The following is a 57,143-nucleotide window of genomic DNA, read 5'->3' as shown; positions in this document are numbered from 1 at the left end:
CGCGACGCCGCCAGTGCTCCCTCGCCTCGCTGACGTCGTTGACCTTCACCGACGACCGGTTCGCCGCCCTGCACTACGCGGAGCCCGCGGCCGACCTGCTCCTCGGCGCCGACCCCACCCCGGGCGCCTGATGCGGCGCCGCCACACGGCGGGCCTCGCGCTCGCCCTCGGTGCCGCCGTCGGCCTGGCCGGCTGCGGTGCCGCCGACTCCGGCGCGGGCGACGTCGTCGGCCAGGGCTTCGTCTCCGGCGACGGCACCGTCCAGCAGTGGGAACCGGACGACCGCACCGACCCGGTGGTCGTCGAGGGCACCAGCTTCGAGGGCGACGAGGTCTCCACCGCTGACTGGCGCGGCGACGTGGTCGTGCTCAACACCTGGTACGCCGGCTGCGCGCCCTGTCGTGCCGAGGCGCCGGCCCTGGTCGAGATCGCCACCGAGCGCGCCGACGAGGGCGTGCACCTGCTGGGGATCAACACCGAGGACGAGGCCGGAGCCGCGCTGGCCTTCCAGCGCACCTTCGAGGTGCCGTACCCGTCCATCGAGGACCGCAGCGGCCAGGTCGTGGCCGGCCTCTCCGGCGTCGTGCCCCTGCAGGCCGTCCCGTCCACGGTGGTGCTCGACGCCGAGGGCCGGGTGGCGGCACGCGTCGTCGGCGAGGTCTCGGGGACGACGCTGAACGGCCTGATCGACGACGCGCTGGCGGACGCCTGACATGGGGGAGATCTTCGCGACGACGGCGATCAGCGGCTCGATGCTGCTCGCCGTCCCGGTCGCGCTGGTCGCGGGGCTGGTCTCCTTCGCCTCGCCCTGCGTGCTGCCGCTGGTTCCCGGCTACGTCGGCTACGTGGGCGGGATGGCCGCGGCGAACGCCGGCCCGGCACCGGCCTCCCGGGGCGGCACGACGACGGCGGCTCCGCCGGCGGCACCGGCCCGCGGACGCGTCGTGGCCGGGGTCGGGCTCTTCGTGCTCGGCTTCACCGCCGTGTTCGTCGCGCTGATGGCCGCCGCGGGCGCCCTGGGGGCGTACCTGGTGCGCTACGAGGACCTCCTGACGCGGGTGCTCGGCGTCGTCGTCATCCTCATGGGGGTGGCGTTCCTCGGCGGGATCCGGTTCCTGCAGCGGGAGCGCCGTCTGCACGTGAGCCCGCGCGCCGGGTTGTGGAGCGCGCCCCTGCTGGGCGTCGTCTTCGGCATCGGCTGGACCCCCTGCATGGGGCCGACGCTGGCCGCCGTGCAGTCCCTCGCGCTCGACGAGGCCTCCGCCACGCGCGGCGTCGTCCTCGGCATCGCGTACTGCGTCGGCCTCGGCGTGCCCTTCCTGCTGGTGGCGCTCGGCCTGCAGTCGTCGCAGCGGATGCTCGGGTTCCTGCGCGACCACCGCCGCACGATCATGCGCGTCGGCGGCGGGCTGCTCATCGTGATCGGCCTGGCGATGGTGACCGGCCTGTGGGGGGCGACCACCAGCCTGCTGCAGAGCTGGATCAGCGGATACACGACGGTGGTGTGATGAGCGAGCGGACCTACCGTCCCGAGGGCATCGCGGACGACTTCACCACCGGCGCGCCGACGTCGACGGCGGACGCGGGGCCGGGAGCGGCCGGGCAGCCGCCGTCGGCCCCCCGGGCCCCCCAGCTCGGCTGGCGCGGGATGCTCCGCTGGACCTGGCGCCAGCTGACCAGCATGCGCGTGGCCCTGATGCTGCTCATGCTGCTGGCCGTCGCGGCCCTGCCCGGGTCGATCCTGCCGCAGCGCGACCAGGACCCCTCCGCCGTGGTGGAGTACCTCGGCGAGCACCCGACGGCGGGGGAGTGGCTGGACCGCTTCGGCTTCTTCGACGTCTACACCTCGGTCTGGTTCTCGGCCATCTACCTGCTGCTGCTCGTCTCCCTGGTGGGCTGCATCGTGCCGCGCACGATCGCGCACGCCCGGGCGCTGCGGGCCCGGCCCCCGCGGACCCCCGTCCGGTTCGAACGGTTCCCGGTCCACGTCACCGGGACGACGGCGGAGAGCCCGGACGAGGTCGCCGAGGCGGCCGCCGCGCACCTGCGTGGCCGGTGGCGCCGGATGCCGGCGTTCCGCGTCGAGGCCGGGGCCGAGGACGCCCGGCCCGCCCGGGGCAAGGTCCCGGCGCGACCGGCCACGCGGACCGTCGCCGCCGAGCGGGGGTACCTGCGCGAGACCGGGAACCTGCTCTTCCATCTGGCGCTGGTGGGCCTCGTGATCTCCGTCGCCGTCGGCCAGCTCCTGCACTACCGCGGCCAGGCGATCATCACCGAGGACCGCGGCTTCGCCAACGCCGTCGTCGACTACGACACGTTCGAGTCCGGCGCGTGGTTCTCCCCGGAGTCCCTCGTGCCGTTCGCGATGACGCTGGACGCCTTCGAGTCCGAGTTCGCCACCGACACCGTGGCGTTCGCCCAGTCGCGCGACTTCACCGCCGAGGTCACCGTGCACGAGCCGGACGGGTCGTCGCGGGCCGAGACCATCAAGGTCAACCACCCGCTCGACGTCGACGGCGCGAAGATCTACCTGCAGGGCAACGGCTACGCCCCGGAGATCAGCGTCACCGACGCCGAGGGCGCCACGGCGTTCGACGGACGCGTGCCCTTCCTGCCCGAGGACCAGGTGTACACCTCGCGCGGCGTGGTCAAGGTCCCGGACGTCTCGCCGGGTCTCGACCAGATCGGGCTCATCGGGTACTTCCTGCCCACGGCGGTGCTCAACGACGACGGGACCGCGGAGTCGGTGTTCCCGCTGCCGGAGGACCCGCTGCTCGTGCTCGAGGTATACCGCGGCGACCTGGGGCTCGACGAGGGCGTCCCGCAGAACGTCTACCGCCTGGACACGGCGAACCTCACCGCCTCGGTGGACGACGACGGTGAACGGGTCACGCTGCTGCTCGAACCCGGCGACACCGTCGAGCTGCCCGACGGGCTGGGCACGGTCACCCTCGGCGAGGACGTGCCCCGGTTCGTCGCGCTGGACCTGCGCCACGACCCGTCGCTGGCCTGGGTGCTCACCTTCGCGCTGCTGGCGCTGGTCGGGCTGACGGGGTCGCTGTTCCTGCCGCGGCGGCGCGTCTGGGTGCGATCATGGACGTCCGACGGCGTCACGCAGGTGGAGGTCGCCGGCCTGGCCCGCGGGGACGACGCCGGGCTGGAGCCCGAGGTCGACCGGCTGCTGACCGCGCTGCCCGGCCTGGAGCGGGCCGAACCGACGAGAACGAGCGAGGAAGACTGACATGGAGATCGGCGACCTGAGCGACCTGCTCGTGTGGGCGGCGGCGACGACCCTCGCTCTCGCGATGATCGCGTTCGCGATCGACCTGGGACGTCGCACCGACGAACGTCTCGAGGCGCGCACCGAGACCCGGGCCGCCGTCGGGGCCGGGGTCGGCGCGCCGGAGGCGGGGTCGGCGTCGGGCAGCGGGCCCGTGCCCGCCGAGGCCTCCGCGCCTCCTCGCCGGGCCGCCGGGATCGGCATGTCGACGTCCTGGCTCGGCACCGTCCTGCTCGGCGTCGCGATCCTGCTCCGCGGCGTCGCGGCCGGGCGGACGCCGTGGGCCAACATGTACGAGTTCACGCTCGTGGGGTCGTTCGTGGCGATGACGGTGTTCCTGGTGTGGAACCTGCGTCGCGACGTGCGGTTCCTCGGTGCGTTCGTCACCGGTCTGGTCACCCTGTTCATCGTCGTGGGGCTGAACTCGTTCCACGTCGCGGCGACCGGTGTGCAGCCTGCGCTGCAGAACTACTGGCTGGTCATCCACGTCGGCGTCGCGATCGCGGCGACCGGGATCTTCACGATCGCCTTCGTGCTCTCCGCCCTGCAGCTGCTGCGGGACGCGCGCGACACCGGGTCGCCGTTCCTGACCCGGCCCGGGTTCCGCTGGCTCGACCGGATGCCGACCCCGACGTCGCTGGAGTCGATGTCGTTCCGGCTCAACGCGGTCGGCTTCGTGATGTGGACCTTCACGATCATCGGCGGCGCGATCTGGGCCGAGGACGCCTGGGGCCGCTACTGGGGCTGGGACCCCAAGGAGGTCTGGAGCTTCATCATCTGGGTCGTGTACGCGGCCTACCTGCACGCGCGCACGACGCGGGGCTGGTCCGGACGACGGGCCGCCTGGTTCGTCGTCGTCGGCTACGCCTGCGTGCTGTTCAACTTCACCGGCGTGAACCTGATCTTCAACGGCAAGCACTCGTACTCGGGCATCAGCTGACCCCCGGGCAGGCACGTCTGTCCTCAGAGAGGCCAGGTCGGGCCGAGGTAGGCAACTTTCCGGCGAGGTAGGCCGAGTTGCGGCGAGGTAGGCAACTTGTGCGCCGGGTAGGCCGGGTTGCGGCGAGGTAGGCAACGACAACCGCCAGGTAGGCCATCTCCGGTGGGGAGTCCCCGGGTCGGGCGGCCCTGCTCTACCTCGCCGGGATCTTGCCTACCTCGGCCGACCGGTTGCCTACCTCGGCGGGATCTTGCCTACCTCGCCGGGGTCCGCCGGGGTCCGCCGGGGTCCGCCGCCGTCAGGCGTCGTCGGCGGGCGGGGAGTCGGGTCCCTCGCCGTCGCTCTTCTTCCTGCGACGTTCCTCACGTCGCTTCTCCTGCTCGATGCGCCACAGGAAGTCCGGGTCGTCGTCCGGCGCGACGGGTCCGGACGGGCGCCGCGGTCCGCGTCCGGGACGGCCGGTGAGGCCGCCGGACCCGCGGCGGCGCGTGCGCTTGGTGACGATCCAGGTGATCGGGCCGAAGACCGGCAGGAACACGATGATGATCAGCCACAGCCAGGTGGGCAGGCCACCCCGGTCCTCCTCCTCCGACCCGGCCAGGTCGGCGAGGCTGTAGACCATCAGGCCGATCACGAGCAGGACCACCACGACGCGGAACATGCCTCCACCCTAGAACGCCCGCGGTGGTGCCCCGAACCGACCGCCCCTGCCGCCGCCGTACCCTGGTGACGTGCCTCTGGTCATCTACTCCGCGCTGCGGCTGCTCATCCTCGTGGCGGTGCTCGTCCTCGGCTACGTCGTCGGTCTGGGCGGGTGGCTCCTGCCGCTCGTGGCCCTCGTCGTGGCGTTCGCCGTCTCCTACCTCGCCCTGCCCCGGCAGCGCGACGCGGCTGCGCTCTGGCTCGCCGAGCGTGACCGGGAGCGCAAGGAACGCCGCGAGCGGGTGGTCGACGAGGACGCCGCCGCCGAGGACGCCGCGCTCGACGGCGACCCGGCCGCGCGGACGGACGACCCGGCCGGCAGCCCGCAGCAGCGTTCCTGAGACGGCCCGCTCTCAGAGCGCCAGACCGAGCCCCAGCAGCACCCCGTAGGCGAGCTCGAACAGGCCGGTCCCGGCCAGCACCGGGACCAGTGCGCGCCCCTGCGCACCGGCCAGCACCGGGACCACGAGCAGCACCGTCGGCAGCAGGAGCAGGGTCACCAGGAAGGCCCACGGGTTCCACACCGCGCAGGCGAGTCCGAGCAGCACCGCCACGACCAGCCACAGCGCGTACAGCCGGCGGGCCCGGTGGTCACCGACGCGCACCGCGAGCGTGCGCTTGCCCGCCAGCACGTCGGTGGGGATGTCGCGCAGGTTGTTGGCCATGAGGATCGCGCAGGCGACCAGGCCGACGCCGACGGCGCCCAGCACGGCGGGCCACGTGATCCGGTCGGCCTGGGTGTACGTGGTGCCGAGCGTGGCGACCAGGCCGAAGAACACGAAGACCCCGACCTCGCCGAGACCGGCGTAGCCGTACGGCCGCTTCCCACCGGTGTAGTACCAGCCGGCCGCCATGCTCAGCGCACCGACGGCGAGCAGCCACCAGTGCCCGGACACGGCGCACAGGGCGATCCCCAGCACGCCGGCGAGGCCGAACGACCCGAACGCGGCCGCCTTGACGTGCCCCGGGCGGGCCAGGCCGGCGGCCGTGAGCCGCAGCGGGCCGACCCGGTCGACGTCGGTGCCGCGCACGCCGTCGGAGTAGTCGTTGGCGTAGTTGACCCCGATCTGCAGCGCCAGCGCGACGCCGAGGGCGAGCACGGCGGGCAGCCAGCCGAAGGCGTCGACCTGCGCGGCCGCGCCGGTCCCGATGGCGACGGGGGCCGCGGCGGCCGGCAGCGTGCGGGGGCGGGCGCCGGCGACCCATTCGGCGGCGGTGGCCATGCGTACTCCTCTCAGCGGCGCGCGTCGTGACGACGCACGAGATCGACGACGGCGGCGCGGTCGACCTTGCCGGGTCCGCGCCGCGGGAGCTCGGGGACCTGCAGGATCCGTCGCGGGGCCGCGGGCCGGCCCAGCCTAGCCGCGACCTCGGACCGTGCCGGCGTCAGCCGCTCCGACGGCAGCCACGTGCCCGCCGGGGTCCCCGGGCGGCCGACGACCGCCACGACGGCCTGGCCCCACTCCGGGTCCGGCACGCCGACGACGCAGACCTCGCCGTCGAGCAGCTCGGCGAGCACCGCCTCCACGGCGGCCGGCGCGACGTTCTCGCCCCCGGTGACCACGACGTCGTCCGCCCGGCCGAGCACCTGCAGCACGCCGTCCTGGAGGTGGCCCAGGTCGCTGGTGCGGAACCAGCGGCCGTCGGGCCCGTCACCGAACGCGGCGGCCGTCGCGGCGTCGTCCCCCAGGTACCCGGTGGCCAGCACCGGCCCGGCGAGCTCGACCACGCCCTGCCCGCCGGTGACCGGGTCGACCCGGACGCGCACGCCGGGCAGCGGGACGCCGTCGTACACGCAGCCGCCCGACGTCTCGGACATGCCGTAGGTCCGCACCACCGGGACGCCGGCCTCGCGCGCCCGGCGGACCAGGGGAGCCGGCGCGGCGGCCCCGCCCAGCAGGACGGCCCCGCACCGGGCCAACGCCCGCAGGGCGGCCGGGGCGCCGTCGTCGGCGGCCTGCACGACCCGGTGCAGCTGGGTCGGGACGAGCGAGACGTGCACGGGGTCGTGCCCGGACAGTGCCTCGGCGAGCAGGTCCGCGAGGCCGGCCGGGGTGAACGGCGCCTCCGGCGGCGCCGCGACCAGCGGCGTGCCCGCCAGCACCGAGCGCACCACGACCTGGACCCCGGCGACGTGCGTGGTCGGCAGGGTCAGCACCCATCGGCCCGCCGACCCGAGCCGTTCCGCCGTGGCGGCCGCGGAGGCCCGCAGCGCCGCGGCGCTGAGGGCCACCTCGCGGGGCGTGCCCGTCGACCCGGACGTGCGCACGACGGCCGCGGTGCCCGGCGGTGCCTCCGCGTCGCTCAGCCGGGGCAGCGGCACGACCGGAGGGCCGTCGTCCAGGGCGCGGCGCGCGCGGTCCACGAACGCGGACACCTCGGGGTGGAGCACGCAGGTCACGATAGTCCGCCGTGCGCCGCGGGGTGCGCGTAGCCTGTTCCCACCCTGCCCCGAGGAGGATGGCTGTGGCCGCTCGACGTCCCGTGGCGCTCGCCCTGGTGGTGGCGCTGCTCGCACTGGGCGGGTGCTCCGACCAGCCGCCGCTCGAGGCGCCCACGGTCACGGTGGCGCCGGACGTGTCGCGGGCGAAGATCGCGCCGCCGTCGCCCCCGGCGCCGGAGCCGACGCCGTCGCCGACCCCGGAGGTTCCGCGCTGGCCGCTGACCGGCCAGCGCACGGACAAGGTGCCGAAGCGGCCGGCGGTGGCGGTGAAGATCGAGAACTCCCCGGCCGCCCGTCCGCACACCGGGCTGCACCGCGCGGACGTCGTGTGGGAGCAGGTCGTCGAGGGCGGCATCACGCGGTTCGTGGCCGTCTACCACTCGGACTACCCGGACGAGGTGGGCCCGATCCGGTCGGTGCGGCCGATGGACCCGGCGACGGTCGCCCCGATGCGGGGCCTCCTGGCGGCGTCCGGGGGGATCGGCTCGTACCTGCGGAACGTCGAGCGCCGGGGCACCCAGCTGGTGATCAACGACGACGGCGACCCGGGGTTCTGGCGCTGGTCCGGCCGGTACGCCCCGCACAACGTGTACGGCAACGTGCGGACCTTCGCCCGGCAGGCGGACCGCCGCCGCGCCGAGCCGCCGCCCGCCCAGTTCCGGTACGCCCCCGGGGCGAAGAAGGCCACGGCCCGGAGCGAGGGGAAGCGGGCCCGGACGGCCGACGTGCGGCTGTCCGCGGCCCAGCGGACCACCTGGACGTGGAACCGCGGCGACGGGGCGTACCGCCGCAGCGACAACGGGACCCCCTCGATCTCCTCCGGTCAGCGGGTCACCGCCCGCAACGTCGTGCTGCTGCGGATGCAGGTCAGCCTGACCTCCCAGCGGGACGCCTCCGGAGCCCGGGTGCCGAAGACCGAGCTGGTGGGCAGCGGCACCGGCCGCGTGCTCAGCGGCGGCCGGTCCGTCGCGGTCGAGTGGTCCAAGAAGGGCCCGCGCAAGCCGCTGCGCCTGACCCGGCCGAACGGCGACCCGGTGCGCCTGGCCCCCGGGACGACGTGGGTCGAGCTCGTCCCGCGCGGGGACGGGTCCTGGTCCGTGTCCTGACCTCCGGCGCGATCGGTACAGTGTCGCCACCCACGGGACGGAGGACGGATGCGGCACGGTGCGCACGGACGGACGACGGCGGCGGTCGCCGGGCTGCTGGCGGTCTCGGCGGGACTGGTCGGCTGCACCGGCGGCGAGCCCGCCCCGGCCCCGACCACGACGGTCGCGGCCTCGACGGGACCCGTGGCGAAGGGCCTGCCGCCCGAGCCCGACGTCGCGACCGTGTGGCCCCTGACCGGGGTGGAGACGGACACGGTCGCCGACCGGCCCGCCCTCGGCGTCAAGATCGAGAACTCGCCGCAGGCGCGCCCCCAGGCCGGTCTCGAGGACGCCGACCTGGTCTGGGAGGAGGTCGTCGAGGGCGGTATCTCGCGGTTCCTGGCCGTGTACCACTCGACGATCCCCGAGGTGGTCGAGCCCGTGCGGTCCGTGCGACCCATGGACCCGGCGATCGTCGCCCCGCTGGACGGCATCCTCGCCTACTCCGGCGCCCAGCCGCCCTTCATCGCCGACGTCCGCGACTCCGGGACGCAGTCGGTGATCATGGACGCCGGCGACCCGGGCTTCCGCCGCGACCCCGCCCGGCCCGCGCCCCACGACGTCATCGGTGACCCCGGGACCTTCCTCGCCCAGGACGACGGGCAGCGCACGACGCCGCCCCCGCAGCTCTTCCGGTACGCCGCCGAGGCGTCGCGGGCCACCGCCGCGGGGGACGCCTCCTCGTCGGTCGAGATCGACGTGCGGCTGTCCCCGGCGCAGCGCAGCCACTGGGCCTGGGACGCCGGCTCCGGCACCTGGCTGCGCAGCGAGGGGTCGAGCCCGTCGATGTCCACGTCCGGCGTGCAGCACGCCGCGACGAACGTCGTCGCGCTGCGGGTCGAGGTCGTCGACACCCCGTACCGGGACGCCTCCGGCGCGGCGGTGCCGGAGACGCGGCTCGTCGACTCCGAGGGCGTCGCCCTGGTCGCCAGCGCCGGCGGGTACGTCGCGGCGGAGTGGTCCAAGGGCGCGCTGTCCGACCCGATCGAGCTCACCCACGACGGGGAGCCGGTGGAGCTCGCCCCGGGCAGCACCTGGATCGAGCTCGTGCCGCGTGACGGCGGCTCGTGGACCGCCGGGCCCCCTCAGTAGGCGTAGGGGAACCGGCTCCAGTCGGGCTCGCGCTTGCCGAGGAACGCGTCGCGGCCCTCCACGGCCTCGTCGGTGAGGTACGCAAGCCGCGTGGCCTCCCCGGCGAACACCTGCTGGCCCATCAGGCCGTCGTCGGCCAGGTTGAACGCGAACTTCAGCATGCGGATCGCCTGCGGCGACTTGCCGGCGACGGTGCGGGCGTACTCGATGCCCAGGGACTCCAGGTCGGCGTGCTCGGCGACCTCGTTGACGCCGCCCCAGCGCTCGGCGTCGTCGGCGGAGTACTCCCGGGCGAGGAAGAAGATCTCCCGGGCGCGCTTCTGACCCACCTGCTTGGCCAGGTACGCCGAGCCGTAGCCGCCGTCGAACGAGCCGACGTCGGCGTCGGTCTGCTTGAACCGCCCGTGCTCGCGGCAGGCGATGGACAGGTCGGCGACCACGTGCAGCGAGTGCCCGCCCCCGGCGGCCCAGCCGTCGACGACGGCGATCACCACCTTGGGCATGGTGCGGATCAGCCGCTGCACCTCGAGGATGTGCAGGCGTCCGGCCCGCGCCGGGTCGACGGCGTCCGCGTCCACACCGAGGCGTCCCGCCTCGTCGGCAGTCGTGTACTGGTAGCCCGACCGCCCGCGGATGCGCTGGTCGCCGCCGGAGCAGAACGCCCAGCCGCCGTCCTTCGGGCTCGGTCCGTTGCCCGTGAGCAGCACGGTGCCGACGTCGGAGGTCATGCGGGCGTGGTCCAGCACCCGGTACAGCTCGTCGACGGTGTGCGGCCGGAACGCGTTGCGCACCTCGGGGCGGTCGAAGGCGACCCGCACCACGGGCAGGTCGCGCACCTGCTCGGTCCCGTCGTCCGCCGTCGACCGCTCCACACCCCGGTGGTAGGTCAGGTCGGTCAGGTCCTCGAACCCGGCGACCGTGCGCCATCGCCTCGGGTCGAAGGTGTGCGAGACCTGCGCGGGGACGTCGGGCGTGCTGTCGGATCGGCTCACGGCCTCAGGGTAGTCGCGGCTCGACACACCGATCACCCGAGATGTGCGCGTCATCCGCTGAATCTGCACACCGGTCGATGCACCATAGAGGCATGAACATGACGCGATCCCACAGCTCCGAGGTCGCTGACCCGGACGAGGTCGTGGACGAGCTGATCGCCTACGACGCGGCCGAGGTGCGGCGTGCCACCGCCACGACGCAGGCCCTCCCCGTCACCACCGTGAGCGCGCCCGGGGCCTGGACGTTCCGCACCACGCCGGACGAGTTCACGGACTGACCCCGGACCGGCCGGGACGCCGCGCGCACTGGCGCACGGCGGGCGACCTCCTACCCTGAGGACGTGTCCGCCTCCCTGTCCGCGACGCTGCAGCGCCGGTTCGTCTGGTCCACGCCGCTGCGCACGCGCTTCCGAGACCTGACCAGCCGCGACGGCCTGCTGCTGCGCGGAGACGCCGGCTGGGGCGAGCTGAGCCCCTTCTGGGAGTACGACGACGCCGAGTCGGCCACGTGGCTGCGCGCGGCCCGGGAGGCGGCGGACCTCGGCTTCCCCGCCCCGGTCCGCGACCGCGTGCCGGTCAACGTCACCGTGCCCGCGGTCGACGCGGAGCGCGCTCGCGAGATCGTGCTCGCCTCGGGCGGGTGCACGACGGCGAAGGTCAAGGTGGGCCAGCGGCTCGCCGACGGGTCGGTGGAGCCCGTCGAGGCCGAGGTGGAGCGGGTGCAGGCCGTGCGCGAGGTGCTCGACACGCTGCACGGCCCGTCCGTCGGCCGGATCCGGGTCGACGTCAACGGCACCTGGGACGTCGACGAGGCCCGGCGACGCATCCCCCGGCTCGACGCCGCGGCCGGGGGACTGGAGTACGTCGAGCAGCCGTGCCGCACCGTCGACGAGCTCGCGGCCGTGCGCCGGAGCGTCGACGTCCCGGTCGCCGCCGACGAGTCCGTCCGCCGCGCCGAGGACCCGCTGCGGGTCGTGCGGGCCGAGGCGGCCGACGTCGTCGTGCTCAAGGTCCAGCCGCTGGGCGGCGTGCGGGCCTGCCTCGACCTGGCCGAGCAGGTCGGTCTGCCGGTCGTGGTGTCCTCCGCGCTGGAGTCCTCGGTGGGGCTGGCGGCCGGGGTGGCGCTCGCCGCGGCGCTGCCGGAGCTCCCGCACGCCTGCGGTCTGGCGACCTCGCAGCTGCTCACCCGGGACGTCACCGACGACCCGTTGCGGCCCGTCGACGGGGCCCTGCCGGTGCGCCGCGTCGCCCCCGACGCCGGTGCGCTCGCGGCCGTCGCCGCGCCGCCGGACCTCGAGCAGCGCTGGCTCGAACGCCACGACCGGCTCGCCGCCGTCCTCGACCGGGCCCGCGCATGAGCGCCGCGCCCTCCGGGAGCCCCGCCGTCGACTCCGCCCGCGCCCTGGTGGCCGACCTCGCCGCCCAGGGCGTGCACGACGTCGTCCTGGCACCAGGGTCCCGGTCGGCCCCGCTGGCGTACGCCCTGGCCGAGGCGGCCGCCGCCGGGCGGGTGCGGCTGCACGTGCGCGTCGACGAGCGGTCGGCGGCCTTCCTCGCCCTCGGGCTGTCGCGCGGGTCGGCCCTGCCGGGCGCCGTCGCGGACGGCCCACCGGAGGTCGCGGACGCCCCGAACGCCCCGGCACCCGTGGCGGTGGTGACGACGTCGGGCACGGCGGTGGCCAACCTGCACCCGGCGGTCCTCGAGGCCTCGCACGCCGGCCTGCCGCTGGTCGTGCTGACCGCGGACCGCCCCCACGAGCTGCGCGGGACCGGGGCCTCGCAGACGACCGACCAGGTCGGGATCTTCGGCACCGCGGTGCGGTACGCCGTCGACGTCCCGGCGCCCGACGGCCGCGACGGCGAGGTCCGCGACCTGCTGGCCACAGCCCGGCGGGCGCTGGCCGCCGCCCGGGGGCTGCGCGACCGCCGTCCCGGTCCCGTCCAGCTCGACCTGGCCTACCGCGACCCGTTGCACCCCATGGACGGTCCGGAGCCCGAGGCCGCCCCGGAACCCTCGCCCGGGGTCGAGGTGGTGCCGCCCGCACCCGGCCCCGGCGCGGACCCGGCCCTGCCCGGGGACGCCGCCCGCACCCTGGTCGTCGCCGGCGACGGCGCGGGACGGGACGCACGGCGGCTCGCCGAGGCCCGCGGCTGGCCGCTGCTCGCCGAACCGACGTCGGGCGCCTGCGGGGGAGCGCGGGCCGTGGCCGCCTACCGCTCCGTCCTGGGCGCCGACGGCATCGCCGCCGACGTCGAGCACGTCGTCGTCCTCGGCCGCCCCACGCTGTCCCGGCCCGTCCAGCGGCTGCTCGCGCGCCCGGACGTCACCGTCACCGTCGTCGCGCCCGGCGGCGGTCCCTGGCCCGACCCCGCGCGGCACGCCGCCCGCGTCGTCGAACGGCTCGCCGAGCGATGGTTCGTCCCGGCCGACCCCTCCGACGGCGGGACGTTCGCCGCGCGGTGGCGTGCGGCGAGCCGGGCCGCCGCCGCGCAGGTCGACGCCGCCACCCGGGATCAGGCGGCCGGCGCCGACCTGTCCACCGGGCCGCACGCGGCGCTCGCGGTCGCGCGGGCCGTCGTCGCGGCGACCGGTCCCTCGGACGTCCTGGTCGTCGGGGCCTCCAACCCGGTGCGGGACGTGGACCTCGTCGTCGGGCTGCACGTCGCCGAGGACGCCGCCCCGCCGCCGCAGATCCTGGCCAACCGCGGGCTGGCCGGCATCGACGGGACGGTCGCCACGGCCACCGGTGTCGCCCTGTCCGCCGCGCGCCGCGGGCTGCGCACCCGGGCGCTCGTCGGCGACCTGACGTTCCTGCACGACGTCGGCGGCCTGCTGCGCGGCCCGGACGAGGACCCCGTCGACCTGCAGATCGTCGTCGCCAACGACGACGGCGGCTCCATCTTCGCCACCCTCGAGCACGGGCTGCTCGCCCAGGACGGGCCGACGGCGGCCGCGACCTTCGAGCGGGTGTTCGGCACCCCGCACGGCGCCGACCTGGGGGCGCTGTGCGCCGGCTACGGCGTGGCGCACCGACGGGTCGAGGACGTCGACGCACTGCGTGCGGCGCTCGCGGAGCCGCCCGCCGGGGTGAGCGTGGTCGAGGTGCGGGTGCCGCGGACCGACCGGCTCGCCGAGTCGCGCGGGCTGGCCACGCGGGTCGCCGAGGCGGTGCGCGCGGCGATCGACTAGTCGGGGCGACGGCGGACCAGGGCCGAGGCCAGCACCGACCCGGCTCCCACGAGCACGAGCAGTCCGCCCGCCACGGCGATGGTGAGGGCCGCGACGACCAGGGTCGTCAGCTCCGCGTCCCGGAAGGCCGGCTCGGCCTCGGGCCGGTCCGCGACGACTCCGGTCGTGTACCCCAGGACGAGGGCCGCCACGAGGCACATGGCACCGAGGACGGTCGTGAGGACGGCGGCACCACGGAACACCGGCACACCCTCTCACGTGGCCTGCCCGGTCCTGCAGCCGGTCGCGTCGGCCGAGGTCGACGCCGGTTGACAGGAAACTCTCAGGTTCGCCCAAGGGGCGGCCAAGGATGAGGGTGTTGTGTGGGGTGCAGACATCGAGGAGGGCACATGAGCACCGACCAGAACCCCGCACCGCAGCAGCCGTCGGGCCCGCAGCACCCCGTCGAGCAGCCGACCACCCAGCTGCCGACGACGGAGGCCCCGCAGCGCGACACCGAGGCCGCGGAGCCGGCGGCGGCACAGGCTCGGCAGGCGCCGCAGCAGCCGGCCGCCCAGCAGCCGGCCGCCCAGCAGTCGCCGCAGCAGCCGAGCGCTCAGCACGCCCCGCAGCAGCCCGCCGGCACGTTCGGCGCGCCGGCGTACCAGGCGGCTCCCGCGCACGGCGGGTACGCGGGTGGCCCGACGTCCTACCCGCCGGCCTACCAGCAGAACCCGCAGCCGGTCCCGGAGCGGCGTCGCACCCCGTGGGTGCCGATCGTCGCCGTGGCCGCCGGGGCGGCCGTGATCGCCAGCGCGGCCACCGCCGGCGCGATCACGCTGCTCGACGACGACACGGCCGGCTCCTCGCTCGCCGAGGTCGGCGCCTCGCAGAGCTCCGACGCGGCCCCGGTGGCGAGCTCCACGAGCGAGAACCCGGACTGGCAGGCCGTCACCGCCGCGGTGGCGCCGTCCGTGGTCGCCATCCAGGTGTCCAGCCAGGGCGGCGGCTCCGAGGGCTCCGGCGTCGTCATCGACGAGGCCGGGCACGTGCTGACGAACAACCACGTCGTGGCGGGCGCGTCGAACGACACCGTCCAGGTCACGCTGTCGGACGGACGTCTGTACGAGGCGACCATCGTCGGCACCGACCCGACCACCGACCTCGCCGTGGTCCGGCTCTCCGACCCGCCGCAGGACCTGCGGCCCGCCGCCTTCGGCGACTCCGACGCCGTGCAGGTCGGCGACTCCGTGCTGGCGGTCGGCAACCCGCTCGGCCTGGCGAACACCGCCACGACCGGTATCGTCTCGGCCCTGGACCGCCCGGTGGCGGCCTCCGGCCGGGGTGGCGGGGACGTCGTGGTGACCAACGCGATCCAGATCGACGCCGCGGTGAACCCCGGCAACTCGGGCGGACCGCTGTTCGACGCGCAGGGCCGCGTCGTCGGCATCACCTCGTCCATCGCGACCATGTCCGGGGGAGCGGGCGGCTCGTCCGGGTCCATCGGCCTCGGGTTCGCCATCCCGGTGAACCTGGCCACGAACGTCTCCGACCAGCTCATCGAGGACGGCACGGCCGAGCACGCGTTCCTGGGCGTCTCGCTGACCGACGCCACGGCCACGGCCGACGGCGTCACCCGTCGCGGCGCGGAGGTCGTCGAGGCCGTGCCGGGGTCGCCCGCCGCCGAGGCCGGCCTGCAGGCCGGTGACGTCATCGTCGCCATCGACGACGACGCCGTGAACGGTGCCGAGTCCCTGACCGCCTACGTGCGCGAGCGCACCGCCGGCGAGCAGGCGTCCGTCACCTACGTGCGCGACGGCCGGGCGACGTCGGTCGACGTGTCCTTCGCCGTGCGCGAGGAGGCGGCGTCCGGGTCCCCGGGTCAGGGCGGGTCCGGGCAGATGCCGGGCTCCGGCCAGGGCCAGCAGGACCAGGACCGTCAGCAGGACCAGGACCAGCAGCAGGACGGGTCCTCCGACCCGACGCAGCCGGACAACATCCCGAACTGGCTGCGCGAGCTGTTCGGCAACTGATCCTCCGCCCACGAGGACAGCCCGGTCATCCTCGCTGTCGATCCGGTCGTGCGGAACGGGTTCGGTCAGGATGTCGACCGAACCCGTTCCGCACGACCGAACTCATGAGGGATGCGCCCCGGTGGGTCCGGCTCAGACGCCGAGCGCCCACCGCATCGGGACGAGCTTGGCCTCCGACTCGGCGAGCTCGGCCTGCGGGTCCGAGGCCGCGACGATCCCGCACCCGGCGAACAGCCGCAGGTGGCGCGGGTCGTCGGCGAGCTCGGCGGACCGCAGCGCGATGCCCCACTCGCCGTCGCCGTCCGCGCCGACCCAGCCGACCGGGCCCGCGTACCGGGAGCGGTCCATCCCCTCGATCTCGCGGATGAGGTCGCGCGCCGCCACGGTCGGTGTGCCGCACACGGCCGCCGAGGGGTGCAGCGCCGCGGCGAGCGACAGCGAGCTCGCCCGCGTGGCGGGGTCCAGCACCGCCGTGACGTCGGAGGCGAGGTGCATGACGTTCGGCAGGTGCAGCACGAACGGCGCGTCCGGGACGTTCATCGACGTGCAGAACGGGGCCAGCGACCGCGCGACCGAGGCCACCGCGAACTCGTGCTCCTCCAGGTCCTTCGACGAGCGGGCCAGGTGCGCCGCGTGCAGCAGCGCGTCGTCGTCGCTCATCCCGGGCTCGCGGCGGATGGTGCCGGCCAGCACGCGCGAGGTCACCAGACCCTTCTCGCTGCGCACCAGGAGCTCCGGCGTGGCCCCGATCATCCCGGCCACCGAGAAGGTCCAGCACGACTCGTAGCGCGCGGCCAGGCGGCGCAGCAGCCAGCGCGGGTCGACGGGGCGCTCGGCGGTGGCGACGACGTCGCGGGCCAGCACCACCTTCTCCAGCTCGCCCGCCTGGATGCGGGCCACGCCCTCGGCGACGACGGCCGGCCAGTCCCGGGCACCGACCGCGCCGTCGGTCAGCGTGACCCGGCCGGGGTCGTGCACCGGCGTGCGCTCGGTGGCCGCCAGGCCGGCGTCGCCCGGTGGCTCGAGCGCGCCGTCGACGGCGATCGTGGTCATCCAGGCGACGTCCCCGCGCCGGCCGACGACGACGCGCGGCACGACGAGGGAGCCCTGCGGGCTGGAACCGTCGAACGCCTCGCCGGTACCGCCGTCGTCGAACGCGAACGTGCCGAAGGCGACGGGGCCGCTGCCGGGCAGCCCGACCTCGTCGCGGACGACGGCGCGGGCCAGCGTGGCGCGCCAGGCCGCCTCCGCGTCGGCGAACCGCCCCGGACCGTAGGTGTCCAGGCGCAGGGCCTCCCCCCAGCCGACGATCCCGTCGCCGCGGCGCACCCAGGTCAGGGGGCGCTCGTCGGGCAGGAGGTCGACCAGGGCGGTCAGGCCGCCGGGCAACGGGTCCAGGCGGGTGGTGCGGACCACGAGCGGCGGGGGCTCGGGTGCTGCAGCGGGGGTGCCGGCGGACGCGCCCGACGGCGGGACCGGCGCCGGGTAGGGCGTGGCGGACATCGAGGCCCAGACTACGCCGCGCGGGACCTGTCGTCCGCCGGGCGTGGGACGATGTGGCCATGTCGCGCGCCAGCCTGGAGAAGAAGCCCGTCGAGGTCGCCTCGATGTTCGACGGGATCGCCGAGCGCTACGACCTGACCAACGACATCGTCTCCCTCGGCCAGGACCGTGCCTGGCGCCGGGCGACGGTGGCCGCGGTCGGGGCGGGGCCGGGGGAGCGGGTGCTCGACCTCGCGGCCGGGACCGGCACGTCGAGCGAGCCGTTCGCCGCGGCCGGGGCCGTCGTCGTGCCCTCGGACTTCTCGATGGGGATGCTGCAGGTCGGCAAGGCCCGTCGGGCCGATCTGCCGTTCGTGGCCGGTGACGCCACGCGGCTGCCGTTCGCCGACGCCGCGTTCGACGCCGTGACCATCAGCTTCGGGCTGCGCAACGTGGTGGACACCTCGGCCGCGCTGCGCGAGATGCTGCGGGTGACCCGGCCCGGCGGCCGGGTGGTGATCTGCGAGTTCTCCCACCCCACGTGGGCGCCGTTCCGGCAGGTCTACCTCGAGTACCTGATGCGTGCGCTGCCGCCCGTGGCCGGGCTGGTCACGCGCGACCAGGGCTCCTACGAGTACCTGGCCGAGTCGATCCGGGCCTGGCCCGACCAGGAGGGTCTCGGGCGACTCATGCTCGGTGCGGGATGGGAGCGGGTCGGCTACCGCAACCTGACCGGCGGCATCGTGGCGCTGCACCGCGGGACCCGCCCGGCCGCCTGACCCGTGAGCCGGCCCGCCGACCCTCCCGGCGCGCCGTGGGAACGGCGCGCCGGTGGCGCGGAGCAGGGGCGATGCCCCGACGCGCTCGCGTCCACGCGCCCTGGGGGCGCTCCACTGCGGGACGCACGACCGCGTCGGGGCATCGCCCCTGCTCAGGAGGGATCGTCAGTTCTTGGCGACCTTCTCCTGCACCTCGCTGACCTTCTCCTGCACGCGGGGGTCGTTCCACGTGTCCACGGCGAGCTTCTTCGCCTGGTCGATCTGCTCGCGGCCCTTCTCGGTGCCGAGGTAGTACCCCAGTGCGATGCCGACGGCGAGTGCGGTCACGGCCTTCATGGTCAGTGCCTCCTGGTTGCGGGGATGTCGGGGCGGTGCGTTGTCGACCGTATGCGGTGACCAGTCGTGCCGCCACCCTCCGCGCCCGGGAAACATGCTGTTCACACCAACGAAGGCTTGCCTTCCTACACATCGGTCGCTGAACGTGGTTAGAGTGCAACGCAGAACGTTGTGAGCGGGTTCACAAAGGGTCTCGGCACGCGTGTGCCCGGACCCCGGTGGCGGGAGGTGAGCAGTGCGAGCGGTCGATCGTGACGACGCCGACGTGATCGTCGTGGGTGCCGGTCCCGCCGGGGCCTCCGCCGCGCACTGGTGCGCGACCGCCGGGCTCGACGTGCTGGTCCTCGAGAAGTCCGCCTTCCCCCGCGACAAGATCTGCGGCGACGGGCTGACGCCCCGCGCGGTCGCCGAGCTCGCCCGCATGGGTGTCGACACCCGCGCCGAGGACGGCTGGATCCGCAACGACGGGCTGCGGGTCGTCGCCGGCGGCCGCTCCTGGGAGCTGGCCTGGCCCGAGCTGACGACCTACCCCGGCTACGGCCTGGCCCGGTCGCGCATGACGCTCGACCACCTCCTCGTCCAGCACGCCCAGGCCTCGGGCGCCAAGCTCGCCGAGCGCACCAAGGTCACCGGCCCGCTCACCGACGAGCGCACCGGCCGGGTCGTGGGCGTCCACGCCCAGCCGCTGGACGCCCGCGGGCGAGCCGACGGCGCGCCGCGCACGTTCCGGGCACCGGTCGTGGTGGCGGCCGACGGCGTCTCCTCCCGGTTCGCGACGGCGCTCGGCCTGACGCGCCGCGACGACCGGCCGATGGGCACCGCCGTGCGCACCTACTACCGCACCGAGGGCACACCCCGGCACGCGGACGCCTTCATGGAGTCGCACCTGGAGCTGTGGGACGGCACCCCGGGGCAGTCGAACCTGCTGCCCGGCTACGGCTGGATCTTCGCCCTCGGCGACGGCACCGCCAACGTCGGGCTCGGGTCGGTCGCCTCGACCCCGGCTCGCCAGTCCGCCCGGGGCCACGACTACCGGGCCATGATGAAGGCCTGGACGGCCAACACCCCGCCCGAGTGGGGGTTCACCCCCGAGAACCAGATCGGGCCCGTCCGGGGCGCCGCGCTGCCGATGGGTTTCAACCGCAGCCCGATGTACCGCGACGGCACCGTGCTGGTCGGGGACTCCGCCGGGATGGTCAGCCCGTTCAACGGCGAGGGCATCGCCTACGCCCTGCAGGCCGGCCGCGTCGCCGCCGACGCGATCGCCCAGGCCCGCACCCGGCTGACCGACGACGCCCGCGAGCGCACCCTGGCCACCTACACCGACCGGATGCGTGCCGACCTCGGCGGCTACTACACGTTGGGCCGCTGGTTCGTGCGGCTCATCGAGCACCCCGCGGTGATGCGGGTGTGCGTGAAGTACGGGCTGCCGCAGCCGGTGGTCATGCAGTTCGTGCTCAAGCTGCTGTCCGACTGCTACGAGCCCCGCGGCGGCGACTGGGTCGACCGGGTCATCGCGGGGCTGACGAAGGTGGTTCCGAACGCATGAGCGAGAGGGGCTCCCGCGGAGGGACGGCGAGGAACGAGATGTGTCGGAGCGAGGCACCGCAGCGTTCGCGCGGGAGTGACGTGGTATGAGACTCGTGGTGGCACAAGGAAGTGACACAGGCGTGGGTGAGGAGACCCGATGAGCAACCCGTACGTCCCGGTGCTGGTCCTCATGGGGATCGCCGCCGTGCTGGCCCTGGGCGGGGTCGGGGCGAGCGCCGTCATCGGCCCGAAGCGGTACAACCGCGCAAAGCTCGACGCCTACGAGTGCGGCATCGAGCCCACCCCGCACGCCACCGGGGGCGGCAGGCTCCCGATCAAGTACTACCTGGTGGCGATGACGTTCATCGTCTTCGACATCGAGGTCGTCTTCCTCTACCCGTGGGCGGTCGACTTCGCGGTGCTGGCCGGGTTCGGGTTCGCGGCGATCCTCGTGTTCCTGGCCCTCATCACCGTGCCGTTCGTCTACGAGTGGCGGCGCGGCGGGTTCGACTGGGTCTGACGGGCAGTTCGGCAAGGGTGCCGGCGGTGGCCGGTGCCGAGATCTCCGCGAAGGAGGAGTCATGGGTCTGGAGGAGTCCCCCTCGGGGTTCCTGCTGACGACGATCGAGGACCTCGCCGGCTACCTGCGCAAGGCGTCGGTGTGGCCGGTGACGTTCGGCCTGGCGTGCTGCGCCATCGAGATGATGGCGGCCGGCGCCTCGCGGTTCGACCTGTCACGGTTCGGCATGGAGGTCTTCCGGGCCTCGCCGCGCCAGGCGGACCTGATGATCGTGGCAGGTCGGGTCAGTCAGAAGATGGCTCCCGTCGTGCGGCAGGTCTACGACCAGATGAGCGAGCCCAAGTGGGTGCTCTCGATGGGCGTGTGCGCCTCCAGCGGCGGCATGTTCAACAACTACGCGATCGTCCAGGGCGTCGACCACGTGGTGCCCGTCGACATCTACCTGCCGGGCTGCCCGCCACGCCCGGAGATGCTCATCAACGCGATCCTGGCGCTGCACCAGCAGATCCTGGACGAGCCGATGGGCGTCAACCGTGTCGAGGCGGCCAAGGCCGCCGAGGCCGCGGCCCTCGAGGCGACGCCGACCTCCCAGATGCCGGGACTGCTGCGATGAGCGAGCACTCCGGCGAGGTCGAGCGCCGGCAGCAGGGGCCCACGGCCGAGGTCGTGCGCGAGCGCACCGGCATGTTCGGGGTGCACGGCTCCGGCGACACCTCCGGCTACGGCGGACTGACCCGCACGGTGACGATGCCGGCCGCGGCCTCGCGCCCCTACGGGTCCTGGTTCGACGAGGCGGTGGACGTCCTGGCCGAGGTGCTGCGGGACGCCGGCGTGGCCTTCGCCGACGCGGTCGAGCGGGTGGTGATCACCGACCCGCGCCGCCCGGCCGAGGGCGAGGGGCCGAGCCGCGACGCCGAGCTGACGCTGTACGTCGCCCGCGAGCACCTGCTCGCCGTGTGCCGGGCCCTGCGCGACGACCAGGACCTGCGCTTCGAGCTGTCCCTGGGCGTCTCGGGGGTGCACTACCCGGACGACGTCGGTCGCGAGCTGCACGCCGTCTACCACCTGACCTCCGTGACGCACGGCAGGCGTCTGCGTCTGGACGTCGCCTGCCCCGACGAGGACCCGCACGTCCCGTCCACGACGACGGTCTACCCGGCCAACGACTGGCACGAGCGCGAGACCTGGGACTTCTTCGGGATCGTCTTCGACGGCCACCCCGCGCTGGCGCGGATCGAGATGCCGGACGACTGGCCCGGCCACCCGCAGCGCAAGGACTACCCGCTCGGCGGCATCCCCGTGGAGTACAAGGGCGCCACGGTGCCACCGCCGAACCAGCGGAGGGAGTACTCATGACCGCGCCGGCACACGACGCGCCGCACGCGACCGGACCGGCCGCCGACGACTACGGGCCCGGCGTCGCCGGGTTCGAGGCCTCCGGCGGCGACTGGGACGAGATCGCGCGCGAGGCCATCGGCGAGGAGCGCATCGTCGTCAACATGGGTCCCCAGCACCCGTCCACGCACGGCGTGCTGCGCCTGATGCTGGAGATCGACGGCGAGACGGTGACCGAGGCCCGCTGCGGCGTCGGCTACCTGCACACCGGCATCGAGAAGAACATGGAGTACCGCACCTGGACGCAGGGCACCACGTTCTGCACCCGGATGGACTACCTGGCGCCGCTGTACCAGGAGGCCGGGTACTGCCTGGGCACCGAGCGGCTGCTGGGCATCACCGACGACGTCCCGGAGCGCGCCAGCGTGATCCGGGTGCTGATGATGGAGCTCAACCGGGTCGCCTCCCACCTGGTCTGCCTGGGCACGGGCGGCAACGAGATGGGCGCCACCACGATCATGACGCTCGGGTTCACCGCGCGCGAGGAGATCCTGCGCCTCTTCGAGGCGGTGACAGGCCTGCGGATGAACCACGCGTTCATCCGCCCGGGCGGCGTCGCCCAGGACGTCCCCGAGGGGTTCACCGACCAGGTGCGCGACATGCTGCCCAGCCTGCGCAAGTACATCGGCATGCTCGGCGACCTGATGCTGGCCAACCCGATCTTCAAGTCCCGCCTGCAGGGCGTGGGCGTGTTGAACCTGTCCGGCTGCTTCGCCCTCGGGATCACCGGTCCGGTGCTGCGGTCCGCCGGGCACCCGTACGACGTGCGCAAGGCGTTCCCGTACAGCGGCTACGAGGACTACGACTTCGACGTCCCCACGGACACCGCCGCCGACTGCTACGCGCGGGTCGTGATCCGCATCGAGGAGTGCTACCAGTCGCTGCGCATCGTCGAGCAGTGCCTCGCGCGGCTGGACGACACCGTCGGCGCGCCGATCATGGTCGCGGACAAGAAGATCGCCTGGCCGGCCCAGCTGGCCGTCGGCTCCGACGGCCAGGGCAACTCCCTGGACCACATCCGCCAGATCATGGGCACCTCGATGGAGGCCCTCATCCACCACTTCAAGCTGGTGACCGAGGGCTTCGGGGTGCCGGCCGGACAGGCGTGGCAGACGGTCGAGCACCCGCGCGGCGAGCTCGGCGTGCACGTCGTGTCCGACGGCGGCACGCGGCCCTACCGGGCGCACTTCCGCGACCCGTCGTTCAACAACCTCCAGGCCGTGTCGGTGATGTGCGAGGGCGGCCAGGTGGCCGACGTCGTCGTCGCCGTCGCGTCCCTGGACCCGGTGCTGGGAGGGGTGGACCGATGACGGCCGAACCGGTGGGCGCACGTTCGCGCACGGGGTACGACGCCGAGACCCTGGCCGCGCTCGTGGCCGACGCCGAGGTGATCAAGGGGCGCTACCCGGACCCGCGGTCGGGGCTGCTGCCGCTGCTGCACCTGGTGCAGTCCGTCGAGGGGTACGTCAGCCGCGACGGGATCGTCTTCTGCGCCGAGCAGCTCGGGCTGACCGCCGCCGAGGTCTCCGCGGTGGCCACGTTCTACACCCAGTACAAGCGCCACCCCAACGGCGAGTACACGGTGGGGGTCTGCACCAACACGCTGTGCGCGGTCATGGGCGGGGACGCGATCTTCGACCGGCTGAGCCAGCACCTGGACGTCGGGCACGACGAGACCACCCCGGACGGGTCCGTCACGCTGGAGCGCGTCGAGTGCAACGCCGCCTGCGACTACGCCCCCGTGGTGATGGTCAACTGGGAGTTCTTCGACAACCAGACCCCGGAGTCCGCCACCGAGCTGGCCGACCGCCTGCGCGGCGGGGAGCAGGTCACCCCGACCCGGGGCGCCGACTCGGTCTGCTCGTTCAAGCAGATGAGCCGGGTCCTGGCCGGGTTCGACGACGGCCGCGCCGACGAGGGCGTCGGTGCCGGCGGGCCGACCCTCGAGGGGCTGCGCATCGCGCGCGAGCGCGGCTGGACCGCTCCGGGCGGCGAGCAGGCCGGGGACCCCGGGACGCCGCGCGCCGAGGTGACGCCCGAGACGGGCGCCGGCCAGTCCAGCGCGGAGCGGAAACCGACCACGCCGTCGGACGACACCGGACCTGCCGGGCAGGCCGACGCGAAGGAGGGCGACGATGACTGACCCGTTGACCCCGGTCCTGACCGACACCTGGGACGCGGAGAGCTCCTGGAAGCTCGCCACCTACGAGGCGGCGGGCGGCTACGCCGGGCTCCGGGCCGCGCTGGGCACCGACCCGGTCGACCTGGTCCAGCTCGTCAAGGACTCGGGCCTGCGCGGGCGCGGCGGCGCGGGGTTCCCCGCCGGGATGAAGTGGGGATTCCTGCCCCCGCCCGACGGCGGCCCGCGCTACCTCGTGGTCAACGCCGACGAGTCCGAGCCGGGCACCTGCAAGGACATCCCGCTGATGATGGCCAGCCCGCAGCACCTGGTCGAGGGGGTGGCCATCACCAGCTACGCCATCGGGTGCCACCACGCGTTCATCTACGTGCGCGGCGAGGTGCTGCACGTCTACCGCCGGCTGCTCGCCGCCGTGCGGGAGGCCTACGAGGCCGGTCACCTGGGGACGAACATCCACGGCTCCGGCTTCGACCTCGAGGTCACCGTGCACGCCGGTGCCGGCGCCTACATCTGCGGCGAGGAGACGGCGCTGCTCGACTCGCTGGAGGGCCGGCGCGGCCAGCCCCGGCTCAAGCCGCCGTTCCCCGCCGTCGCGGGTCTGTACGCCCGGCCCACCGTGGTGAACAACGTCGAGTCCATCGCCTCCGTGCCCGGCATCGTCGCGCACGGTGCCGACTGGTTCTCCTCCATGGGCACCGAGAAGTCCACCGGGCACGGCCTGTTCTCCCTGTCCGGCCACGTGACCCGGCCCGGGCAGTTCGAGGCCCCGCTCGGCATCACGCTGCGCGAGCTGCTCGACCTGGCCGGCGGGGTCCGGGAGGGCCACGAGCTGAAGTTCTGGACCCCGGGCGGGTCCTCGACGCCGCTGTTCACCGCCGAGCACCTCGACGTCCCGCTCGACTACGAGTCCGTCGGTGCGGCCGGGTCGATGCTCGGTACCCGCGCGCTGCAGATCTTCGACGAGACGACCTGCGTCGTCCGCGCCGTCAGCCGGTGGACGGACTTCTACGCGCACGAGTCGTGCGGCAAGTGCACCCCGTGCCGCGAGGGCACCTACTGGCTCAAGCAGATCCTGCACCGCATCGAGGCCGGCGCGGGCGAGGCGGGAGACATCGACGTCCTGCTCGACCTGTGCGACAACATCCTCGGCCGGGCGTTCTGCGCGCTCGGCGACGGCGCGACGTCCCCGATCACCTCGTCCATCGAGTACTTCCGCGACGAGTACGAGGCGCACCTCGACGGGCGCGGGTGCCCGTTCGACCCGGCCCGGTCCACGCTGTTCGACGACACGCCCCAGGCGCCGCCGGCGCTCGCGGGTGCAGGAGGCCACTGATGACCGCCACCACAGGCACACCGACCGATGCCGCACCGGTGGAGACCGTGACCTGCACGATCGACGACGTCCAGGTCACCGTGCCCAAGGGCACGCTGGTGATCCGCGCCGCCGAGCAGGTCGGGATCGAGATCCCGCGGTTCTGCGACCACCCGCTGCTGGAGCCCGCGGGGGCGTGCCGGCAGTGCCTGGTCGAGGTCGAGATGCCGGACCGCGAGGGCAACCTGCGCCCGATGCCCAAGCCGCAGGCCTCGTGCACGATGGCCGTGGTGCCGGGCATGGTGGTGCGCACCCAGCACACCTCCGCCGTGGCGGACAAGGCGCAGCAGGGGGTCATGGAGCTGCTGCTCATGAACCACCCGCTGGACTGCCCCGTCTGCGACAAGGGCGGCGAGTGCCCGCTGCAGAACCAGGCGATGAGCAACGGCCGTGCGGACTCGCGCTTCACCGACGTCAAGCGGACCTTCCCCAAGCCGATCCAGGTCTCCACCCAGATCCTGCTGGACCGTGAGCGCTGCGTGCTGTGCCAGCGGTGCACGCGGTTCAGCGAGGAGATCGCCGGGGACGTGTTCATCGACCTGCAGGAGCGCGGCGCCCACCAGCAGATCGGGCGGTTCGACGAGGACGTGCTCGACTTCGCCCCGCCGTGCGGCGGGCACCGGGACGCGCCCGAGGCGTCCGACGGCGTCCGGGCCGACGGTCCGGTGGACGTGCCGCAGGGGGTCGCCCTGCCGGACGCCTCGGGTCAGCCCTTCGCGTCGTACTTCTCCGGCAACACGGTCCAGATCTGCCCCGTGGGAGCGCTGACCGGGGCGCGGTACCGGTTCCGCGCGCGTCCGTTCGACCTGGTCTCCACCCCGAGCATCGGCGAGCACGACTCCTGCGGGTCCGCGATCCGCGTCGACCACCGCCGCGGCTCCGTGATGCGGCGGCTGGCAGGCGAGGACCCCGCGGTCAACGAGGAGTGGATCACCGACAAGGACCGCTTCGCCTTCACCTGGCAGAGCGCCCCGGACCGCATCACGACCCCGCTCGTGCGCGAGGACGGCGACCTGCGGCCGGCGTCCTGGGTCGAGGCCCTCGAGGTCGCCGCCCGTGGTCTGGCCGCCGCCCGCGACGACGGCGGGGTGGGGGTGCTGCCGGGCGGCCGGCTGACCGTGGAGGACGCCTTCGCCTGGTCGCGTTTCGCCCGCACCGTGCTGCGCACCGACGACATCGACCAGCGGGTCCGCGTGCACTCGGTCGAGGAGGCGGACTTCCTGGCCCACACGGTGGCGGGCTCCGGCGTCGGCGTCACGTTCGCCGACCTCGAGTCTGCGCCGGCCGTGCTGCTGGCGGGGCTCGAGGCCGAGGAGGAGGCCGGGGTCACGTTCCTGCGCCTGCGCAAGGGCGTGAAGCAGGGCACCCGCGTGTTCTCCGTGGCGCCGTTCGTCAGCCGCGGGCTCGCCCGGCTGGACGGCACGCTGCTGCCGGCCGCCCCGGGCACCGAGGCGGAGTGGCTCGGCGCCGTGGCGCGGCAGGCGTCCGGCAGCACCAGCCGGGCCGACGTCGACGACGCCCGCGTCCCGGAGGCCGCCGAGGCGCTGGCGCAGCCGGGGGCCGTGCTGCTCGTCGGCGAGCGGCTGGCCGGCTCGCCCGGTGCGTACGCCGCCGTCCTCGAGCTGGCCCGCACGACCGGGGCCCGGCTGGCCTGGATCCCGCGCCGCGCCGGTGAGCGCGGCGGCGTGGAGGCCGGCCTGCTGCCGGGTCTGCTGCCCGGCGGACGTCCGCTGGAGGACGGGGCCGCCCGCGCGGAGGTCGCCGCCGCCTGGGAGGTCGACGTCGCGGACCTGCCCGACACCCGGGGCCTCGACACCGCCGGCATCCTGGACGCCCTCAGCGTGGGCCAGCTCGCCGGGGCGCTGGTCGGGGGCGTCGAGCTCGCCGACCTGCCCGACCCCGAGCATGCCCGTCGGGCGCTCGCCACGGCCGGGTTCGTCGTCTCGATGGAGGTGCGCCGCACCGAGGCCACCGAGCTGGCCGACGTCGTGCTGCCCGTCGCACCGCCCGTCGAGCGCGCCGGGTCGTACTGGAACTGGGAGGGCCGCGTGCGGGCCTTCGGCCAGGCGCTGGACTCCACGGCGCTGCCGGACCACCGGGTCCTGCACGAGCTCGCGAGCCTGTTCGACCGTGACCTGGGCCTGGCCGAGCCGGTGCGTGCGCACCGGGCGATCGCCGCGCTGTCCGCCTGGGGCGGGCCCCGGCCCGCGCCGCCGCAGCACACCACCGACGACCCGCCCGCCGTGCCGCCGGGGTCCGCGGTGCTGGCGAGCTGGCGCCTGCTGCTCGACGACGGCGCGATGCAGGACGGCGAGGAGTTCCTCGCCGGGACCGCCAAGACACCGGTGGCCCGGATGAGCGCCGCCACCGCGGCCGGGTTCGACGTCTTCGACGGCGACCAGGTCACGGTGGCGACCGAGCGCGGCGCGGTCACCGTGCCGGTGGCGATCACGGAGATGGTCGACCACGTGGTGTGGCTGCCCCTGGCCTCGCGCGGCTGCCGGGTGCACGACACCCTCGGCGTCTCCCCGGGCCGAACCGTCCGGGTCTCCCCGGCCGAGAAGGGAGTCCAGGCATGATCCCCGGCGTCGCCGCCGACTTCAGCGCGGACACGATCTGGGTCTCGGTCGTCAAGGCCGTGCTCATCGTCGTCTTCCTGCTGACCAGCGTGCTGTTCGCGATCTGGTTCGAGCGCAAGCTCGTCGCCCGGATGCAGCTGCGCCCCGGACCGAACTGGCACGGCCCGTTCGGTCTGCTGCAGTCGCTCGCCGACGCGATGAAGCTGCTGCTCAAGGAGGACGTGACGGTCACGAACGCCGACCGGCGGGTCTACCTGCTCGCCCCGATGATCTCGGTGTTCTGCTCGCTGCTCGTGTTCGCCGTCATCCCGTTCGGTCCCTCGGTGACGATCCCGTTCACGGACTTCACCACCCCGGCCCAGCTCACCGACTTCCCGGTGGCGGTGCTGTACATCCTGGCCTGCGCCTCGATCGGCGTGTACGGCATCGTGCTCGGCGGCTGGTCGTCGGGCTCGACGTACCCGCTGCTCGGCTCGGTCCGGTCCACCGCCCAGGTCATCAGCTACGAGCTGGCGATGGGGCTGAGCCTGGTCAGCGTGTTCATCATGGCCGGGTCGATGTCGACCTCGTCCATCGTGGAGTCCCAGACGAGCCTGTGGTGGTTCATCCCGCTCGCACCGGCGTTCGTCATCTTCCTCATCTCGATGGTGGGGGAGACGAACCGGCTGCCGTTCGACCTGCCGGAGGCCGAGGGCGAGCTGGTCGGCGGGTACATGACCGAGTACTCCTCGATGAAGTTCGCCTGGTTCTTCCTGGCGGAGTACATCGCGATGCTCAACGTCTCGGCCGTGGCGACGACGCTGTTCCTGGGCGGCTGGCGCGCTCCGTGGCCGCTGTCCCTCGTGGGCGACGGGATGTTCAACACCGGCTGGTGGCCGCTGCTGTGGTTCCTGGCCAAGGTGTGGCTGCTGATGTTCGCCTTCGTGTGGGTGCGCGGCACGCTGCTGCGACTGCGCTACGACCAGTTCATGGTCTTCGGCTGGAAGGTCCTCATCCCGTTCGCGCTGGCCTGGGTGGCGATCCTGGGCACCTTCCAGTGGGCGGGGCTCGCCGGGGTCACCCAGACCCAGATGATCGTCGGGATCCTCGTGGCCCTCGCCGTCGTCATGGCGGTGCTGTGGCTGTGGCCCGAGCGGAGACCGGCGGACGACACGACGGCGCAGGGCGACCAGCCGTTCGACGCCTTCGCCGGCGGCTACCCGGTCCCGCCCGTCCCCGGTCAGAGCCTGCCGCCCTCGCCGCGGGCCCGGCGCACCGTGCCGCCCGCCGAGGACGTGGAGACCACCACCGCGACCGCTGTCGACGACGAGGAGACGCGATGAGCGACCAGCCCTACGAGCCGCTGCGGCCGAAGAAGGGACCTCTCGGGGAGCTGTTCGCTCCCGTGGCCGGCTTCGGCGTGACGTTCTCGTCGCTGTTCAAGCCGACCGTCACCGAGGAGTACCCCCGCAAGAAGACGCCGCCGCAGACCAGGTACCACGGCCGTCACCAGCTCAACCGGTACGCCGACGGGCTCGAGAAGTGCATCGGCTGCGAGCTGTGCGCCTGGGCCTGCCCGGCCGACGCGATCTACGTCGAGGGGGCGGACAACGCCGACGCCGTCGACGGCGCCCCCGAGGCGCACATGAGCCCCGGGGAACGTTACGGACGCGTCTACCAGATCAACTATCTGCGCTGCATCTTCTGCGGGCTGTGCATCGAGGCGTGCCCCACCCGGGCGCTGACCATGGGCAGCGACTACGAGCTGGCCGGACCGTCCCGCGAGGGGATGATCTACGAGAAGCAGGACCTGCTGGCCCCGTTGGCCGAGGGGATGCTCTCCGCACCGCACCCGATGGCCGAGGGCACCACCGACACCGAGTACTACCGCGGCGAGGTCACCGCACCCACCGCCGAGCAGGTCGACTGGGTACGGGAGCACCGTCCGGACGACCCGACGCTGGACGCCGCGTCCGCCGTCGTGGCCGGGGACGCGCCGCCGCCGGTGCCCGACACGCACCACCTGCGTCCGGACCAGGACCGTGCCGAGGCGACCCGCGCCGCGGCGACGCAGTCCAACCTGGACCACCGTCCCGTGCAGACCGAGGAGGCACGCCCATGACCGTCTCCGGCGGCGAGACCGTCCTGTTCTGGGTGCTGGCACCGCTCATGGTGATCGCGGCCGTCGGCCTGCTGGTCGTGCGCCGGGCCGTGCACGCCGCGGTGTGCGTCGTGTTCGTCATGATCTCCCTGGCGGTGCTCTACGTGGCCCAGGAGGCCCCGTTCCTCGGCGTGGTCCAGGTCGTGGTCTACACCGGCGCCGTGATGATGCTCTTCCTCTTCGTGCTGATGCTCGTGGGGGTGGACGCGGCCGACTCGCTGACCGAGACCATCCGCGGCCAGCGCTGGATCGGGCTGCTGCTCGGGGCGGGCCTGGCGTCCGTGCTGTGCGGGGTCATCGCCCAGTCGACGTTCCCGCCGCCGCAGGGGTTGGCCGAGGCCAACGCGGTGACCAACCCCGTGGCGCTGGCCCGGGTCGTCATGGAGCACTACGTCGTGGCCATGGAGGTCGTCGGCATCCTGCTCGTCACCGCCGCGCTGGCCGGCCTGGTGCTCACGCACCGGCGCCGGATCGGCAACAAGCCCACCCAGCGGGCCCTGGCCGAGGCGAAGATCGCCGCGGTGCCCACCGGGCGGCACCTGAGCCCGTTGCCGGCACCCGGCGTCTACGCGCAGAACAACGCGATGGACACCCCGGCGCTCGACCACACGGGCCGCCCGCTGGAGCACTCCGTGCCGCGCGTGCTGCGCATCCGCGGCCAGCAGCGCGAGGCCGCCGAGCTGCTCACCGCCGAGCAGACGCTGGTCCACCGCGAGCTGGAGGGCCCCGACGACCCGGTGCCGAGCGTCGGACCGGACAGCAGCGAGGGGGAGACCCGCTGATGGAGCTGACGAACTACCTCTACCTCGCCGTCGTCCTCTTCGCGCTCGGCGCGACGACGGTGCTGCTGCGGCGCAACACCATCGTGGTGTTCATGGGCATCGAGCTGATGCTCAACGCCACGAACCTCGCGCTGGTCACGTTCGCGCGGATGCACGGCGACATCACCGGACAGGTCCTGGCCTTCTTCGTCATGGTCGTCGCCGCCGCCGAGGTCGTGGTGGGCCTGGCGATCATCGTGACGATCTTCCGTGCCCGCCGGTCGGCCTCGGTCGACGACGTCAACCTGCTCAAGAGCTAGAGAGGCCGACGACTTCGATGACGACGCAGACGCTCTCCCTCGCGCCCTGGCTGGTCGCGACCCCGCTGATCGGTGCCGCCCTGCTCCTCCTGGTCGGCCGGCGCAGCGACCGCTGGGGGCACTGGCTCGGGGTGCTCGCCTCGACGGCGACGTTCGTGATCGGCCTGGTGATCCTGCTCGACATGCTCGGCGTGGACGCCGAGCAGCGGGTGGCGACCTCCTCGGTCGGCACCTGGATCGACGCCGGGGCCTTCACGGTCGACCTCGGGTTCCAGCTCGACCCGCTGTCCATGACGTTCGTGATGCTGGTGTCGTTCGTCGGCACGCTCATCCACGTCTACTCCGTGGCCTACATGTCGCACGACCGCGACCGCCGCCGGTTCTTCGCGTACCTCAACCTGTTCGTCGCGGCGATGCTGCTGCTGGTGCTCGCGGACAACTACCTGCTGCTCTTCGTCGGCTGGGAGGGTGTCGGTCTGGCCTCGTACCTGCTCATCGGGTTCTGGGACCACAAGCTGCCGAACGCCGTGGCCGGCAAGAAGGCGTTCCTGATGAACCGGGTCGGCGACATGGGGCTCATCGTGGCGATGATGCTCATGCTCGCCACGTTCGGGGCGCTGGACTTCGGCACCGTGCTCGGGTCGGCGGAGGCGGCCGACCAGGGCATCACGACGGCGATCGGGCTGATGCTGCTGCTGGCGGCGTGCGGCAAGTCCGCGCAGCTGCCGCTGCAGGCCTGGCTCGGGGACGCGATGGCCGGCCCGACGCCGGTGTCCGCGCTCATCCACGCCGCCACGATGGTCACCGCGGGCGTCTACCTGCTCGTGCGCTCCGGCCCGCTGCTCGAGGCGGCCCCCGACGCCCAGCTCGTCGTCGCCGTCGTCGGTGCGCTGACGCTGCTCTTCGGGGCGATCGTCGGTTGCGCCAAGGACGACATCAAGAAGGCGCTCGCCGCCTCGACCATGTCGCAGATCGGCTACATGATGCTGGCCGCCGGGCTCGGACCGGTCGGCTACGCGTTCGCGATCTTCCACCTGGTCACCCACGGCTTCTTCAAGGCCGGCCTCTTCCTCGGCGCCGGGTCGGTGATGCACGCGATGGACGACGACGTGGACATGCGCCGCTTCGGCGGCCTGGCGCGCCTGCTGCCCGTCACGGCCATCACCATGGGGCTGGGCTGGCTGGCGATCCTCGGCGTGCCGCCGTTCTCCGGCTTCTACTCGAAGGACAAGATCATCGAGACGGCGTTCGTGGGCGAGGGCTGGCAGCCCTGGGTGTTCGGTACCGCGGCCCTGCTCGGCGCGGGCATCACCGCGTACTACATGTCGCGCCTGTTCTTCATGACCTTCGCCGGGCGCCGGCGCTGGCTCATCGGGGAGGGTGCCGAGGCCCGCCACCCGCACGAGTCGCCGGCCCTGATGATCTGGCCGATGATCATCCTCGCCGTCGGCTCGGTCGGGCTGGGCTTCGCGCTCAACGCCGGGGACCGGTTCGTGCACTGGCTGGAGCCCGTCACCGGGCACGCCGAGCACGAGGAGCCGGTGCTGCCGATCTGGCTGATCGTGTCGCTGACCCTCCTGCTGGTCGTGGTCGGCGCGGCCATCGCGTTCCGCCAGTACGCGGTGGCGAAGGTCCCGACGACCCCACCACCGGCGCCGGCGCTCGTCCGGGCCGCCCGGGTGGACCTGCACCAGGACGACGTCAACGAGACGCTCGTGATGCGTCCGGGGCAGTACCTGACCCGGTCGATGGTCTTCGCCGACCGGACCGCGGTCGACGCGGGCTGGCTGGGGCTGGCCGGAGGGGTCGGCCGGCTCGGCAGCTGGCTGCGGGGCTGGCAGTCCGGGTACGCGCGGCAGTACGCCGCGATCACCCTGGGCGGGCTCGGAGTGATCGTGCTGGTGATCTGGCTCGTGGCGACGGCGGGCTGAGGCGTGGAAGGGATGACGATGTCGACATTTCCCTGGCTGACGGCGCTCGTCGCCTGGCCGCTGGTGGCCGCGCTGGCCACCGCACTGACCGGCGTCGGCCGGGGACGGCCGGCCGCCGGTGCGGCCACGGGCGGCGGCGCGTTCAGCGCGGGTGCCGCGCGGACGGTCGCCCTGGTCGGTGCCCTCGTGGAGGCCGCCCTGGTGGTGGGGGCGTTCCTCGCCTTCGACACGGGCGCGGCGGGCACCCACCAGCTCACCGAGACCTACGCGTGGATCCCGGCGCTCGGCGCGAGCTACGCCGTCGGGGTCGACGGGGTGGCGCTGCTGCTCGTCGCGCTGTCCGTGGGCCTGGTGCCGCTGGTGATCCTCGCGGCCTGGCACGAGCAGGGCGGTGACGCCGTGCGGCTGCGGCGCTACCTGGCCACGGTGCTGGTGCTGCTCAGCTTCATGGTGCTGGTCTTCACCGCGCGGGACGTGTTCCTGTTCTACGTGGTCTTCGAGGCCATGCTGATCCCCGCCTACTTCCTCATCGGAGGGTTCGGCCAGGGTGCCCAGCGCCGGTACGCGGCGGTGAAGTTCCTCATGTTCTCCCTCGGCGGGGGACTGATCATGCTGGCCGCCGTCGTCGCGCTCTACCTGCAGGTGCCGGTGGACGCCGCCACGGGGCTGCGTCCCGAGGACGCCTTCCTCACCGACAACCTCACCGGGCTGGCGCTCGACCCCACGACCGAGCGGTTGATGTTCGCCGCGTTCTTCCTGGCGTTCGCCATCAAGGCGCCGATGTTCCCGGTGCACACCTGGTTGCCGGACGTCACGCAGAACGCCACCCCGGGGACCTCGACGCTGCTCATCTGCGTGCTGGACAAGGTGGGCACCTTCGGGATGCTCACGCTGTGCCTGCCGCTGTTCCCGGAGGCGAGCCGCTGGGCGGCGCCGTTCGTCGTCGTGCTCGCGGTGATCTCGATCCTGTACGGCGCGATCCTGGCGATCGGCCAGTCCGACGTGCTGCGCCTGATCGGCTACACCTCGGTGTCCCACTTCGGGTTCATCATCCTGGGCATCTTCACCTTCACCTCCGTGGGCGTCTCGGGCTCGAGCTTCATGATGCTGAACCACGGCATCTCCACCGGTGCGCTGTTCCTCCTGGCGGGCTTCGCCATCGCCCGCCACCCGCGGCACAGCCAGCTGGTCTCCGACTACGGCGGCATGCGCACCGTCGCCCCGGTGCTCGGCGGCACGTTCCTCGTCGCGGGTCTGTCGGCCCTCGCGCTGCCGGGTCTGGCGACCTTCGTCTCGGAGATCATGGTGTTCCTCGGGGCCTACGGCCGATGGCCCGCCGCGGTGCTGGTGGCCGTGCCCGCCGTCGTCCTGGCCGCGACCTACGTGCTGCTGACCTACCAGCGCATGTTCACCGGCCCCGTCGGGGCGGAGATCACCGGGGCGAAGGACCTGGGCGGCCGGGAGAAGACGGTCGCCGGCGTGCTGGTGGCCGCGCTGGTCGTGCTGGGCCTGGTGCCCGGACCGGCGCTCGACTACGTCCGTGAACCCGCGTCGGTCTCCGTCGAGCTCGTCGGCGCCACCGATCCGGAACCCGTGCTCGGCGCGGCAGAGGGGAGCGAGCAGTGAACGAGTTCGTCGCACCGGAGATCGACTGGGCGGTCCTGTCCCCGATCCTCGTCGTGCTGGCCGCCGGCGTGGTGGGGGTGCTGGTCGAGGCCTTCGTCCCGGCCCGCGCCCGCCGTCTGACCCAGCTCGTGCTGACCCTCGGTGCCCTGGCGGGCACCCTGGTCGCGGTGGCGCTGCTGTGGGACCGGGTGAGCACCGACGGGTTCGCCTTCGTCGTGGACGGCACCGTGGTCCTCACGCCGTTCACGCTGGGCATCCAGGCCGTGGTGGCCGTGCTCGCGATCCTCGGGGTGCTCGTCGTGGCCGACCGCACCAGCACCGGCCAGGACGCGTTCGCCCCCACCGCCGCCGCCGTGCCGGGCACCGCCTACGAGGACGCCGCCCGGGAGGCCGGGCTGCAGCAGACCGAGATCTACCCGCTGATGCTCTTCGCCACGGGCGGGATGCTGCTGTTCCCGGCCACGGACAACCTCATCGTGCTGTTCATCGCGCTCGAGGTGCTGTCCCTGCCGCTGTACGTGCTCTGCGCGACGGCCCGCCGTCGGCGGCTGCTCAGCCAGGAGGCCGCGTTCAAGTACTTCCTGCTCGGGGCGTTCGCCAGCGCGCTGATGCTGTTCGGCATCGCGCTCGTGTACGGCTTCGCCGGGTCCGTGAGCCTGGAGACCGCCGTCTACGTGCTGGCCCACCCCGACAGCCAGGTGCTGTCGATGATGCCGGGCCTGGTCATCGCCGGCGTGCTGCTCGTGTCCGTGGGCCTGCTGTTCAAGATCGGTGCGGCCCCGTTCCACACCTGGACGCCCGACGTCTACCAGGGCGCCCCCACGCCGATCACCGCGTTCATGGCGGCCTGCGTCAAGGCGGCCGCCATCGGGGCGATGGTGCGGGTGCTCTTCACCCTCGCCGCCGGCCTCGACGAGCCGCTGCGGCAGGACCTGGAGACCGGGCTGTGGGTCGCGGCGATCCTCACGATGCTCGTCGGGACCGCCGCCGGTGCGGTGCAGACCGACGTCAAGCGGATGCTGGCCTACTCCTCGATCGCGCACGCCGGGTTCCTGCTGGTGGCGATGGTGGGCTTCGACGAGGTCGGGGCGCGGGCGGTCCTGTTCTACGTGCTGGCCTACGGGCTGGCCACGCTGGGCGCCTTCGCCGTGGTGACCCTCGTGCGCGAGCAGGACGCCGACGGCGTGGTGCTCGGCGAGGCGACGCACCTGTCCCAGTGGGCCGGGCTCGCGCGGCGTTCCCCGCTGCTGGCGACGGCCTTCTCGCTGTTCCTGCTGTCCATGGCGGGCATCCCGCTGACGGCCGGCTTCCTGGCGAAGTTCAGCGCGTTCTCGGCGGCGGTGGAGGCCGGGGCCTGGCCGCTGGCGGTCATCGGCGTCCTCGCCTCGATCGTGGCCGTGTTCTTCTATGTCCGTCTCATCGTGCTGATGGTGCTCACCCCGCCGGTGGAGGACACGGCCGACGACGGCGCGTCCGGCGCCGGCGGAGCCACGGCGGGCTCCGGGGCCGGGACGTCGGACGCGGGGACCGGGGCCGAGGACACCCCCGAGCGAGCGGGCACCCTGACGGCGGCGCGTGCGGCGACCGAGCGGGCCGCGGTGGTCGTCATCTCCTCGCAGGGTCCGACCGCGGTGGCGGTCACCGTCTGCGCCGTCGGGGTGGTGCTGCTCGGGCTCGTCCCGGGGCCGGTGCTGGACTGGATGACGCAGGCGGCCGCGTTCCGTCCGTGATCTCCGTTCGGCTCCCGGCGCGTCGGGAAGATAGGTTCGGACCGTGACCCGTGCTTCTGATGCGCCGTCCGGCGCTGCCACGACCCTGCCGACCGGTGTCCCGCTCTCGGACCCCGCGCTGGCCGACCGGATCGCGCAGCGGCTGACGCAGGTCGACGCGGTGCTCGACGAGGCGGTCGCCTCGACCGACGCGCTGGCCGACGACGCCGGCCGCCACCTCGTGGCGGCGGGCGGCAAGCGGTTCCGCCCGTTGCTGACGCTCCTCGCCGGGGAGCTCGGCGACGGGACGCAGCCGCAGATCGTCGACGCCGCCGTGGTGGTCGAGCTGACCCAGGTCGCCTCGCTGTACCACGACGACGTCATGGACTCGGCGCCGGTGCGCCGCGGCGCACCGGCCGCCCACACCGTGTGGGGCAACACCGTGGCCATCCTCGTGGGGGACCTGCTGTTCGCCCGTGCCTCGGCCCTGGTGGCCGGCCTCGGCCCGGAAGCGGTCGTGCTGCAGTCACGCACGTTCGAGCGGATGTGCCTCGGTCAGCTCCACGAGACCACCGGCCCGGGGCCGGACGACGACCCGGTCGAGCACTACCTGCAGGTGCTCAGCGACAAGACGGCCTCGCTGCTGGCCACGTCGGCTCGTCTGGGCGCGATGTTCGGCGGCTGCCCGGACGAGATCGTCGAGGCGGTCGCGGCCTACGGCGAGAAGGTCGGCATGGCCTTCCAGCTCGCCGACGACGTGCTCGACATCGCCTCCTCCGGCGCCGTGTCCGGCAAGACGCCGGGGACGGACCTGCGCGAGCACGTCCCCACGATGCCGGTCCTGCTGCTGCGCCAGCGGGTCACGCAGGGGGAGGGGACGCCGGCGGACGCGGAGCTGCTGGGTCGGCTCGACGGCGACCTGTCCGACGACGCCGCGCTGGCGGCCGTGGTGGCCGACCTGCGGGAGCACGACGTGCTCGCCGAGACCCGCACGCTCGCCGTGCGCTGGGCGCGGGAGGCCGCCGCCGAGCTGGCGGTCCTGCCCGACGGTCCCGTCAAGGAGGCGCTGACGGACCTGGCCACCGCGCTGGCCGACCGGACCGTCTGAGGTTCAGCCCGCCAGCAGGCGTTGCGCGGTGAGCGCGACGGCGGCCCCGGCCAGCATGAACGGGCCGAACGCGATCGCGGTGGAGCGTGTCGCGCGTCGCGCCACGAGCAGGACGATCGCGACCGTGCCGCCGAGCAGGAAGGGCAGGACCGCCGTCGCCCACAGCGGGGACCACCCGAACCAGCAGGTCACCAGCCCGAGCAGCACGGCGAGCTTGACGTCCCCGAGCCCGAGGCCCGAGCGGTTGACCAGGTGCAGCAGCAGGTAGGTGCCGCCCAGCACGATCGCCCCGGCCGCCGCACGCAGCAGCGGTGCGGCGTCGCCGTCGACGAGCGCGGCCAGGGCGAGCAGCGCACCGACGACGGCGGTGGTCGGGTAGGTGACGGCGTCGGGCAGCCGGTGGGTGCGGCGGTCGACGGCGCCGAGGGCCACTCCGGCGACCGCCGCGACCGCGAGGGCCGGGGCCGCCCATCCCGGCCCGCTGACCCACACCGCCCAGCCGACGGCGGGCCCCAGGGCGACGCCGACGGCGCGGCGCACCGGCGTGAGCTCGGAGCGGGTGCGGTCCAGCAGCGTCGTCGCCATGGGGCGGATGCTAGCCAGCCGCTGCGCCCGGAGAACAGGCCGTCCGACCCTCGTGACCAGGGGCGCGGTCCCAGATGCCAGGATGTGAGACGCTCTGTTCAGTTCCCGAGACGTGTGTGGCATCCTGGAGACTCGTTGAGACCCTGGGCGTGAGGTAGACCTCACCTCGACCGAGGGGAAACCTCCTAGAATCGAAGTCCACGCAGCCCCGATCCGGAAGGCGTACCTCGCAGTGAGCAGCACCCGACCTCTGCGCGTCGCGATCGTCGGCGCAGGCCCCGCGGGCATCTACGCCGCGGACATCCTGTCCAAGACCGACCTCGACGTCAGCATCGACCTCTTCGAGCGTCTGCCTGCCCCGTTCGGACTCGTCCGCTACGGCGTTGCCCCCGACCACCCGCGGATCAAGGGCATCATCAACGCCCTGCACAAGGTCCTGTCGCGGGGTGACGTGCGGCTGCTCGCCAACGTCAACTACGGCGTCGACCTCAAGCTCGAGGACCTGCGCCAGTACTACGACGCCGTGGTCTTCTCCACCGGCGCCATCAAGGACGCGGCGCTGGGGATCCCGGGCATCGACCTCGACGGCTCCTACGGCGCCGCCGACTTCGTGTCCTGGTTCGACGGGCACCCCGACGTGCCGCGCACCTGGCCCCTGGAGGCCCAGCACGTCGCGGTCCTCGGCGCCGGCAACGTGGCTCTCGACGTCACGCGGATCCTGGCCAAGCACCCGAAGGACCTGATGTCGACGGAGATCCCGGCGAACGTGCAGGCGGGCCTGGAGGCCTCGCCGGTCACGGACGTCCACGTCTTCGCCCGCCGCGGCCCGGCCCAGGTGAAGTTCTCCCCGCTGGAGCTGCGCGAGCTGGGCCACGTGCCCGACGTCGACATCGTCGTCTACCCCGAGGACTTCGACTTCGACGAGGGGTCGATGGAGGCGATCGAGGCGACGAACCAGACCAAGCAGGTCGTCAAGACCCTCACGGACTGGACACTGGTCGAGCCGTCGCAGCAGAAGGCCTCGCGGCGCATCCACCTGCACTTCCTGCACTCCCCGTCAGAGGTGCTCGGCGAGGACGGCAAGGTGGTCGGGCTGCGGACCGAGCGCACCGCCCTGCAGGGTGACGGCACCGTCCAGGGCACCGGCGAGTTCCACGACTGGCCCGTCCAGGCCGTCTACCGGGCCGTGGGCTACTTCGGGTCCCCGCTGCCGGAGATCCCCTTCGACGACCTCAAGGGCGTCATCTCGAACCGCGAGGGCCGCGTCGTCGACCTCGACGGGGAGCACCTGCCCGGCGTCTACACCACCGGTTGGATCAAGCGCGGCCCGGTCGGCCTGATCGGCCACACCAAGTCCGACGCCTCGGAGACGATCCGCCACCTGGTCGAGGACGTCACCGGTGTCTCGGGTGGCGCCGCGGACGGTGACCCTCAGGGGTCGCTGGAGGGCGGCCGCACCGCCCCGCACGGCGAGCCGCAGCAGGTGCTGGACTTCCTGTCCGAGCGCGGCGTCGACGTCATCACCTGGGACGAGTTCACGCTGCTCGACACCCACGAGCTGGGCCTCGGCGAGGCCGCCGGCCGCGAGCGCATCAAGGTCGTCCCGCGCGAGGAGATGATCGACATCGCCAAGGGCCGCGCCTGACTCGACGGAGCACGGGGATCGCGGGGATCCCGGAGACGGTCGTCACACCCGAAGTGGAGGGCGCGCAGCGCCCGTGAACGCGACCGTGTCCGGGATCTTCGCGTTCCCGGACGCGCCGAGCGACCGCAGGGAACCGCCGTCGGCCCCCGGGCGTTGCACCGGTGTCGTCTGGAAGGAGTCGTCCGGTGGGTCATCGCCACTTCAACGGTCTGAAGACCGTCCTGCTCTTCGGTGTGCTGTGGGCCGTGCTGCTCGGGCTCTGGGCGGTGTTCTTCCGCGGCAGCCAGGGGATGCTGTTCCTGTTCACCGCGATCGGCCTCATCGGCACGTTCGTCGGCTACTGGAACTCGGACAAGATCGCGATCAAGGCGATGCACGCCTACCCGGTCACCGAGCTCGAGGCCCCGGAGATGTACCGGATCGTGCGCGAGCTGTCCACGGTGGCCCGGCAGCCGATGCCGCGGCTGTACATCTCGCCCACCCAGGCGCCCAACGCGTTCGCCACCGGCCGCAACCCGAAGAACGCGGCCGTGTGCTGCACCGAGGGAATCCTGCGCATCCTCGACGAGCGCGAGCTGCGCGGGGTGCTCGGCCACGAGCTGATGCACGTCTACAACCGGGACATCCTCACCTCGTCGGTCGCCTCCGCGCTGGCGGGCGTCATCACGTCGCTGGCGCAGTTCCTGCTGATCTTCGGCGGGGGAGACCGGCGCGAGGGCGGCAACCCGCTCGCGGCGCTGGCGCTGGCGCTCCTGGCCCCGTTCGCCGCGATGCTCATCCAGATGGCGATCTCGCGCACCCGCGAGTACGACGCCGACGAGGACGGCGCCAAGCTCACCGGCGACCCGCTGGCGCTGGCCTCCGCGCTGCGCAAGCTGGAGCAGGGCACCAAGGCCGCCCCGCTGCCGCAGACGCAGTCGCTGGAGAACGTCTCGCACCTGATGCTCGCGAACCCGTTCCGCGGCGGCGGCATGGCCAAGCTCTTCGCGACGCACCCCCCGATGGACGACCGCATCGCGCGCCTGGAGAAGATGGCCGGCGGCACCGGGTTCGGCCCGGGCGGCATCACGCGCTACTGACCCCGGCCGGTCCCCGGCCGGACCCCGCGGGCCGCTTCGCTACGCTGGCCCGCGATGACCGACCACACGCCGCCTCCGCCCCGCTCCCTGCGTCCCGTCCTCGACGAGGACCCGCGCGTCGCCGCGTGGGAGCGGCGGATGGAGTGGCCCCTGCTCGTCGTCGCGGGCCTGTTCCTCATCGCCTACGCGATCCCGATCGTGTGGCCCGACGTCCCGCCCGAGATCCGTCGGGCGTGCCGGTTCGGCGTGACGACCACCTGGATCGTGTTCGCCGTCGACTACGTCGCCCGGCTCGTGCTCTCCCGCCAGCGCTGGTACTTCGTGCGGCACAACCTGCTCGACCTCGCGATCGTCGTGCTGCCGGTGCTCCGGCCGCTGCGGCTGCTGCTGCTGGTGTCCGCGATCAAGCGGCTCAACCGTGCCGGCGCCAGCGCGATGCGCGGTCGCGTGGTGCTCTACGCGGCCGCCGGATCGGCCCTGCTGGTCCTGGCCGGGTCGCTGGCCGTGACCGAGGCCGAGCGGGGCGCCGAGGGCAGCACGATCGTCAACGTCGGCGACGGGTTCTGGTGGGCGCTGGTGACCATGGCGACCGTCGGCTACGGCGACACCTACCCGGTCACGATCACCGGCCGGTTCGTGGCGGTGGGCATGATGCTCGGCGGCATCGCCGTGCTGGGTGTGGTGACCGCGACGCTGTCCTCGTGGCTCGTGCAGAACGTCGAGGCCGGCACCGAGGAGCCCCGCGCCGAGCGCCGGGACTCCACCGACGACCTGTGGGCGCGGCGCGGCGACGTCGAGAGCCTGGTCACCGAGGTCCGCGCGCTGCGCGAGGAGGTCGCCCGGCTGCGCACCGAGGACGTCGGCACGCGCCGCGCCGGCGACTGAGCTCAGCGGCCGCGCAGGGCGGCCTCCAGGGCCGCGGCCACGCCGTCGTCGTCCCCGGCGCCGACCACGACGTCCGCACCGGCCAGCAGGTCCGGGTGCGCGTCGGCGACCGCGTGCCCGCGTCCGGCCCAGCGCAGCATCGGCAGGTCGTTCGGCATGTCGCCGAACGCCCAGACCTCCGCGGCGTCGATCCCGAGGCGGGTGCACCAGCGTGCCAGCGCCGCGTCCTTGGTCACCCCGGGGGCCAGCAGCTCGGCGAGCCCGGCCGCCCCGGAGTAGGCCAGGTGCGCCCGCCGTCCGACGACGGACCGCACCGTGGCGAAGAACTCCTCCTGCGCGGCGTCGTCGCTCGTGCCGCCGTGGACGTCCCCGGGCCGCGTCGCGGGTCGGGTGCCCGGCCGGACGGCGAGCAGCTTGCCCACCGGGGACGGCCGCCTGCGGTCCGTGCCGGCGTCGGCCAGGGTCTCCTCGACCGGCACCGCGCGGACGGCCGGGTCGAGCCCCGGCTCGTCGCGCGGGAACCAGGGGTCGAAGGAGGGGCCGTCGTGCCGCTCGAGGCCGAGGGCGACGTCGGGCACGGCGTCGCGCAGGTCGGCCACGATCCCGCGCAGGGCGTCGTCGGCGAACCCGCCGATCTCGTGCGCGGAGCCCGAGGCCAGGTCCCACACGGCGGCTCCGCCGAGGCACACCACCCGGCCGTGCCCGCCCACGCAGTCGGCCAGCACGTCCAGCCAGCGCGGCGGGCGGGCCGTGACGAAGACCACCTCGACGCCGGCGTCCTCGACGGCGCGCAGCGCGGCCCGCGTGCGGGCGGACACGGTGCCGTCCGAGCGCAGCAGCGTGCCGTCCAGGTCGGTCGCGACCAGGCGGGGGAGGCGGTCCCGCGTGCTCACCGGTAGTTCGTGAACTGCAGGGCGACGTCGAGGTCGGCGCCCTTGAGCATCGCGATGACGTCCTGCAGGTCGTCCCGCTTCTTGGAGGTCACGCGCACCTCGTCGCCGGTGATCTGCGTCTTGACGCCCTTGGGGCCCTCGTCGCGGATCAGCTTGGTGATCTTCTTGGCGTTCTCGCTGCTCAGGCCCTCCTTGAGGGAGGCGACGAGCCGGTACTCCTTGCCGGAGGCCTGCGGCTCGCCCTCGCCCGTGTCGAGGGCCTTGAGGGAGACGCCGCGCTTGATGAGCTTGGTCTGGAAGACGTCGAGGGCGGCGTTGACCCGCTCGGCGCTGTTGGCCGTGATGACGATCGCCTCGCCGCTCCAGGCGATGGAGGCCCCGACACCCCGGAAGTCGTAGCGCTGGTTGATCTCCTTGGCCGCCTGGTTGAGGGCGTTGTCGACCTCCTGGCGGTCCACCTTGGAGACGATGTCGAAGGACGAGTCGGCCACGGTGGTGCTCCTTGCGTGCGTGGGTCAGGGTTCGAGGTCCACGGTAGCCGGTGCGGCGGCCGCCAGACGCGTCGCCCGGGACCGGCGCACCCCGTCCACGGTGAGCACCACGAGCGCCACCCACACCAGCACGAACCCGGCCCAGCGGACCGGCGGCATGTGCTCGCCGAACACCAGCAGGCCCAGCAGGAACTGCAGGAACGGCGTCAGGTACTGCAGCATGCCCACGACCGACAGGGGCAGACGTCGGGCCGCCGCGGAGAAGAGGAGCAGCGGCAGGCCGGTCACGACGCCACACGAGACGAGCAGCAGGGCGTGCCCCACGCCCTGGGTGGAGAAGGTGCCCACGCCGGTGGCGGCCAGCCACCCGAGGTAGCCGAGGGCGAGCGGCGTGGCCACCGCCGTCTCGGCCGCCAGGCCCGGCAGGGCGCCGACGCCGCGCCCGACCCGGTTCTTGACCAGCGAGTACAGGCCGAACGCCCCGGCCAGCACCAGCGAGATCCAGGGGATGCCGCCCACGCCGGTCGAGAGCACGACGACGGCGGCGCCCCCCAGACCGAGCGCGAGCCACTGCGCCGGGCGCAGGCGTTCGCGCAGGACGACGACGCCGAGGGCGACGGTCAGCAGCGGGTTGATGAAGTAGCCCAGCGCGGCGTCCAGGACGTGCCCGGTCAGGACCGCGTAGACGTAGGTGGTCCAGTTGACGATGATCAGGGCCGACGCGAGGGTCAGCAGCCCCATCGTGCGCGGCCGGCGCAGGACGGCCAGGAACGAGCCCAGGCTCCGGGTCGCCGCGAGCAGCACCACGCAGAACACCAGCGACCACACGATGCGGTGGGCGATGATCTCGAGGGCGCCGGCCGGCTCGAGCAGGGGGAAGAAGAGGGGCATCGCGCCCCACAGGAGGAACGCGGAGAGCCCGAGCGGCAGGCCCCAGCGGTCCGTGGCGGCAGGAGGGGTCACGACCCGAGACTAGACCTCGCGGCAGGGCCCGGCCCGGAGGGTGATCAGGGCCACGTCCGACGGATTTCCACCCGGGGCCTTCGGCGGCTATGGTTGTCTCCGCGAGTTCGTCCGCGAACTCACCCGGCAGGTTGCCCGAGCGGCCAAAGGGAGCTGACTGTAAATCAGCCGTCATCGACTTCGGGGGTTCGAATCCCTCACCTGCCACCGCGAGGCCCGGTCTCACCCTCGGTGAGGTCGGCCATCGCTCGGGGAAGGCTCCCGTGCGGCACCGCGGCCCGGATTTCCTCCGGGCCCACGGATCCGTGTAGAGTCTTCCCCGCGCCCCGATAGCTCAGTCGGTAGAGCATCTCCATGGTAAGGAGAAGGTCAAGGGTTCGATTCCCTTTCGGGGCTCTGTGTGACGAGCGCGGGATCGTCGTCCGAACGGTCGGTCCGACGGTTCCGCGTTGTCACGCGCGGCGGGGTAGCTCAGCTGGTCAGAGCGCACGACTCATAATCGTGAGGTCGCGGGTTCGAGCCCCGCCCTCGCTACCAACACATAGCACGCGGTCCGACGGCCGGCGTCGGACCACATCCGTGACGCACGTAGCGCCTTCCGGGGGCGCGAGAGGTGAAGACCCCATGGCTGCCAAGAGCGCTGACGTCCGCCCGAAGATCACGCTGGCCTGCGTGGACTGCAAGGAGCGGAACTACATCACGAAGAAGAACCGCCGGAACAACCCGGACCGCCTCGAGATGGCGAAGTTCTGCCCGCGTTGCGGCAAGCACACCGCGCACCGCGAGACCCGCTGAACCGGTCCCGAGCGAGACTGTCCGACGTGGCGACCTCCGTCGATCCCGCGTTCGCCGGGCGTGAGTACCCGGCCACCGCGCCGTACTCGGTCGGCCGCGAGAAGATCCGCGAGTTCGCCGTCGCCGTCGGAGCCTCCCACCCCGCGCACCACGATCTCGTGGCAGCGCGGGGTCTCGGCTATCCGGACCTCGTCGCGCCGCCGACGTTCGCCGTCGTGATCGCCCAGCGTGCCGAGCAGCAGTACGTGGCCGACCCCGACGCCGGGATCGACTTCTCGCGGGTCGTGCACGCCGACGAGACGTTCACCCACCACCGCCCGATCGTGGCCGGTGACGAGCTGGCGACGGTGCTGCACGTCGACTCGGTGACGCAGCGTGCCGGCATCTCCATGGTGACCACGCGCTGCGAGCTGTTCGCCGTCGACGCCGAGGGCGGCGACCTCGGCGAGCACGTCGCGACCGTCACCTCGAGCCTCGTCGTCCGCGGGGAGGACTCCTGATGGCCCGTCCGCAGCTCGCCGACCTGACCGTCGGGGACGTCGTCGCCACCCGCACCGTCGAGATCGACCGTGCCGCGCTGGTCCGCTACGCCGGCGCCAGCGGTGACTTCAACCCCATCCACTGGGACGAGCGGTTCGCCACCGAGGTCGGGCTGCCCGGGGTGATCGCCCACGGCATGTGCACGATGGGTGCCGTCGTCGACGTCGTGACCGACTGGGTCGGGGGCCCGGGCGCGGTCGTGCGGTACGGCACCCGCTTCACCAAGCCCGTCCCGGTGCCCGCCCGCGGGGCGGCCGCCGTCGAGGTGACGGCCACCGTCGGTGCGGTCGACGCCGACGCCGGGACCGCCCGGATCGACCTGACCGTGACGCACGAGGGCACCAAGGTCCTCGGTCGTACGCAGGTCCTCGTCCGCCTCTCCTGACCGGCCCTCGGTCCTCAGGTCACGTCGTGGTCACAGCCCTTCACACCGGTTGGTGACACGAGTAATCTACGTCTGGTAGCGCTCCCAACGCCGGGGGCCCGATCATCGAAGGAGATGCTCATGCCACGACCCCGCACCGCCCCCGCCCCCGCCGACGGGCTGCTCGCCCGCGCCGCGGACGACCGGATCGCCGCCGTCTCGCGCCGCGGCGTGCTCATCGCCGGTGCCGCCGGAGCGCTCACGCTGGCCTCCGGTGCCGAGGCCTGGGCGAGCCGGACCGCGCTCGCCACGACCCCGCGGACCGCGACCTCCGCCGTCGGCTCGGTCGAGCGGGCGCACACGTTCCTCGGGGCGATGACCGACGCCTACCCCGAGGTCAACACCGGGCCGCGCATGGCCCAGTCCTACGCCGACCAGCTCGGGCTGTTCTCGACCGCGTTCGTCTACGACGTCGCGCTGACGATCTGCGCCTCCCTGGCGGGCGGCCACGTGGCCCGTGCGGCCACCCTGGCCGACGGGCTCCTGTTCGCCCAGCAGCACGACCCCGCCTACGACGACGGCCGCCTGCGCCAGGGGTACAACACCGGTCCGTACACGTTCTACGACGGATCGCCCCAGCCGTACGGCCTCGAGCTGCCCGACGGCACCGCCAACATCGGCTGGCAGTTCGGTTTCCTCGGCACGGCCGTGGGCGACATGGCCTGGCCGGGCATCGCCCTGCTGCACACCTTCAGCGCCACGGGGGACCCGCGGTACCTCGACGGCGCGGTCCGCATCGGGGAGTGGATCCTGGACAACACGTGGTCCGAGCGCCCGCTCGGCGGCTTCTCCTTCGGCGTCGACGGCGGCAACAACCCGATCCCCAACGGGTCGACCGAGCACAACATCGACTGCGTCGCCTTCTTCCGCCAGCTCGAGGCCCTCGCCGGCGGCGACCGCTGGCGCCGTGCGCAGGAGCACGCCCGCGCGTTCGTCGACCTCGTGTGGGACCGCGAGGGCGGCTTCTTCTACACCGGCACGAACGACGGCGTGGAGATCAACCGTGACCCGCTGCCCCTCGACCCCGCGACGTGGGGCTGGCTGGCGCTGCAGGCCGAGCGGTACGGGCGCTCGGTCGACTGGGCGGCCTCCGACCTGGCGACGACCGACGTCGCCGGCGAGGGGAACTCGCAGCTGCCCGGCGACGTGACGATCTCCGGGGTGACCTTCTCCAGCGCGAGCCTGGAGTCCACGGCGTCCTACAACGGGCTGCCCGTGCACCCGGACGGCGTCTGGCTCGAGGGGACCGGCCAGCTCGCCTGCGCCCTGGCGGACCGCGGTCGCGGCTCGCGCGACGGGCGCCGGGCGGCCGGCCTGCTCGCCCAGATCCGGCGGACGCAGGACCTCGTCGGTGCGGGCCAGACCGTCGGCGGCACGCCGCTGCCGGACCGGTCCGGCGTCGTCGCGGCCTCCAGCCTCATCGACACCGGGTTCGGGTTCGGCTACTTCCAGATCCAGCACACCGGCGCGACGTCCTGGTACGTCATGGCGGCCGAGGGTGTGAACCCGCTGCAGGTCGGCGGTCTCGGCGTCTGACCTGCCCCTGTTCGCGCTGTGGGCATGAAATCTGCAGGTCTCCGACCAGGAGAACCTGCAGATTTCATGCCCACAGCGGCGTGCGCGGCCGGCGTGCTACGTTGCGGGTGATCCCACGGGAGCCCTGGCAAGGGCTGAGATCGGGCTGTCGCCGCCCGGACCGTCGAACCTGACCGGGTTATGCCGGCGTAGGAAGTAGGAGCAACCATGCAGAACGACGCACCGTCGCGCGCGCTCGCCGTCGAGCGGGACGCCCAGTCCGGGATCACGGTCCCGGTCACCGAGATCACCCTGGCCGACTCGCCCGACGGGTCGGCCAACGCCCCGGTGCGGGTCTACCGCACCGAGGGCCCCGGCGGGGACCCGACCCGCGGCATCCCCGCGCTGCGGGAGGCCTGGATCGCCGAGCGCGGCGACACCGAGGAGTACGACGGCCGGGACCGCACCCTGGCCGACGACGGCCGCGGGGCCGCCCGCCGGGGAGCGGCCTCCGCCGAGTGGCAGGGGGCGCGCCGTCGTCCTCGCCGCAGCGCCACCGGGAAGCCCGTCACCCAGATGGCCTACGCCCGCCGGGGCGAGATCACCCCGGAGATGCGCTTCGTCGCGGTCCGTGAGGGGGTCGACGTCGAGCTCGTGCGGTCCGAGGTCGCGGCCGGCCGGGCGATCATCCCGAACAACGTCAACCACCCCGAGTCGGAGCCGATGATCATCGGCAGGGCGTTCACCGTGAAGGTCAACGCCAACATCGGCAACTCCGCCGTGCACTCCTCGATCGCCGAGGAGGTGGAGAAGCTGCAGTGGGCCACCAGGTGGGGCGCGGACACGGTCATGGACCTGTCCACCGGCGACGACATCCACACCACCCGCGAGTGGCTGCTGCGCAACGCCCCGGTGCCCATCGGCACCGTGCCGATCTACCAGGCCCTGGAGAAGGTCGACGGCGACGCCTCCCGGATGAGCTGGGAGGTCTACCGGGACACGATCATCGAGCAGTGCGAGCAGGGCGTGGACTACATGACCGTCCACGCCGGGGTGCTGCTGCGCTACGTCCCGCTCACGGCGAACCGGGTGACCGGCATCGTCTCGCGCGGCGGGTCGATCATGGCCGGCTGGTGCCTGGCGCACCACCAGGAGAACTTCCTGTACACGCGGTTCGACGAGCTGTGCGAGATCTTCGCGGCCTACGACGTCGCGTTCTCCCTCGGTGACGGGCTGCGGCCCGGGTCGATCGCGGACGCCAACGACGCCGCCCAGTTCGCCGAGCTGGACACCCTCGCCGAGCTGACGAAGCGGGCCTGGGAGCACGACGTGCAGGTCATGGTCGAGGGGCCCGGGCACATCCCGCTGCACCTGGTGCGCGAGAACGTCGAACGCCAGCAGGAGCTGTGCGACGGCGCCCCGTTCTACACGCTGGGGCCGCTGGTCACCGACATCGCCCCGGGCTACGACCACATCACCTCGGCGATCGGGGCGACGGAGATCGCCCGGTACGGCACCGCGATGCTCTGCTACGTCACGCCCAAGGAGCACCTCGGGCTGCCGAACCGGGACGACGTGCGCACCGGCGTCGTCACCTACAAGATCGCCGCGCACGCGGCCGACGTCGCCAAGGGGCACCCGGGGGCGACGGCGCGCGACGACGCGCTGAGCAAGGCCCGCTTCGAGTTCCGGTGGCGCGACCAGTTCAACCTGTCCCTCGACCCGGAGCTGGCCGAGTCCTACCACGACGAGACGCTGCCGGCCGAGGCGGCCAAGACGGCGCACTTCTGCTCGATGTGCGGGCCGAAGTTCTGCTCGATGCGGATCTCGCAGGACATCCGCGACGAGTTCGGCGACGCCGCGGCCCAGGAGCGGGTCGTGGCCGCCTCGCAGCAGCAGGTCGAGGCGGGGATGGCCGAGAAGGCGGCGGAGTTCCGCGCCGCCGGGGGAGAGGTCTACCTGCCCACCCCCACGGTCCCCGCGCGGTAGGCCACGGTCCCGCGAGGTAGGCAACTTCTCCGCGAGGTAGCACGCGACCCGTGCTACCTCGCGGAGACGTTGCCTACCTCGTCGCGGTTCTGCCTACCTGGCCAGGTGATTGCCTACCTGGCCTGGGTGTTGCCTACCTCGCGGGACGTCGCGTGCGTCACCGCGATCCCGGGTCTCGAATCGTGGCGGGGAGGTGGACAGGGAACTTAGGCCTGTCTAAGTTAGGCGAGCCTGCCCTGCCTACCGACCCCTCGAGGAGCGCCCGGACGTGTCCACCACTCCGCCCGACACGCGGTCGACGCGCGTCGACACCCTGCTGCGCGGCGCCACCGCGGGCGCCTACGCCCGCACGGTCCGCCGCGTCGTCGACGACGTCGCCTCCCGGTTCGCCGCGGTCACCCAGCCCTGGAGCGGTGCGAGCCGCCGTGAGCTGACCGAGCTCGTCGACGGCGTCGACCTCGACGGCCCCGGTATCGGCACCGACGACGCCCTGCACGAGACCGCCGACCTTTACGCCAGCCACACGGTCTGGTTCCACGACCCCGGCTACGCCGCGCACCTCAACTGCCCCGTGGCGATCCCCGCCGTCGGCGCCGAGGCCATGCTCGCGGCGATCAACACCTCGGTGGACACCTACGACCAGTCCACCGTCGCCACCCTCATGGAGCGGCGGCTGGTCGGCTGGACCACCGCCCGGATCGGGTTCGCCGCCGGCGACGGCGTCTTCACCTCGGGCGGCACGCAGTCCAACCTGCACGCCCTGCTGGCCGCCCGCGAGCGTGCCCTGACCGGCCCCGACGGTGCCCGCCTGACCGGAGCCGCCCGCGCCGAGCGTCAGGGCCGGTTGCGGATCCTGGCCACCGCCGCCAGCCACTTCTCCGTGGCGAAGTCCGCGATGATCCTCGGCCTGGCCGACGACGCCGTGGTCCCGGTCGGCACCGACGCCGACGGCCGGATGGACCCCGCCGCCCTCACCGCGGCGCTCGCGGCCACCGCCCGGACCGGCGGCGTCGCGATGGCGGTCGTCGCCACGGCCGGCACCACCGACCGGGGCACGATCGACCCCCTGGCCCGGATCACGGAGCGGTGCGACGAGGCCGACGTGTGGCTGCACGTCGACGCGGCCTACGGCGGCGGTCTGCTCGTGTCCCCGACCCGTCGGCACCTGCTCGCGGGCATCGAGCGGGCGCGCAGCGTGACCGTCGACTTCCACAAGACCTTCTTCCAGCCGGTCTCGGCCAGCGCGGTCCTGGTCCGCGACCCGGCGGACCTGGCCCGTACGGCCTGGCACGCGGACTACCTCAACCCGGTCGAGGACTCCGCCGAGATCAACCAGGTCGACCGCTCGCTGCAGACCACCCGCCGCTTCGACGCCCTCAAGCTGTGGACGACGCTGCGCGCGATCGGCCCGGACGGCATCGGCGCGATGCTCGACGCCGTGTGCGACCTGGCCGCCGCCGTGCACGCCGACCTGTCCGACGACCCGGAGCTGCAGCTGGTCTGCGGCACCGACCTGTCGACGGTGATCTTCCGCTACCAGCCCGACGGCGTCACCGACGCCGAGGCGGACGCCCTGGTCCCCGCCGTGCGCCGGGTGCTGTTCGACTCCGGCCGGGCCGGGGTCGCCAAGACCGTCGTCGACGGCCGGCCCTGCCTCAAGCTCACCCTGCTCAACCCCGAGGTCACCCTCGACGACGTGCGCCGGGTGCTGACCCTGGTCCGCGACGCCGCCCACGGGATCCTCGCCGGCCGGGAGCTGGCGGACCTCACCGCACCGCCCTGCCGGGACGTCCACCCGCACCTGCAGCGCACCTCCGAGGGGGAGCCCCGATGAGCACCTACGACGTCGTCGGCATCGGCATCGGCCCCTTCAACCTCGGCCTCGCGGCGCTCGCCGACCCCCTGGAGGACGTGGACGCCGTCTTCCTGGACCAGCGTCCCGGCTTCTCCTGGCACGCGGGCATGATGCTCGAGGGCGCCACGATCCAGGTGCCGTTCCTGGCCGACCTGGTCACCATGGCCGACCCGACCTCGCCGTACTCGTTCCTGGCGTTCCTCAAGGAGACCGGGCGGCTCTACCCCTTCTACATCCGCGAGTCGTTCTACCCGCTGCGGGCCGAGTACGACGAGTACTGCCGCTGGGTCGCGGCCCGGCTGGACACCCTGCGCTGGGGGCGGCGCGTCGTCGCGGTCGAGCACGACGCCGCGAGCGACACCTACCTCGTCACCGCGGAGGTCGCCGACGACGACGGAGTCAACCGCGAGCAGTACCGGACCCGCCACGTGGTGCTCGGCGTCGGCACGTCGCCGCGCCTGCCGTCCCCGCTCGCCGACCTGGCCGAGGAGGCCGCCGGGACCTCGGGCGCCGGACCGGTGGTCCACACCGCCGACTACCTCACCCACCGCGGCGCCCTGCGGGCCTCCGGCGCGGTGACGGTCGTGGGCTCGGGCCAGTCCGCGGCCGAGGTCTACCGCGACCTGCTCGAGGACGCCGGCGCCTACCGGCTGGACTGGGTGACCCGATCGCCGCGGTTCTTCCCGATGGAGTACACCAAGCTGACCCTCGAGATGACGTCCCCGGAGTACACCGCGCACTTCCACGGGTTGCCGACCGAGCTGCGCGACCTGGTGGGGCGCGAGCAGCGCAGCCTGTACAAGGGGATCAGCGGCGACCTGGTCGACGACATCTACGACACGCTGTACCGGCGCACGGCCCTGGGCCGCGAGGTCCCCACGACCCTGCTCACCGACACCGAGGTGGTCGCCGCCCGCGCGGAGCGGGCCGACGACGGCGGGACGGAGTACGTGCTGACCCTGCGGCACGGACAGCTCGGGACGACGGCGGAGCACCGCACCCGCGCCGTCGTCGCGGCGACGGGGTACGCGGCGGGAGTGCCCGCGCTGCTCGACCCGGTGCGCGACCGCCTGCTCCTGGACGACCAGGGCCGGTTCGCCGCGACCCAGGACTACACCGTGAGCTCCGACGCCCGGATCCACACGCTCAACGGCGAGGAGCACTCGCACGGCATCACCGCGCCGGACCTCGGGTTCGGTCCCTGGCGCAACTCCGTGGTGCTCGCGAAGATCACCGGCCGCGAGCCGTACCCGATCGAGCGACGGATCGCGTTCCAGCAGTTCGGTCTGCCGGGCGGGGCGCCCGCGTCCGACGGCGGTGCCCCGGCCGGGACCGCGCGCACCGCACCGGAGGGCGCCCGGTGACCGCCGCGACCACCGCCCGCGCCGCCGTGGACAGCGTGTTCGCGGTCGGCACGCGCCGGGGCGAGCTCACGTTCTCCCCGGTGGACCCCGACCACGACGCGCCGGTCGTCCAGGGCTGGCTGGCCCACCCGGCCTCGGGCGCGTGGCACATGACCGACCTCGGTGTCGACGACGTCCGCGACTACCTGGGCGCGGTCGCGGCCGACGACGCCCAGGACGGCTGGCTCGTCCGCCTCGACGACGAACCGGTCGCCTACGTCGAGACCTACGACCCGGCCCGCGTGCTGCTCACCGCGGTCCACGACGCCGCTCCCGGGGACGTCGGCATGCACCTGCTCGTCGCGCCGGCGCCCGCGGACCCGGCCGCGCGCCGCCGGGGACTGACCGACGCGGTCATGTCCGCCGTCGTGCGCTTCTGCCTCGCCGACGCCGCGGACGGCGGGCGCGGGGGAGCGCGGGTCGTCGTCGAGCCCGACGTGCGCAACGCACCGATCGCGGCGAAGAACGCCGCGGCCGGGTTCCGGGTGCTGGGCGAGGTCGAGGTCACCGACGGCGGGCACACCAAGACCGCTGCGCTGAGCGTGTGCACCCGCGCCGACTTCGCCGCGTCCCCGCTCGGTGCCGGGGTGGACCCGGCACCCCACCTGCGCGCCGACCTCGCCGACCACGCCCACCGCCACCTGGCCGCCAAGGCGCTCGCCGAGCTCACCCACGAACGGCTCTTCGCGCCGGTCGCCGACGGGACCGCCGACGGCACCTCCGGAGCAGGCGGTGCGACGCGCTACCGCCTCGACCTCGACGGCGTCACCTACACCTTCGACGCCCGCACCTTCGTCCTCGAGCACTGGGTGATCGACCCCGCCTCGATCGTCCGCACCGCGCGCGGGGACCGCGAGCAGGGCGGCACCGCGCTGCCGGTCGACGTCCTGGAGCTGGTCGCCGAGCTGCAGCCGTCGTTGCAGATCCCCGACGAGCTGCTCGCCACCTATCTCGAGGAGCTCTCCAGCACCCTGGCGGCGGCCATGGCCAAGCGGGACCGTGAGCTGTCCGGCCGCACCCCCGACGCCGCGGGGCTGGTCGCGGGACTCACCGCGCCGGCACCCGGTGGACCCGGAGGGGCCGACCCGGACCGGGACCCTGCTGACCAGGACCCCGCTGACCGGGCCGAGGACCGCCGTCGGACCGCCGAGACTTTCCAGGCCGTCGAGGCCGCGATGTCCGAGGGGCACCCGGGCTTCGTCGCGAACAACGGCCGTATCGGCTTCTCCCTGCCGGACTACGAGGCGTTCGCCCCCGAACGCGGCGGCCGGCTGCGGCTGCAGTGGGTCGCCGCCCGGCGCGAGCACACCCACCTGGCGCTCGCGGACGACCAGACGGAGTCCGGGCTGTACGACGCCGAGCTGTCCGGCGCCGAACGGGCGGCGTTCGCGGACCGGCTCGCCGCGCGCGGGCTGGACCCGGCCGGCTACCTGTACCTGCCGCTGCACCCGTGGCAGGCCGAGCACCGGCTGCCGATCACGTTCGCCGCCGACGTCGCCCGCGGCGACCTCGTGCCCCTCGGGCCCGGCGCGGACGAGTACACCCCGCAGCAGTCGATCCGCACGATGTTCAACCGGACCCGGCCGGAGCGGCACTACGTGAAGGTGGCGCTGGCCATCCAGAACATGGGGTTCCTGCGGGGACTGTCCCCGGCGTACATGCGGGCCACGCCCGCCATCAACGACTGGGTCGCGGACCTCGTCGACGGCGACGCGACCCTGGGGAGCGCCGGCTTCGGCGTGCTGCGCGAGCTCGCCGCGGCCGGCTACACCGGCGACGTCTACCACCGCACCCCGCGCCCCAACGCCCACCGCAAGATGCTCGCGGCGCTGTGGCGCGAGTCCCCGCTGCCGCGCACCGCGCCCGGCGAGCGGCTGGCCACCATGGCGTCCCTGCTGCACCGCGACGCGGGCGGCCGGGCGCTGGTCACCGAGCTCGTGCGGGCCTCCGGCACCGACCCCGCCGACTGGGTGCGGGCCTACCTCGACGCCTACCTCTACCCCCTGGTGCACTGCCTGCGCGCCCACGACCTGGCGTTCATGCCGCACGGGGAGAACCTCGTGCTCGTGCTGCGCGACGGCGTCGTCCGGCGGGCGTTCATGAAGGACATCGGCGAGGAGGTCGCCGTGCTGTCGGACCGGGCACTGCCGGAGCAGGTGGCCCGGATCGCCGCCCCGGTGGACGACGCCGAGAAGGCGCTGGCGATCTTCACCGACGTGTTCGACGGCGTGCTGCGCCACCTGGCCGGGATCCTCGCCGTCGACGGGGTGCTGGGCGAGGACCGGTTCTGGGCGCTGGTCGGCGAGTGCCTCGACCGGCACGAGGCCGAGCACCCGGACCTGGACTCCGGCGTGGATCTGCGTGCCGCCGGGTTCGCGCACTCGTGCCTGAACCGCCTGCAGCTGCGCAACACCCTGCAGATGGTGGACCTCGCCGACCAGTCGAGCTCGCTGATCTACGCCGGCACGCTGGCGAACCCGGTCGGGCGCCGATGACGTTCGAGGTCTTCCGCGACGACTCGGGGGTGCCGCACGTGCGGGCTGCCACCGAGCCGGACCTCGCCCGCGGGCAGGGCTACGTCACCGCCCGCGACCGCGGCTGGCAGCTCGAGTCCGACCGGTGGCGGGCCGAGGGTCGGCTCGCCGCCCGGTTCGGGCCGAGCGGGCTGGTCTGGGACCGCTTCGCCGTCCGCGTCCGCCTGGCCGACACCGCGCGGCGGGTCCACGCGGCGCTCGCCGAGCCCGAGCGCGTGTGGCTCGCGGCATACGTCGCAGGCGTCAACGCCGGCCTGTCCGACGGCGGCCGCGACGTCCCCGAGATGGACGCCCTGGCCGCGGCCCCCGGTGACCTGCCCGAGCACGAGCCGTGGCCGGACTGGATGCCGCTCGGCGTGTTCCTGACCAACCACGTCCTCTTCGGCACCTGGCCGCACCTGCTGTGGCGCGAGCACGTGGTCCGGACGCTCGGGGCCGATCATCCCCTGACCGCCGTCCTGTCCGGGGCCGACGACGGCGCGGGGTCGGGGTCGAACGCCTGGGCGTTCGCCGGGACACGGACGGCGAGCGGGCTCCCGCTGCTGGCCGGCGACCCGCACCGGCTCCTCGAGCTGCCGGGCGTCTACCAGCAGGTCCGGCTCGCCTGCGACGCCTACGACGTCGTCGGCCTGGCGTTCCCCGGCGTGCCCGGGGTGCTGCACTTCGGTCAGGCGGTGTCCACCGGCGGAGCGCCCGAGGGCGGTGCCTCCGGCCCGGCCTCCGTGGCGTGGGGCATCACCAACGCGATGGCGCACGCCGCCGAGCTGTACGTCGAGACGCCGGAGTCGCTCGACGGGTCCTGCGGGCCGGTCGAGTCCGGGGTCGAGACGGTGCCGGTCCGCGGCGGCGACGCCGTCGAGGTGGGCTGGACCGAGACGCCCCGGGGTCCGCTGGTCACCGACACCCACGCACTGCGCTGGCCCGTGCGGGTCGACGCCGACCTCGGGGTCGCGTCCTGGCGGGCCCTGCAGCGGGTCCGCTCCGCGGCGGACGTCGCCGCGGCGTTCGCCGGCTGGGTGGAGCCGGTCAACCGGGTGCTGACCGCCGACTCCGACGGGGCCGTGCTCAGCCTGACGGCCGGCCGGGTGCCCGACCGGCCGCGGGCCGAGCGGGTGCTGCCCCACGCCGTCGTCCCCGGTGCCGGCCGGTCCGCGACCCTGCCGCCGTGGCGGCCGTCGTCGCCGGCGGTCGCGGTCCACGACCTCGCCGTCGACGCCAACGAGCGCCCCGACGTCGCCGACCGGGTCCCGGACCTCGGGCTGACCTACGCACCGCACCGCGCGGGCCGGATCCGCGAGCTCCTGGCCACGCCCCCGGACGGTGGTGAGCGGCCCGAGGAGCAGACCCGGGTGCACGGCGACGTCTCGGACCAGGGCGCGGCGGACCTCGTGCGGTGGCTGGACGACGTCGGCGGGCCCCGTGTCGGCCCGGCGGCCGCCCGGGTCCGGGCCTGGGCCGCCGGCGGTGCGCGCATGGACCCCGACTCCCGCGAGGCGGCGCTGTTCGCGGTGTGGCGGGACCTCCTGACGCGGCGGGTGGCGGCGCACCCCGCGCTGGCCCCGGTCGCCGCCCCGCACGGGATGACGGCCGTGCTGGACCCGTGGCTGGATCTGCCGGCGCGGGTCGGCCAGGTGCTCGACGCGGTGCTGGGGGCGGGCGAAGCCCTGACGCCCCCGCTGGACGCCCGGGCCGAGGCGCGTGCCGCCCTGGCGGACGCCCGCGCCGAGCTCTCCGGGTGCCGGCAGGTGGTGCGCCGGGGGACGGCGGAGGGCACCTGGGGCGCGCGGCACCCCGTCGTGCCCCTGCACGCCCTGGGGGACGCGACCGGTGTCGACGCGGCGGCGGTGCCGCGGGTCCCTCGCGAGCTGCGGGTCCCGATCGGGGGCGCCGCCGACACCGTGTGCTGCACGGGGTCTGTGCCGGGGGTGTCGCTGGCGTCGTGGCGCGGGTCGGTGGCGCGCTGGGTGTGGGACCTGTCCGACCGACGCCGCAGCCGCTGGGGGGTGCCGTTCGGTGCCTCGGG

52 protein-coding genes, 3 tRNA genes and 1 riboswitch (2 of these 56 cut by a window edge) are annotated in these 57,143 nt (G+C 73.7%); of the genes, 44 read left to right on the top strand and 11 right to left on the bottom strand.

Going from position 1 to position 57,143, the window contains the following annotated elements:
• The 5 genes in view from V5O49_RS12785 to ccsB are tightly spaced (at most 1 nt apart) and all read left to right on the top strand, a layout consistent with a single transcriptional unit that may run on beyond the window.
• Positions 1-131, top strand: partial view of a histidine phosphatase family protein gene (locus V5O49_RS12785; RefSeq protein WP_332902535.1) — the 3' end only. It extends 514 nt beyond the left edge of the window; only the last 131 of its 645 coding nucleotides appear in the window; its start codon lies beyond the left edge, outside the window; the stop codon is at positions 129-131.
• Positions 131-712, top strand: coding sequence for a TlpA family protein disulfide reductase (locus V5O49_RS12780; RefSeq protein ID WP_332902534.1), 582 nt, complete (start codon positions 131-133; stop codon positions 710-712). Before V5O49_RS12785 ends, V5O49_RS12780 begins: the two co-directional genes overlap by 1 nt.
• 1 nt (position 713) lies before the next feature.
• Positions 714-1,508 carry a cytochrome c biogenesis CcdA family protein gene (locus V5O49_RS12775; RefSeq protein ID WP_332902533.1) on the top strand — a complete coding sequence of 265 codons (795 nt, stop codon included), beginning with the start codon at positions 714-716 and terminating at the stop codon, positions 1,506-1,508.
• Positions 1,508-3,241, top strand: a complete 1,734-nt coding sequence (gene resB, locus V5O49_RS12770) for a cytochrome c biogenesis protein ResB (RefSeq protein WP_332902532.1) — start codon at positions 1,508-1,510, stop codon at positions 3,239-3,241. Before V5O49_RS12775 ends, resB begins: the two co-directional genes overlap by 1 nt.
• A gap of 1 nt (position 3,242) precedes the next feature.
• Positions 3,243-4,220: a c-type cytochrome biogenesis protein CcsB gene (gene ccsB / locus V5O49_RS12765; RefSeq protein ID WP_332902531.1), complete on the top strand. Its 978-nt coding sequence runs from the start codon at positions 3,243-3,245 to the stop codon at positions 4,218-4,220.
• Positions 4,221-4,518: 298 nt separating this feature from the next.
• Here ccsB and V5O49_RS12760 read toward each other — a convergent pair whose 3' ends face one another.
• Positions 4,519-4,881, bottom strand: a complete 363-nt coding sequence (locus tag V5O49_RS12760) for a PLD nuclease N-terminal domain-containing protein (RefSeq protein ID WP_278236460.1) — start codon at positions 4,879-4,881, stop codon at positions 4,519-4,521.
• Between the two features lie 70 nt (positions 4,882-4,951).
• Here V5O49_RS12760 and V5O49_RS12755 point away from each other — a divergent pair, with 70 nt between their 5' ends.
• On the top strand, positions 4,952-5,263 hold the full coding sequence (locus V5O49_RS12755; protein WP_332902530.1) for a DUF4229 domain-containing protein: 312 nt from the start codon (positions 4,952-4,954) through the stop codon (positions 5,261-5,263).
• A 12-nt stretch (positions 5,264-5,275) separates the two neighbouring features.
• Here V5O49_RS12755 and V5O49_RS12750 read toward each other — a convergent pair whose 3' ends face one another.
• Positions 5,276-6,145, bottom strand: a complete 870-nt coding sequence (locus tag V5O49_RS12750; protein ID WP_332902529.1) for a 1,4-dihydroxy-2-naphthoate polyprenyltransferase — start codon at positions 6,143-6,145, stop codon at positions 5,276-5,278.
• Between the two features lie 11 nt (positions 6,146-6,156).
• Positions 6,157-7,314, bottom strand: coding sequence for an AMP-binding protein (locus tag V5O49_RS12745; protein WP_332902528.1), 1,158 nt, complete (start codon positions 7,312-7,314; stop codon positions 6,157-6,159).
• Between the two features lie 74 nt (positions 7,315-7,388).
• Here V5O49_RS12745 and V5O49_RS12740 point away from each other — a divergent pair, with 74 nt between their 5' ends.
• Together V5O49_RS12740 and V5O49_RS12735 are read left to right on the top strand one after the other, a co-directional pair.
• Entirely contained in the window at positions 7,389-8,471 is a 1,083-nt protein-coding gene (locus tag V5O49_RS12740) for a DUF3048 domain-containing protein (RefSeq protein ID WP_332902527.1), read from the top strand.
• A 48-nt stretch (positions 8,472-8,519) separates the two neighbouring features.
• Complete coding sequence (locus V5O49_RS12735; protein WP_332902526.1) at positions 8,520-9,602, top strand: DUF3048 domain-containing protein; 1,083 nt, start codon at positions 8,520-8,522, stop codon at positions 9,600-9,602.
• Here the strand turns inward: V5O49_RS12735 and V5O49_RS12730 are convergent.
• Positions 9,596-10,594, bottom strand: a complete 999-nt coding sequence (locus V5O49_RS12730; protein WP_332902525.1) for a 1,4-dihydroxy-2-naphthoyl-CoA synthase — start codon at positions 10,592-10,594, stop codon at positions 9,596-9,598. The two genes, V5O49_RS12735 and V5O49_RS12730, sit on opposite strands and share 7 nt — an antisense overlap.
• A 92-nt stretch (positions 10,595-10,686) precedes the next feature.
• On the opposite strand from V5O49_RS12730, the gene V5O49_RS12725 reads away from it, so the two are divergent.
• From V5O49_RS12725 to menD, 3 genes are all read left to right on the top strand, one after another.
• Positions 10,687-10,872, top strand: coding sequence for a hypothetical protein (locus V5O49_RS12725; RefSeq protein WP_278236467.1), 186 nt, complete (start codon positions 10,687-10,689; stop codon positions 10,870-10,872).
• 63 nt (positions 10,873-10,935) lie between these two features.
• Positions 10,936-11,952 (top strand): o-succinylbenzoate synthase, encoded by a 1,017-nt coding sequence (locus V5O49_RS12720; RefSeq protein WP_332902524.1) that lies wholly within the window; start codon positions 10,936-10,938, stop codon positions 11,950-11,952.
• Positions 11,949-13,784, top strand: a complete 1,836-nt coding sequence (menD, locus tag V5O49_RS12715) for a 2-succinyl-5-enolpyruvyl-6-hydroxy-3-cyclohexene-1-carboxylic-acid synthase (RefSeq protein ID WP_332902523.1) — start codon at positions 11,949-11,951, stop codon at positions 13,782-13,784. Before V5O49_RS12720 ends, menD begins: the two co-directional genes overlap by 4 nt.
• Here the strand turns inward: menD and V5O49_RS12710 are convergent.
• On the bottom strand, positions 13,781-14,026 hold the full coding sequence (locus V5O49_RS12710) for a hypothetical protein (protein ID WP_332902522.1): 246 nt from the start codon (positions 14,024-14,026) through the stop codon (positions 13,781-13,783). The two genes, menD and V5O49_RS12710, sit on opposite strands and share 4 nt — an antisense overlap.
• A 147-nt stretch (positions 14,027-14,173) precedes the next feature.
• Here V5O49_RS12710 and V5O49_RS12705 point away from each other — a divergent pair, with 147 nt between their 5' ends.
• The gene (locus V5O49_RS12705; protein ID WP_332902521.1) at positions 14,174-15,796 is read left to right on the top strand and encodes a S1C family serine protease; all 1,623 of its coding nucleotides are present in this window, start codon (positions 14,174-14,176) and stop codon (positions 15,794-15,796) included.
• Positions 15,797-15,928: 132 nt separating this feature from the next.
• Here V5O49_RS12705 and V5O49_RS12700 read toward each other — a convergent pair whose 3' ends face one another.
• On the bottom strand, positions 15,929-17,299 hold the full coding sequence (locus V5O49_RS12700; RefSeq protein WP_332902520.1) for an isochorismate synthase: 1,371 nt from the start codon (positions 17,297-17,299) through the stop codon (positions 15,929-15,931).
• A 59-nt stretch (positions 17,300-17,358) separates the two neighbouring features.
• Here V5O49_RS12700 and V5O49_RS12695 point away from each other — a divergent pair, with 59 nt between their 5' ends.
• Positions 17,359-18,057: a demethylmenaquinone methyltransferase gene (locus V5O49_RS12695; RefSeq protein ID WP_332902519.1), complete on the top strand. Its 699-nt coding sequence runs from the start codon at positions 17,359-17,361 to the stop codon at positions 18,055-18,057.
• 165 nt (positions 18,058-18,222) lie between these two features.
• Here the strand turns inward: V5O49_RS12695 and V5O49_RS12690 are convergent, their stop codons facing one another.
• Positions 18,223-18,384 carry a hypothetical protein gene (locus tag V5O49_RS12690; RefSeq protein ID WP_332902518.1) on the bottom strand — a complete coding sequence of 54 codons (162 nt, stop codon included), beginning with the start codon at positions 18,382-18,384 and terminating at the stop codon, positions 18,223-18,225.
• Between the two features lie 244 nt (positions 18,385-18,628).
• Here V5O49_RS12690 and V5O49_RS12685 point away from each other — a divergent pair, with 244 nt between their 5' ends.
• From V5O49_RS12685 to V5O49_RS12610, 16 genes are all read left to right on the top strand, one after another.
• The gene (locus V5O49_RS12685) at positions 18,629-19,942 is read left to right on the top strand and encodes a geranylgeranyl reductase family protein (protein WP_332902517.1); all 1,314 of its coding nucleotides are present in this window, start codon (positions 18,629-18,631) and stop codon (positions 19,940-19,942) included.
• Positions 19,943-20,080: 138 nt separating this feature from the next.
• Positions 20,081-20,443 (top strand): NADH-quinone oxidoreductase subunit A, encoded by a 363-nt coding sequence (locus tag V5O49_RS12680; RefSeq protein WP_278236476.1) that lies wholly within the window; start codon positions 20,081-20,083, stop codon positions 20,441-20,443.
• Positions 20,444-20,504: 61 nt separating this feature from the next.
• Complete coding sequence (locus V5O49_RS12675; RefSeq protein WP_278236477.1) at positions 20,505-21,056, top strand: NuoB/complex I 20 kDa subunit family protein; 552 nt, start codon at positions 20,505-20,507, stop codon at positions 21,054-21,056.
• The gene (locus tag V5O49_RS12670) at positions 21,053-21,799 is read left to right on the top strand and encodes an NADH-quinone oxidoreductase subunit C (RefSeq protein WP_332902516.1); all 747 of its coding nucleotides are present in this window, start codon (positions 21,053-21,055) and stop codon (positions 21,797-21,799) included. The genes V5O49_RS12675 and V5O49_RS12670 overlap by 4 nt, the downstream gene beginning before the upstream one ends.
• The gene (locus V5O49_RS12665; RefSeq protein WP_278236479.1) at positions 21,796-23,148 is read left to right on the top strand and encodes an NADH-quinone oxidoreductase subunit D; all 1,353 of its coding nucleotides are present in this window, start codon (positions 21,796-21,798) and stop codon (positions 23,146-23,148) included. The genes V5O49_RS12670 and V5O49_RS12665 overlap by 4 nt, the downstream gene beginning before the upstream one ends.
• Positions 23,145-23,981, top strand: a complete 837-nt coding sequence (gene nuoE, locus V5O49_RS12660) for an NADH-quinone oxidoreductase subunit NuoE (RefSeq protein WP_332902515.1) — start codon at positions 23,145-23,147, stop codon at positions 23,979-23,981. The genes V5O49_RS12665 and nuoE overlap by 4 nt, the downstream gene beginning before the upstream one ends.
• A complete protein-coding gene (nuoF, locus tag V5O49_RS12655) occupies positions 23,974-25,311 on the top strand; it encodes an NADH-quinone oxidoreductase subunit NuoF (protein ID WP_332902514.1) in 1,338 nt (445 codons plus the stop codon). The genes nuoE and nuoF overlap by 8 nt, the downstream gene beginning before the upstream one ends.
• Positions 25,311-27,929, top strand: a complete 2,619-nt coding sequence (locus tag V5O49_RS12650) for an NADH-quinone oxidoreductase subunit G (RefSeq protein WP_332902513.1) — start codon at positions 25,311-25,313, stop codon at positions 27,927-27,929. The genes nuoF and V5O49_RS12650 overlap by 1 nt, the downstream gene beginning before the upstream one ends.
• Entirely contained in the window at positions 27,926-29,251 is a 1,326-nt protein-coding gene (gene nuoH, locus V5O49_RS12645) for an NADH-quinone oxidoreductase subunit NuoH (protein ID WP_278236483.1), read from the top strand. The genes V5O49_RS12650 and nuoH overlap by 4 nt, the downstream gene beginning before the upstream one ends.
• A complete protein-coding gene (gene nuoI / locus V5O49_RS12640; protein ID WP_332902512.1) occupies positions 29,248-30,030 on the top strand; it encodes an NADH-quinone oxidoreductase subunit NuoI in 783 nt (260 codons plus the stop codon). Before nuoH ends, nuoI begins: the two co-directional genes overlap by 4 nt.
• Positions 30,027-30,851, top strand: coding sequence for an NADH-quinone oxidoreductase subunit J (locus V5O49_RS12635; protein ID WP_332902511.1), 825 nt, complete (start codon positions 30,027-30,029; stop codon positions 30,849-30,851). Before nuoI ends, V5O49_RS12635 begins: the two co-directional genes overlap by 4 nt.
• Positions 30,851-31,150: an NADH-quinone oxidoreductase subunit NuoK gene (gene nuoK, locus V5O49_RS12630; RefSeq protein WP_278236486.1), complete on the top strand. Its 300-nt coding sequence runs from the start codon at positions 30,851-30,853 to the stop codon at positions 31,148-31,150. The genes V5O49_RS12635 and nuoK overlap by 1 nt, the downstream gene beginning before the upstream one ends.
• 17 nt (positions 31,151-31,167) lie before the next feature.
• Positions 31,168-33,081, top strand: coding sequence for an NADH-quinone oxidoreductase subunit L (nuoL, locus tag V5O49_RS12625; RefSeq protein ID WP_332902510.1), 1,914 nt, complete (start codon positions 31,168-31,170; stop codon positions 33,079-33,081).
• Positions 33,082-33,093: 12 nt separating this feature from the next.
• On the top strand, positions 33,094-34,707 hold the full coding sequence (locus V5O49_RS12620; RefSeq protein ID WP_405001181.1) for an NADH-quinone oxidoreductase subunit M: 1,614 nt from the start codon (positions 33,094-33,096) through the stop codon (positions 34,705-34,707).
• On the top strand, positions 34,704-36,437 hold the full coding sequence (nuoN, locus tag V5O49_RS12615; RefSeq protein WP_332902509.1) for an NADH-quinone oxidoreductase subunit NuoN: 1,734 nt from the start codon (positions 34,704-34,706) through the stop codon (positions 36,435-36,437). The genes V5O49_RS12620 and nuoN overlap by 4 nt, the downstream gene beginning before the upstream one ends.
• A gap of 43 nt (positions 36,438-36,480) precedes the next feature.
• Complete coding sequence (locus V5O49_RS12610; RefSeq protein ID WP_332902508.1) at positions 36,481-37,524, top strand: polyprenyl synthetase family protein; 1,044 nt, start codon at positions 36,481-36,483, stop codon at positions 37,522-37,524.
• Positions 37,525-37,527: 3 nt separating this feature from the next.
• On the opposite strand, the gene V5O49_RS12605 is transcribed toward V5O49_RS12610, so the two are convergent.
• Positions 37,528-38,109 (bottom strand): A24 family peptidase, encoded by a 582-nt coding sequence (locus tag V5O49_RS12605; RefSeq protein WP_332902507.1) that lies wholly within the window; start codon positions 38,107-38,109, stop codon positions 37,528-37,530.
• Between the two features lie 232 nt (positions 38,110-38,341).
• On the opposite strand from V5O49_RS12605, the gene V5O49_RS12600 reads away from it, so the two are divergent.
• From V5O49_RS12600 to V5O49_RS12590, 3 genes are all read left to right on the top strand, one after another.
• Entirely contained in the window at positions 38,342-39,754 is a 1,413-nt protein-coding gene (locus V5O49_RS12600) for an FAD-dependent oxidoreductase (protein WP_332902506.1), read from the top strand.
• Positions 39,755-39,939: 185 nt separating this feature from the next.
• Positions 39,940-40,833, top strand: a complete 894-nt coding sequence (gene htpX, locus V5O49_RS12595; RefSeq protein WP_278236493.1) for a zinc metalloprotease HtpX — start codon at positions 39,940-39,942, stop codon at positions 40,831-40,833.
• A 54-nt stretch (positions 40,834-40,887) separates the two neighbouring features.
• Complete coding sequence (locus tag V5O49_RS12590; protein ID WP_332902505.1) at positions 40,888-41,718, top strand: potassium channel family protein; 831 nt, start codon at positions 40,888-40,890, stop codon at positions 41,716-41,718.
• Positions 41,719-41,720: 2 nt separating this feature from the next.
• On the opposite strand, the gene V5O49_RS12585 is transcribed toward V5O49_RS12590, so the two are convergent.
• From V5O49_RS12585 to rarD, 3 genes are read right to left on the bottom strand one after another with little or no spacing between them, the layout of a single operon-like run.
• The gene (locus V5O49_RS12585; RefSeq protein ID WP_332902504.1) at positions 41,721-42,611 is read right to left on the bottom strand and encodes an HAD family hydrolase; all 891 of its coding nucleotides are present in this window, start codon (positions 42,609-42,611) and stop codon (positions 41,721-41,723) included.
• On the bottom strand, positions 42,608-43,102 hold the full coding sequence (locus tag V5O49_RS12580) for a YajQ family cyclic di-GMP-binding protein (RefSeq protein WP_278236497.1): 495 nt from the start codon (positions 43,100-43,102) through the stop codon (positions 42,608-42,610). The genes V5O49_RS12585 and V5O49_RS12580 overlap by 4 nt, the downstream gene beginning before the upstream one ends.
• A 24-nt stretch (positions 43,103-43,126) precedes the next feature.
• A complete protein-coding gene (gene rarD, locus V5O49_RS12575; protein ID WP_332902503.1) occupies positions 43,127-44,065 on the bottom strand; it encodes an EamA family transporter RarD in 939 nt (312 codons plus the stop codon).
• A 125-nt stretch (positions 44,066-44,190) separates the two neighbouring features.
• On the opposite strand from rarD, the gene V5O49_RS12570 reads away from it, so the two are divergent.
• The 12 genes from V5O49_RS12570 to V5O49_RS12515 form a co-directional block, all read left to right on the top strand.
• Positions 44,191-44,272: transfer RNA gene (locus V5O49_RS12570), tRNA-Tyr, on the top strand.
• 116 nt (positions 44,273-44,388) lie between these two features.
• Positions 44,389-44,461, top strand: a tRNA-Thr gene (locus V5O49_RS12565).
• Between the two features lie 64 nt (positions 44,462-44,525).
• Positions 44,526-44,602 (top strand) — tRNA-Met (locus tag V5O49_RS12560).
• 87 nt (positions 44,603-44,689) lie between these two features.
• Positions 44,690-44,860, top strand: coding sequence for a 50S ribosomal protein L33 (gene rpmG / locus V5O49_RS12555; protein ID WP_171247884.1), 171 nt, complete (start codon positions 44,690-44,692; stop codon positions 44,858-44,860).
• Between the two features lie 26 nt (positions 44,861-44,886).
• Positions 44,887-45,360 carry an FAS1-like dehydratase domain-containing protein gene (locus tag V5O49_RS12550; protein ID WP_332902502.1) on the top strand — a complete coding sequence of 158 codons (474 nt, stop codon included), beginning with the start codon at positions 44,887-44,889 and terminating at the stop codon, positions 45,358-45,360.
• Positions 45,360-45,785, top strand: coding sequence for a MaoC family dehydratase (locus V5O49_RS12545; RefSeq protein WP_332902501.1), 426 nt, complete (start codon positions 45,360-45,362; stop codon positions 45,783-45,785). The genes V5O49_RS12550 and V5O49_RS12545 overlap by 1 nt, the downstream gene beginning before the upstream one ends.
• Positions 45,786-45,905: 120 nt before the next feature.
• Positions 45,906-47,360 carry an AGE family epimerase/isomerase gene (locus V5O49_RS12540; RefSeq protein WP_332902500.1) on the top strand — a complete coding sequence of 485 codons (1,455 nt, stop codon included), beginning with the start codon at positions 45,906-45,908 and terminating at the stop codon, positions 47,358-47,360.
• Between the two features lie 107 nt (positions 47,361-47,467).
• A riboswitch (TPP riboswitch) is annotated at positions 47,468-47,572 on the top strand.
• Positions 47,568-49,328, top strand: coding sequence for a phosphomethylpyrimidine synthase ThiC (gene thiC, locus V5O49_RS12535; protein WP_332902499.1), 1,761 nt, complete (start codon positions 47,568-47,570; stop codon positions 49,326-49,328). (Overlaps the previous riboswitch by 5 nt.)
• A gap of 268 nt (positions 49,329-49,596) precedes the next feature.
• A complete protein-coding gene (locus tag V5O49_RS12530) occupies positions 49,597-51,162 on the top strand; it encodes a pyridoxal phosphate-dependent decarboxylase family protein (protein ID WP_332902498.1) in 1,566 nt (521 codons plus the stop codon).
• Complete coding sequence (locus V5O49_RS12525) at positions 51,159-52,547, top strand: lysine N(6)-hydroxylase/L-ornithine N(5)-oxygenase family protein (RefSeq protein ID WP_332902497.1); 1,389 nt, start codon at positions 51,159-51,161, stop codon at positions 52,545-52,547. The genes V5O49_RS12530 and V5O49_RS12525 overlap by 4 nt, the downstream gene beginning before the upstream one ends.
• The gene (locus tag V5O49_RS12520; protein ID WP_332902496.1) at positions 52,544-55,081 is read left to right on the top strand and encodes a GNAT family N-acetyltransferase; all 2,538 of its coding nucleotides are present in this window, start codon (positions 52,544-52,546) and stop codon (positions 55,079-55,081) included. The genes V5O49_RS12525 and V5O49_RS12520 overlap by 4 nt, the downstream gene beginning before the upstream one ends.
• Positions 55,078-57,143 carry the 5' portion of a penicillin acylase family protein gene (locus V5O49_RS12515; RefSeq protein ID WP_332902495.1) on the top strand. Its footprint extends 115 nt past the window's final position, so only the first 2,066 of its 2,181 coding nucleotides appear in the window; it begins with the start codon at positions 55,078-55,080; the stop codon falls past the right edge of the window. Before V5O49_RS12520 ends, V5O49_RS12515 begins: the two co-directional genes overlap by 4 nt.

The sequence above is a fragment of the Isoptericola haloaureus genome (genome assembly GCF_036689775.1).
Taxonomy (GTDB): Bacteria; Actinomycetota; Actinomycetes; order Actinomycetales; family Cellulomonadaceae; genus Isoptericola; species Isoptericola haloaureus.
The sequence above is the reverse complement of the archived record's forward strand: the minus strand, read 5'-3'. Positions and strand labels throughout refer to the sequence as shown.

Coding starts and splice junctions, on each gene's coding strand:
- nuoH (WP_278236483.1), top strand. CDS start 27,926: ATGATCCCCGGCGTCGCCGCCGACTTCAGCGCGGACACGATCTGGGTC.
- V5O49_RS12620 (WP_405001181.1), top strand. CDS start 33,094: ATGACGATGTCGACATTTCCCTGGCTGACGGCGCTCGTCGCCTGGCCG.
- nuoL (WP_332902510.1), top strand. CDS start 31,168: ATGACGACGCAGACGCTCTCCCTCGCGCCCTGGCTGGTCGCGACCCCG.
- V5O49_RS12545 (WP_332902501.1), top strand. CDS start 45,360: ATGGCCCGTCCGCAGCTCGCCGACCTGACCGTCGGGGACGTCGTCGCC.
- nuoI (WP_332902512.1), top strand. CDS start 29,248: ATGAGCGACCAGCCCTACGAGCCGCTGCGGCCGAAGAAGGGACCTCTC.
- ccsB (WP_332902531.1), top strand. CDS start 3,243: ATGGAGATCGGCGACCTGAGCGACCTGCTCGTGTGGGCGGCGGCGACG.
- V5O49_RS12540 (WP_332902500.1), top strand. CDS start 45,906: ATGCCACGACCCCGCACCGCCCCCGCCCCCGCCGACGGGCTGCTCGCC.
- V5O49_RS12705 (WP_332902521.1), top strand. CDS start 14,174: ATGAGCACCGACCAGAACCCCGCACCGCAGCAGCCGTCGGGCCCGCAG.
- resB (WP_332902532.1), top strand. CDS start 1,508: ATGAGCGAGCGGACCTACCGTCCCGAGGGCATCGCGGACGACTTCACC.
- V5O49_RS12760 (WP_278236460.1), bottom strand. CDS start 4,881: ATGTTCCGCGTCGTGGTGGTCCTGCTCGTGATCGGCCTGATGGTCTAC.
- V5O49_RS12665 (WP_278236479.1), top strand. CDS start 21,796: ATGACCGCGCCGGCACACGACGCGCCGCACGCGACCGGACCGGCCGCC.
- V5O49_RS12635 (WP_332902511.1), top strand. CDS start 30,027: ATGACCGTCTCCGGCGGCGAGACCGTCCTGTTCTGGGTGCTGGCACCG.
- menD (WP_332902523.1), top strand. CDS start 11,949: ATGAGCGCCGCGCCCTCCGGGAGCCCCGCCGTCGACTCCGCCCGCGCC.
- V5O49_RS12670 (WP_332902516.1), top strand. CDS start 21,053: ATGAGCGAGCACTCCGGCGAGGTCGAGCGCCGGCAGCAGGGGCCCACG.
- rpmG (WP_171247884.1), top strand. CDS start 44,690: ATGGCTGCCAAGAGCGCTGACGTCCGCCCGAAGATCACGCTGGCCTGC.
- V5O49_RS12750 (WP_332902529.1), bottom strand. CDS start 6,145: ATGGCCACCGCCGCCGAATGGGTCGCCGGCGCCCGCCCCCGCACGCTG.
- V5O49_RS12590 (WP_332902505.1), top strand. CDS start 40,888: ATGACCGACCACACGCCGCCTCCGCCCCGCTCCCTGCGTCCCGTCCTC.
- V5O49_RS12675 (WP_278236477.1), top strand. CDS start 20,505: ATGGGTCTGGAGGAGTCCCCCTCGGGGTTCCTGCTGACGACGATCGAG.
- V5O49_RS12735 (WP_332902526.1), top strand. CDS start 8,520: ATGCGGCACGGTGCGCACGGACGGACGACGGCGGCGGTCGCCGGGCTG.
- V5O49_RS12725 (WP_278236467.1), top strand. CDS start 10,687: ATGAACATGACGCGATCCCACAGCTCCGAGGTCGCTGACCCGGACGAG.
- nuoE (WP_332902515.1), top strand. CDS start 23,145: ATGACGGCCGAACCGGTGGGCGCACGTTCGCGCACGGGGTACGACGCC.
- V5O49_RS12700 (WP_332902520.1), bottom strand. CDS start 17,299: ATGTCCGCCACGCCCTACCCGGCGCCGGTCCCGCCGTCGGGCGCGTCC.
- nuoF (WP_332902514.1), top strand. CDS start 23,974: ATGACTGACCCGTTGACCCCGGTCCTGACCGACACCTGGGACGCGGAG.
- V5O49_RS12650 (WP_332902513.1), top strand. CDS start 25,311: ATGACCGCCACCACAGGCACACCGACCGATGCCGCACCGGTGGAGACC.
- V5O49_RS12605 (WP_332902507.1), bottom strand. CDS start 38,109: ATGGCGACGACGCTGCTGGACCGCACCCGCTCCGAGCTCACGCCGGTG.
- V5O49_RS12780 (WP_332902534.1), top strand. CDS start 131: ATGCGGCGCCGCCACACGGCGGGCCTCGCGCTCGCCCTCGGTGCCGCC.
- V5O49_RS12680 (WP_278236476.1), top strand. CDS start 20,081: ATGAGCAACCCGTACGTCCCGGTGCTGGTCCTCATGGGGATCGCCGCC.
- nuoK (WP_278236486.1), top strand. CDS start 30,851: ATGGAGCTGACGAACTACCTCTACCTCGCCGTCGTCCTCTTCGCGCTC.
- V5O49_RS12775 (WP_332902533.1), top strand. CDS start 714: ATGGGGGAGATCTTCGCGACGACGGCGATCAGCGGCTCGATGCTGCTC.
- V5O49_RS12525 (WP_332902497.1), top strand. CDS start 51,159: ATGAGCACCTACGACGTCGTCGGCATCGGCATCGGCCCCTTCAACCTC.
- thiC (WP_332902499.1), top strand. CDS start 47,568: ATGCAGAACGACGCACCGTCGCGCGCGCTCGCCGTCGAGCGGGACGCC.
- V5O49_RS12695 (WP_332902519.1), top strand. CDS start 17,359: ATGTCGCGCGCCAGCCTGGAGAAGAAGCCCGTCGAGGTCGCCTCGATG.